The sequence below is a fragment of the Pseudomonas sp. m6p genome (assembly GCF_055760375.1).
Window position 1 is genome coordinate 6195515 of sequence record NZ_CM147084.1, and the last position, 55762, is coordinate 6251276.

General features: G+C 58.5%; 52 protein-coding genes and 2 pseudogenes (2 of these 54 cut by a window edge). 24 read left to right on the top strand and 30 right to left on the bottom strand.

Features of this window, described 5'->3' with window-relative positions; genetic code table 11:
* From tauA to ACYZUM_RS28290, 4 genes are all read right to left on the bottom strand, one after another.
* Positions 1–896 carry the 5' portion of a taurine ABC transporter substrate-binding protein gene (gene tauA / locus ACYZUM_RS28275; protein ID WP_108181373.1) on the bottom strand. The gene continues 82 nt to the left of window position 1, outside the view, so the window shows 896 of its 978 coding nt (coding positions 1–896); its start codon is at positions 894–896; its stop codon lies off the left edge, out of view.
* Positions 897–1103: 207 nt separating this feature from the next.
* Positions 1104–2687: a glutamate--cysteine ligase gene (gene gshA, locus ACYZUM_RS28280; RefSeq protein ID WP_108181374.1), complete on the bottom strand. Its 1584-nt coding sequence runs from the start codon at positions 2685–2687 to the stop codon at positions 1104–1106.
* Positions 2688–2864: 177 nt separating this feature from the next.
* Positions 2865–3248, bottom strand: a complete 384-nt coding sequence (locus ACYZUM_RS28285; protein WP_108181375.1) for a PaaI family thioesterase — start codon at positions 3246–3248, stop codon at positions 2865–2867.
* Positions 3248–5572 carry a Tex family protein gene (locus ACYZUM_RS28290; RefSeq protein WP_007964702.1) on the bottom strand — a complete coding sequence of 775 codons (2325 nt, stop codon included), beginning with the start codon at positions 5570–5572 and terminating at the stop codon, positions 3248–3250. Before ACYZUM_RS28290 ends, ACYZUM_RS28285 begins: the two co-directional genes overlap by 1 nt.
* Before the next feature lie 358 nt (positions 5573–5930).
* Between ACYZUM_RS28290 and ompR the strand changes: the two genes are divergently transcribed.
* Positions 5931–6671: an osmolarity response regulator transcription factor OmpR gene (ompR, locus tag ACYZUM_RS28295; protein WP_003220637.1), complete on the top strand. Its 741-nt coding sequence runs from the start codon at positions 5931–5933 to the stop codon at positions 6669–6671.
* A 114-nt stretch (positions 6672–6785) separates the two neighbouring features.
* Complete coding sequence (locus ACYZUM_RS28300; protein ID WP_027611205.1) at positions 6786–8099, top strand: ATP-binding protein; 1314 nt, start codon at positions 6786–6788, stop codon at positions 8097–8099.
* Positions 8100–8185: 86 nt separating this feature from the next.
* Here the strand turns inward: ACYZUM_RS28300 and rimK are convergent, their stop codons facing one another.
* Together rimK and rimB are read right to left on the bottom strand one after the other, a co-directional pair.
* Complete coding sequence (gene rimK / locus ACYZUM_RS28305) at positions 8186–9091, bottom strand: 30S ribosomal protein S6--L-glutamate ligase (RefSeq protein WP_007949201.1); 906 nt, start codon at positions 9089–9091, stop codon at positions 8186–8188.
* The gene (gene rimB / locus ACYZUM_RS28310) at positions 9088–9567 is read right to left on the bottom strand and encodes a retropepsin-like aspartic endopeptidase RimB (protein ID WP_047290814.1); all 480 of its coding nucleotides are present in this window, start codon (positions 9565–9567) and stop codon (positions 9088–9090) included. The genes rimK and rimB overlap by 4 nt, the downstream gene beginning before the upstream one ends.
* A gap of 216 nt (positions 9568–9783) precedes the next feature.
* Here rimB and ACYZUM_RS28315 point away from each other — a divergent pair, with 216 nt between their 5' ends.
* A complete protein-coding gene (locus ACYZUM_RS28315; RefSeq protein WP_108181376.1) occupies positions 9784–10191 on the top strand; it encodes an RNA-binding S4 domain-containing protein in 408 nt (135 codons plus the stop codon).
* Positions 10192–10358: 167 nt separating this feature from the next.
* On the opposite strand, the gene ACYZUM_RS28320 is transcribed toward ACYZUM_RS28315, so the two are convergent.
* A complete protein-coding gene (locus ACYZUM_RS28320) occupies positions 10359–11162 on the bottom strand; it encodes a phosphatase PAP2 family protein (RefSeq protein WP_108181377.1) in 804 nt (267 codons plus the stop codon).
* Between the two features lie 103 nt (positions 11163–11265).
* Here ACYZUM_RS28320 and hslO point away from each other — a divergent pair, with 103 nt between their 5' ends.
* Both hslO and ACYZUM_RS28330 read left to right on the top strand, forming a co-directional pair.
* Positions 11266–12168: an Hsp33 family molecular chaperone HslO gene (gene hslO, locus ACYZUM_RS28325; protein WP_041071252.1), complete on the top strand. Its 903-nt coding sequence runs from the start codon at positions 11266–11268 to the stop codon at positions 12166–12168.
* A gap of 181 nt (positions 12169–12349) precedes the next feature.
* A complete protein-coding gene (locus ACYZUM_RS28330; RefSeq protein ID WP_041071255.1) occupies positions 12350–13891 on the top strand; it encodes a phosphoenolpyruvate carboxykinase in 1542 nt (513 codons plus the stop codon).
* Between the two features lie 133 nt (positions 13892–14024).
* On the opposite strand, the gene ACYZUM_RS28335 is transcribed toward ACYZUM_RS28330, so the two are convergent.
* The 6 genes from ACYZUM_RS28335 to ACYZUM_RS28360 form a co-directional block, all read right to left on the bottom strand.
* Positions 14025–15575: a TIGR04141 family sporadically distributed protein gene (locus ACYZUM_RS28335; protein ID WP_473061215.1), complete on the bottom strand. Its 1551-nt coding sequence runs from the start codon at positions 15573–15575 to the stop codon at positions 14025–14027.
* A gap of 232 nt (positions 15576–15807) precedes the next feature.
* Positions 15808–17082, bottom strand: a complete 1275-nt coding sequence (locus ACYZUM_RS28340; protein WP_108181379.1) for a type II toxin-antitoxin system HipA family toxin — start codon at positions 17080–17082, stop codon at positions 15808–15810.
* Positions 17079–17558 carry a helix-turn-helix domain-containing protein gene (locus tag ACYZUM_RS28345; RefSeq protein WP_108181380.1) on the bottom strand — a complete coding sequence of 160 codons (480 nt, stop codon included), beginning with the start codon at positions 17556–17558 and terminating at the stop codon, positions 17079–17081. Before ACYZUM_RS28345 ends, ACYZUM_RS28340 begins: the two co-directional genes overlap by 4 nt.
* A gap of 390 nt (positions 17559–17948) precedes the next feature.
* A complete protein-coding gene (locus ACYZUM_RS28350; protein WP_108181381.1) occupies positions 17949–18248 on the bottom strand; it encodes a hypothetical protein in 300 nt (99 codons plus the stop codon).
* A gap of 346 nt (positions 18249–18594) precedes the next feature.
* Entirely contained in the window at positions 18595–19722 is a 1128-nt protein-coding gene (locus ACYZUM_RS28355; RefSeq protein ID WP_108181382.1) for a hypothetical protein, read from the bottom strand.
* 94 nt (positions 19723–19816) lie between these two features.
* Positions 19817–20104 carry a hypothetical protein gene (locus tag ACYZUM_RS28360; RefSeq protein WP_108181383.1) on the bottom strand — a complete coding sequence of 96 codons (288 nt, stop codon included), beginning with the start codon at positions 20102–20104 and terminating at the stop codon, positions 19817–19819.
* Between the two features lie 290 nt (positions 20105–20394).
* On the opposite strand from ACYZUM_RS28360, the gene ACYZUM_RS28365 reads away from it, so the two are divergent.
* Positions 20395–20898 (top strand): polysaccharide deacetylase, encoded by a 504-nt coding sequence (locus tag ACYZUM_RS28365; RefSeq protein ID WP_108181384.1) that lies wholly within the window; start codon positions 20395–20397, stop codon positions 20896–20898.
* Positions 20899–20917: 19 nt separating this feature from the next.
* Here the strand turns inward: ACYZUM_RS28365 and ACYZUM_RS28370 are convergent, their stop codons facing one another.
* Complete coding sequence (locus ACYZUM_RS28370) at positions 20918–21046, bottom strand: hypothetical protein (RefSeq protein ID WP_260687873.1); 129 nt, start codon at positions 21044–21046, stop codon at positions 20918–20920.
* 246 nt (positions 21047–21292) lie between these two features.
* Between ACYZUM_RS28370 and ACYZUM_RS28375 the strand changes: the two genes are divergently transcribed.
* From ACYZUM_RS28375 to ACYZUM_RS28385, 3 genes are all read left to right on the top strand, one after another.
* Positions 21293–23221 (top strand): RecQ family ATP-dependent DNA helicase, encoded by a 1929-nt coding sequence (locus ACYZUM_RS28375; RefSeq protein ID WP_108181385.1) that lies wholly within the window; start codon positions 21293–21295, stop codon positions 23219–23221.
* 148 nt (positions 23222–23369) lie between these two features.
* Positions 23370–24596, top strand: a complete 1227-nt coding sequence (locus ACYZUM_RS28380; protein ID WP_108181386.1) for a 3-hydroxyacyl-CoA dehydrogenase — start codon at positions 23370–23372, stop codon at positions 24594–24596.
* Between the two features lie 61 nt (positions 24597–24657).
* Entirely contained in the window at positions 24658–25089 is a 432-nt protein-coding gene (locus ACYZUM_RS28385; RefSeq protein WP_108181387.1) for an acyl-CoA thioesterase, read from the top strand.
* 64 nt (positions 25090–25153) lie between these two features.
* On the opposite strand, the pseudogene ACYZUM_RS28390 reads toward ACYZUM_RS28385, so the two are convergent.
* The 3 genes and pseudogenes from ACYZUM_RS28390 to fdhD form a co-directional block, all read right to left on the bottom strand.
* Positions 25154–25632: pseudogene (locus tag ACYZUM_RS28390) on the bottom strand (glycine zipper domain-containing protein).
* 347 nt (positions 25633–25979) lie between these two features.
* Positions 25980–28328, bottom strand: coding sequence for an FdhF/YdeP family oxidoreductase (locus ACYZUM_RS28395; protein ID WP_108181388.1), 2349 nt, complete (start codon positions 28326–28328; stop codon positions 25980–25982).
* Positions 28325–29164 (bottom strand): formate dehydrogenase accessory sulfurtransferase FdhD, encoded by an 840-nt coding sequence (fdhD, locus tag ACYZUM_RS28400; protein ID WP_086793967.1) that lies wholly within the window; start codon positions 29162–29164, stop codon positions 28325–28327. Before fdhD ends, ACYZUM_RS28395 begins: the two co-directional genes overlap by 4 nt.
* Before the next feature lie 235 nt (positions 29165–29399).
* On the opposite strand from fdhD, the gene lysM reads away from it, so the two are divergent.
* The gene (gene lysM, locus ACYZUM_RS28405) at positions 29400–29840 is read left to right on the top strand and encodes a peptidoglycan-binding protein LysM (protein WP_027611221.1); all 441 of its coding nucleotides are present in this window, start codon (positions 29400–29402) and stop codon (positions 29838–29840) included.
* A gap of 102 nt (positions 29841–29942) precedes the next feature.
* Here the strand turns inward: lysM and yrfG are convergent, their stop codons facing one another.
* A complete protein-coding gene (yrfG, locus tag ACYZUM_RS28410; protein ID WP_108181389.1) occupies positions 29943–30605 on the bottom strand; it encodes a GMP/IMP nucleotidase in 663 nt (220 codons plus the stop codon).
* An 88-nt stretch (positions 30606–30693) separates the two neighbouring features.
* Here yrfG and nudE point away from each other — a divergent pair, with 88 nt between their 5' ends.
* The gene (gene nudE, locus ACYZUM_RS28415) at positions 30694–31260 is read left to right on the top strand and encodes an ADP compounds hydrolase NudE (protein ID WP_047600934.1); all 567 of its coding nucleotides are present in this window, start codon (positions 30694–30696) and stop codon (positions 31258–31260) included.
* An 11-nt stretch (positions 31261–31271) separates the two neighbouring features.
* The gene (cysQ, locus tag ACYZUM_RS28420) at positions 31272–32099 is read left to right on the top strand and encodes a 3'(2'),5'-bisphosphate nucleotidase CysQ (protein ID WP_108184353.1); all 828 of its coding nucleotides are present in this window, start codon (positions 31272–31274) and stop codon (positions 32097–32099) included.
* A gap of 85 nt (positions 32100–32184) precedes the next feature.
* Here cysQ and ACYZUM_RS28425 read toward each other — a convergent pair whose 3' ends face one another.
* From ACYZUM_RS28425 to rfbC, 4 genes are read right to left on the bottom strand one after another with little or no spacing between them, the layout of a single operon-like run.
* Positions 32185–32640 carry a thioesterase domain-containing protein gene (locus tag ACYZUM_RS28425; protein ID WP_108181390.1) on the bottom strand — a complete coding sequence of 152 codons (456 nt, stop codon included), beginning with the start codon at positions 32638–32640 and terminating at the stop codon, positions 32185–32187.
* Positions 32637–34022 carry a sigma-54-dependent transcriptional regulator gene (locus ACYZUM_RS28430; protein WP_041071294.1) on the bottom strand — a complete coding sequence of 462 codons (1386 nt, stop codon included), beginning with the start codon at positions 34020–34022 and terminating at the stop codon, positions 32637–32639. Before ACYZUM_RS28430 ends, ACYZUM_RS28425 begins: the two co-directional genes overlap by 4 nt.
* Complete coding sequence (locus ACYZUM_RS28435; RefSeq protein WP_041071297.1) at positions 34019–35827, bottom strand: sensor histidine kinase; 1809 nt, start codon at positions 35825–35827, stop codon at positions 34019–34021. Before ACYZUM_RS28435 ends, ACYZUM_RS28430 begins: the two co-directional genes overlap by 4 nt.
* 42 nt (positions 35828–35869) lie before the next feature.
* Positions 35870–36415, bottom strand: coding sequence for a dTDP-4-dehydrorhamnose 3,5-epimerase (rfbC, locus tag ACYZUM_RS28440; protein WP_108181391.1), 546 nt, complete (start codon positions 36413–36415; stop codon positions 35870–35872).
* A 147-nt stretch (positions 36416–36562) separates the two neighbouring features.
* On the opposite strand from rfbC, the gene ACYZUM_RS28445 reads away from it, so the two are divergent.
* The 9 genes from ACYZUM_RS28445 (at position 36563) to ACYZUM_RS28485 (ending at position 46200) form a co-directional block, all read left to right on the top strand.
* On the top strand, positions 36563–39475 hold the full coding sequence (locus tag ACYZUM_RS28445) for an aminotransferase (protein ID WP_108181392.1): 2913 nt from the start codon (positions 36563–36565) through the stop codon (positions 39473–39475).
* A 228-nt stretch (positions 39476–39703) separates the two neighbouring features.
* On the top strand, positions 39704–40810 hold the full coding sequence (gene aguA / locus ACYZUM_RS28450) for an agmatine deiminase (protein ID WP_108181393.1): 1107 nt from the start codon (positions 39704–39706) through the stop codon (positions 40808–40810).
* 244 nt (positions 40811–41054) lie between these two features.
* On the top strand, positions 41055–41267 hold the full coding sequence (locus tag ACYZUM_RS28455) for a hypothetical protein (RefSeq protein WP_041071305.1): 213 nt from the start codon (positions 41055–41057) through the stop codon (positions 41265–41267).
* Between the two features lie 237 nt (positions 41268–41504).
* Complete coding sequence (locus ACYZUM_RS28460) at positions 41505–42173, top strand: DsbA family protein (protein ID WP_041071309.1); 669 nt, start codon at positions 41505–41507, stop codon at positions 42171–42173.
* A gap of 296 nt (positions 42174–42469) precedes the next feature.
* Positions 42470–43756 carry an OprD family porin gene (locus tag ACYZUM_RS28465; RefSeq protein ID WP_041071313.1) on the top strand — a complete coding sequence of 429 codons (1287 nt, stop codon included), beginning with the start codon at positions 42470–42472 and terminating at the stop codon, positions 43754–43756.
* 231 nt (positions 43757–43987) lie between these two features.
* Positions 43988–44734 (top strand): 2OG-Fe dioxygenase family protein, encoded by a 747-nt coding sequence (locus tag ACYZUM_RS28470; RefSeq protein ID WP_007961854.1) that lies wholly within the window; start codon positions 43988–43990, stop codon positions 44732–44734.
* A 79-nt stretch (positions 44735–44813) separates the two neighbouring features.
* Positions 44814–45191, top strand: a complete 378-nt coding sequence (locus ACYZUM_RS28475) for a GNAT family N-acetyltransferase (protein WP_008080517.1) — start codon at positions 44814–44816, stop codon at positions 45189–45191.
* Positions 45188–45904 carry an AzlC family ABC transporter permease gene (locus ACYZUM_RS28480; protein ID WP_027611235.1) on the top strand — a complete coding sequence of 239 codons (717 nt, stop codon included), beginning with the start codon at positions 45188–45190 and terminating at the stop codon, positions 45902–45904. The genes ACYZUM_RS28475 and ACYZUM_RS28480 overlap by 4 nt, the downstream gene beginning before the upstream one ends.
* Positions 45883–46200: an AzlD domain-containing protein gene (locus ACYZUM_RS28485; protein ID WP_003220702.1), complete on the top strand. Its 318-nt coding sequence runs from the start codon at positions 45883–45885 to the stop codon at positions 46198–46200. Before ACYZUM_RS28480 ends, ACYZUM_RS28485 begins: the two co-directional genes overlap by 22 nt.
* Here ACYZUM_RS28485 and ACYZUM_RS28490 read toward each other — a convergent pair.
* Entirely contained in the window at positions 46117–47043 is a 927-nt protein-coding gene (locus ACYZUM_RS28490) for a LysR family transcriptional regulator (protein ID WP_007961685.1), read from the bottom strand. The genes ACYZUM_RS28485 and ACYZUM_RS28490 overlap by 84 nt on opposite strands.
* Before the next feature lie 740 nt (positions 47044–47783).
* On the opposite strand from ACYZUM_RS28490, the gene ACYZUM_RS28495 reads away from it, so the two are divergent.
* The 3 genes and pseudogenes from ACYZUM_RS28495 to ACYZUM_RS28505 all read left to right on the top strand — a co-directional run.
* Positions 47784–48194, top strand: a complete 411-nt coding sequence (locus tag ACYZUM_RS28495) for an MbcA/ParS/Xre antitoxin family protein (protein WP_007961687.1) — start codon at positions 47784–47786, stop codon at positions 48192–48194.
* Complete coding sequence (locus ACYZUM_RS28500) at positions 48191–48871, top strand: RES family NAD+ phosphorylase (RefSeq protein ID WP_108181394.1); 681 nt, start codon at positions 48191–48193, stop codon at positions 48869–48871. Before ACYZUM_RS28495 ends, ACYZUM_RS28500 begins: the two co-directional genes overlap by 4 nt.
* A gap of 64 nt (positions 48872–48935) precedes the next feature.
* Positions 48936–49061, top strand: a pseudogene (locus tag ACYZUM_RS28505) (helix-turn-helix domain-containing protein); the annotation flags it as partial.
* Positions 49062–50113: 1052 nt separating this feature from the next.
* Here ACYZUM_RS28505 and ACYZUM_RS28510 read toward each other — a convergent pair.
* The 7 genes from ACYZUM_RS28510 to ACYZUM_RS28540 form a co-directional block, all read right to left on the bottom strand.
* The gene (locus tag ACYZUM_RS28510) at positions 50114–50977 is read right to left on the bottom strand and encodes a hypothetical protein (RefSeq protein WP_014336076.1); all 864 of its coding nucleotides are present in this window, start codon (positions 50975–50977) and stop codon (positions 50114–50116) included.
* An 11-nt stretch (positions 50978–50988) separates the two neighbouring features.
* Positions 50989–51669 (bottom strand): hypothetical protein, encoded by a 681-nt coding sequence (locus ACYZUM_RS28515; RefSeq protein WP_038445253.1) that lies wholly within the window; start codon positions 51667–51669, stop codon positions 50989–50991.
* Between the two features lie 3 nt (positions 51670–51672).
* Positions 51673–52506: a TIGR04255 family protein gene (locus ACYZUM_RS28520; RefSeq protein WP_014336078.1), complete on the bottom strand. Its 834-nt coding sequence runs from the start codon at positions 52504–52506 to the stop codon at positions 51673–51675.
* A gap of 192 nt (positions 52507–52698) precedes the next feature.
* Complete coding sequence (locus ACYZUM_RS28525; protein WP_038445255.1) at positions 52699–52974, bottom strand: hypothetical protein; 276 nt, start codon at positions 52972–52974, stop codon at positions 52699–52701.
* Complete coding sequence (locus tag ACYZUM_RS28530) at positions 52971–53948, bottom strand: integrase domain-containing protein (RefSeq protein WP_038445257.1); 978 nt, start codon at positions 53946–53948, stop codon at positions 52971–52973. Before ACYZUM_RS28530 ends, ACYZUM_RS28525 begins: the two co-directional genes overlap by 4 nt.
* Positions 53949–54844: 896 nt before the next feature.
* Positions 54845–55174, bottom strand: coding sequence for a hypothetical protein (locus tag ACYZUM_RS28535; RefSeq protein WP_038445259.1), 330 nt, complete (start codon positions 55172–55174; stop codon positions 54845–54847).
* 1 nt (position 55175) lies between these two features.
* Positions 55176–55762 carry the 3' portion of a tyrosine-type recombinase/integrase gene (locus ACYZUM_RS28540; RefSeq protein WP_038445261.1) on the bottom strand. The gene runs 748 nt beyond the window's last position, so the window shows 587 of its 1335 coding nt (coding positions 749–1335); its start codon lies off the right edge, out of view — the gene reads right to left on this strand; the stop codon is at positions 55176–55178.

Genomic DNA, 55762 nt, shown 5'->3' on the forward strand with positions numbered 1-55762 from the left:
GCGGCGGTGTCGGTAATGGCTTTGGTGGTCGGCGCGCCGAGGCTGATCACCTGATCAGCTGCCAGCGGGTAGACGTTGCCTTGCAGCAGCAATGGAATGTCGCTGGCCTTGGCGCCGGAGAGCTTCACCAGTTTGTCGACGTGGGACTGGTCGGCGAGCCAGGCTTTGGGATCCTTGCGGTAATCGGCGTAGGCGTCGAGGGTGACCTTGGCGAATGCTGTGACGATTTCCGGGTGCTTCTCGGCGAAGTCCTTGCGCACGATCCAGGCATCGAAGGTCGGCGCGCCGAACTTGGCCAGTTCGCCGGAGGTGATCAGCACTTTGCCGTTTTCCTTGGCCACACCGAGGGCCGGATCCCACACGTAAGTGGCGTCGATATCACCGCGTTTCCACGCGGCGATGATCGCTGGCGGGGCGAGGTTGAGCACGGTGACTTTCGACGGATCGATGTTCCAGTGCTTCAGCGCGGCGAGCAGGCTGTAGTGACCGGTGGACACGAACGGCACGGCGATTTTCTTGCCGACCAGATCCTGCGGGGTCTTGATCCCGGAACCGTCGCGGGCGACCAGTGCTTCGGCGGCGCCGATCTGGGTGGCGATGAGGAAAGTTTCCACCGGGACTTTGCGGGTGATCGCAGCGGTCAACGGGCTGGAACCGAGGTAGCCGATCTGCACATCACCCGAAGCAATGGCGGCGATGATGTCGGCGCCGTTGTCGAACTTGCGCCAGCTGATGTCGGCTTTGGTGGCTTTTTCATAAGCACCATCAGCCTGGGCGACTTTCGCCGGGTCGACGGTGGTCTGGTAAGCGACGGTGAGGTCGGCGGCCTGCGCCAGAAAGCTTGCAGCAGCCAGGGAGGCTACGGCCAGCAGGCGAAGCGGGAAATTCAGTTTCATGGGGAGTGCTCCAAATCAGGCGACCGACGATCGGCGTGAAAGGAGACTAAATGATCTAAGAAACTAAAAATAAATAACTTTTTAGACTTAGCTTATGAGCGGAAAAATCTAAAGATCAAAAGATCGCAGCCTGCGGCAGCTCCTACATGGGATAGGCGTACACCCTGTAGGAGCTGCCGCAGGCTGCGATCTTTTCAAAGGCGGCGCTTAGTTGCTGATCGCCAGAATGCTTGCCTGATACGACCCGACAAACACATCGAAATCACCGACCTCGTTCTGCTCCAGCTCCGCCTGTTGCGCCAGCGACGAGCGCGCCAGTTCCTCGAACTTCGCCTGCTCATCCGCCGTCAACGGCTCGCGGCGGAAGAACTCGGCATGCGCCTGGCTCTGACGCAGGGAGAATTGCGCAAAGCTTTCCTTGTGCTCGGCCATCGCGGCCAGCACCTGCGCCGACGGGGTCAGGGACGGGTCGCTGACTTTGGCCAGTTGCGCATCCAGCGCCTTGCTATGCGTGTCGCCGCCGTGGCTTTGATCAAGCAACGCCGCCAGCGGAGCGATTTTTTCCAGCAGCTCGGCTGCCCAGACCTTCAGCTCGACCGCTTCACCGTCACGCTGCAATTGCAGGCCCGGACGCCGGCCCTCCTTGACCACGCTGAGGAAGTTCGAAGTGGCATTGCCGCACGAAGTGTTGGTCAGCAGCGGACTGTCGTTCAGCGCGCAGTACAGCAGGAACGCGTCGAGGAAGCGCGATTCGGTGACGTCGATGCCCATCGGCAGGAACGGGTTGATGTCCAGGCAGCGCACTTCGACGTACTGAATGCCACGGGCCATCAGCGCCTGGATCGGCCGCTCGCCGGTGTAGGTCACGCGTTTCGGGCGGATGTTGGAGTAGTACTCGTTTTCGATCTGCAGGATGTTGGTGTTCAACTGAACCCACTCGCCATCCTGGTGTGTGCCGACCTCCACATACGGCGGATACGGCGTGGCCACGGCTTTGCGCAGGCTGTCGGTGTAGCTCGCCAGATCGTTGTAGCACGGCGTCAGGCCGGCCTGGGCGTTGCTCTGGTAACCGAGGTCGCTCATGCGCAGGCTGGTGGCGTACGGCAGATACAGGGTGTCCGGGTCCAGCTGTTCCAACTGATGCGAACGGCCGCGCAGGAAGCCTGCGTCCAGCGCTGGCGAAGCACCGAACAGGTACATCAGCAACCAGCTGTAGCGGCGGAAGTTGCGGATCAGCGCGATGTAGGACGACGACTGGAAATCGCGGTCGGTGCCGACGAAACCTTCGGCTTCGCGTAGCAGCGGCCAGAGCTTTTCCGGCAGGGAAAAGTTGTAGTGGATCCCGGCGATGCACTGCATGGTCTTGCCGTAACGCAGGGCCAGGCCCTTGCGGTAGACGTATTTGAGCTGACCGATGTTGGAGGTGCCGTAATAGGCGATCGGGATGTCTTCCTCGGCCGGCAACGGGCACGGCATCGACGGACTCCACAGGTACTCGTTGCCGAGCTTGCTGTAGGCAAAGCGATGAATCTTGTCCAGGCTCGCCAGCGTATCGGCCGGATCGGGCAGGGCGGGGGTGATAAATTCCAACAGCGACTCGGAATAATCGGTGGTGATCTGTTCATTGGTCAGCGCGGAACCCAAGGCTTCCGGGTGCGGCGTTTGCGCCAGACGACCTTCACTGGTCACGCGCAGGCATTCACGTTCGATACCGTGGAGGCACTGTTCGAGCAGAGAGAGGTTGGCGCGCTCGCCGAGCAGAGCCAGGCGGCGGTTGAGAAGTTCGCTCAATTTGGATTCCTTCACGCGTCAGTCGCCCCAATATGGGGGTGGGCAGGACGGTCTACAAGGGTGAAGTTGAAACTGGCGTTTTCGCCTGGTTTTCTAGCCGGTCAGCCACACACATAAACTGTAGGAGCTGCCGCAGGATTCGTTGCGCCGAAATTAACTCAAAATGATGAACAACATCTACAGGACTGCGAACGTGCCTTGCGCTTTTGCGACCAGTTTGTTGCCCTGCATCACGTCGGCCTCGACCACCAGCGTGCGGCGGCCCGGGTGGATCACCCGCGCCGTGCACAGCACCTCGCCGTCGGATACGGCGCGGATATAGTTGATCTTGCACTCGATGGTCGCGCTCTGCTGGTCGAAGCCGTGGGTGCTGGAACAGGCCAGCCCCATGGCGATATCGACCAGACTGAACAGCGCGCCACCGTGCAGTTTGCCGCCGCGATTGCGCAGTTGCGGTTCCAGCACCAGGGCGACTTGCGCCACCCCGGTTTCCAGGCTGTGCAGGCGGCAGCCCAACAGCTGGAAAAACGCGCTCTCGACGAGCCCGGCCGGAATCTCCATCAGCGTTTCTTCAACTGCTTGGCGTTGGCGAACAGCGAAGCCATGGCGTTGTTCACCGGAGCGGCTGTGGCCGTTTCCTTGCGCGGCGCGTTGTTCGACGACTGGCGCGGTGCCGAGCCTGGACGCGAACCACGGGCACCGTCGATCTTCTCGCCCGGGGTGTCACTCATGCGCATCGACAGGCCGACGCGTTTGCGCGGGATGTCGACTTCCATGACCTTCACTTTCACCACGTCACCGGCCTTCACCGCTTCGCGTGGATCCTTGATGAACTTCTCCGACAGCGCCGAGATGTGCACCAGACCGTCCTGATGCACGCCGATGTCGACGAACGCGCCGAACGCGGTCACGTTGGTGACGACGCCTTCGAGGATCATCCCCAGTTGCAGGTCTTTCAGGTCTTCGACGCCTTCCTGGAACTCGGCAGTCTTGAACTCCGGACGCGGGTCGCGGCCCGGTTTTTCCAGTTCTTGCAGAATGTCGGTGACGGTGGGCAGACCGAAGGTTTCGTCGGTGAATTTCTTCGGATCCAGACGCTTGAGGAATGCGGCGTCGCCGATCAGCGAGCGAATGTCACGGTCGGTTTCAGCGGCAATGCGCTGCACCAGCGGATAGGCTTCCGGGTGCACAGCGGAAGAATCCAGCGGGTTGTCGCCGTTCATCACGCGCAGGAAGCCTGCGGCCTGTTCGAAGGTTTTCTCGCCCAGACGCGCGACTTTTTTCAGCGCAGCGCGGGTTTTGAAGGCGCCGTGTTCATCGCGGTGGGCAACGATGTTCTGCGCCAACGTCGCGTTGAGGCCGGAGATCCGCGCCAGCAAGGCCACCGAGGCGGTGTTCACATCGACACCGACGGCGTTCACGCAATCCTCGACCACCGCATCCAGACCGCGCGCCAGTTTCAGCTGCGACACGTCGTGCTGGTACTGGCCGACACCGATGGATTTCGGATCGATTTTCACCAGTTCAGCCAGTGGATCCTGCAGACGACGGGCGATGGACACCGCGCCACGGATCGACACGTCCAGATCCGGGAATTCCTTGGCTGCCAGTTCCGACGCCGAGTACACCGAGGCGCCGGCCTCGGACACCATGACCTTGGTCATTTTCATCGCCGGGTATTTTTTGATCAGCTCGATCGCCAGTTTGTCGGTTTCGCGGCTGGCGGTGCCGTTGCCGATGGCGATCAGATCAACCGAGTGCTTGGCGCATAGGGCCGCCAGGATCGCGATGGTCTGATCCCACTTGTTGTGCGGCACGTGCGGGTACACCGTGGCGTGATCGAGCAGCTTGCCGGTGGAGTCGACCACCGCGACCTTGCAGCCGGTACGCAGGCCCGGGTCAAGGCCCAGGGTCGCACGCGGGCCGGCCGGCGCGGCCAGCAGCAGGTCATGCAGGTTGTGGGCGAAGACGTTGATCGCCTCGGTTTCGGCGCCGTCGCGCAGTTCGCCGAGCAGGTCGGTTTCGAGGTGGGTGTAGAGCTTGACCTTCCAGGTCCAGCGCACCACTTCACCGAGCCATTTGTCGGCCGGGCGGTTCTGGTTCTGGATGCCGAATTGCTGGCCGATCATGCCTTCGCACGGGTGCATGGTGCCCGGCAGTTCGTCGCCGACTTTCAGTGCGGAGCTGAGGATGCCTTCGTTGCGGCCACGGAAAATCGCGAGTGCGCGGTGCGACGGCATGCTTTTCAGCGGCTCGTCGTGTTCGAAGTAGTCGCGGAACTTGGCGCCTTCTTCTTCCTTGCCAGCGATCACGCGGGCGCTGATGGTCGCTTCCTGCTTGAGGAAGTTGCGCAGCTTCTCCAGCAGGCTGGCGTCTTCGGCGAAGCGCTCCATCAGGATGTACTTGGCGCCTTCCAGCGCAGCCTTGACGTCGGCTACGCCTTTTTCGGCGTCGACGAAGCGTGCGGCTTCGGTTTCTGGCGTCAGGTTCGGGTCGTTGAACAGGCCGTCGGCCAGCTCGCCGAGGCCGGCTTCCAGGGCAATCTGGCCCTTGGTGCGGCGCTTCTGCTTGTACGGCAGGTACAAGTCTTCGAGGCGGGTCTTGGTGTCGGCGAGTTTGATATCGCGCTCGAGGGCGGGGGTGAGTTTGCCCTGCTCCTGGATGCTGGCGAGGATGCTGATGCGCCGTTCGTCGAGTTCTCGCAGGTAGCGCAGACGCTCTTCCAGATGACGCAGTTGGGTGTCATCGAGGCTGCCGGTGACTTCTTTCCGGTAACGGGCGATGAAGGGAACGGTAGAGCCTTCATCGAGTAGCGCGACGGCCGCTTCGACCTGTTGCGGGCGTACGCCGAGTTCCTCGGCGATGCGGCTGTTGATGCTGTCCATAAAACCACCTGACATAGTGTGAAAGCAGGCTCGCAGGCACGGAAATAAAGGCCCGGAGTCTGGTTGAGCGGCTAGAAAATTGCCGCTGCCTGGGTCAAAAGGCTCCCCATTGACCCGTGAAATCGAACAATTACTGCGGCCACCGGGAAAAAAGCCCGGCCACCTGCGGTAACGATTCAGACGTTGCCTGGCACAAAACGCCGCGCATTATAACCAGCGTTCTGTCATTCGGGGGTGTAGCAGTCTGTAGGCATAAACCCCGGTTTTCTGGCAGTGAAGGAAAAATCTGCTAACAATGCACACGGTGCGTATAACGGCAGCTACGCCATAATGCGCGCCGAGCTAAAAGGAGCATCCAATGAGCAGCACTGCAAACAATGCTGAAGGCGAAAAAATTCTTATTGTTGACGACGATCCGGGGCTGAGCAGCCTGCTGGAACGCTTTTTCGTCAGCAAGGGCTACCGCGCCCGTGCCGTACCGAACACCGAGCAAATGGACCGCCTGCTGTCGCGTGAAGTGTTCAACCTGGTGGTCCTCGACCTGATGCTGCCAGGCGAAGACGGCCTCACCGCATGCCGTCGCCTGCGGGCCGCGAACAATCAGATTCCGATCATCATGCTCACCGCCAAGGGCGATGAGATGAGCCGCATCAAGGGCCTGGAACTGGGCGCTGATGACTACCTGGCCAAGCCGTTCAACCCGGACGAGCTGATGGCTCGGGTCAAGGCTGTTCTGCGTCGTCAGGCCGCACCGGTGCCAGGTGCACCGGGCAGTGAAGACGAAAATGTCACCTTCGGTGATTACGTGCTGTCGCTGGCGACCCGCGAACTGAAACGTGGGGAAGAAGTGCACATGCTCACCACCGGTGAGTTTGCGGTGCTCAAGGCGCTGGTGATGAACGCGCGTCAGCCGCTGACCCGCGACAAGCTGATGAACCTGGCCCGTGGTCGCGAGTGGGATGCCCTTGAGCGTTCCATCGATGTGCAGATCTCCCGTCTGCGCCGGATGATCGAACCGGATCCGTCGAAACCGCGCTACATCCAGACGGTCTGGGGCGTGGGCTACGTGTTCGTACCGGATGGCGCCGCCACCAAGTGATCGGCGATTTGTAGGAGCGGGTCTGCGCAGATCGGGTTGATCGACCCTCTGCGCAGACTCGCAATCCGCAATATGCGAGCATGGCTCGCTCCTGCAAGTGTGTAACGGTTATCGATGAAAACCCCCGTCTGGTTCCCCCAAAGTTTTTTCTCCCGCACCCTTTGGCTGGTGCTCATCGTCGTGCTGTTTTCCAAGGCGCTGACCCTGGTTTATCTGTTGATGAACGAGGACGTGCTGGTGGATCGCCAATACAGCCACGGCGTCGCCCTGACGCTGCGTGCCTATTGGGCGGCCGATGAAGAAAACCGCGCGAAGATCGCCGATGCCGCGACGCTGATCCGGGTGGTCGGCGCCGGTGTGCCCGAGGGCGAACAGCACTGGCCGTACAGTGAAATTTATCAGCGGCAGATGCAGGCGGAGCTGGGCGCCGATACCGAAGTGCGTTTGCGCATGCACTCGCCGCCGGCGCTGTGGGTGCGTGCACCGAGCCTCGGCGATGGCTGGCTGAAAGTGCCGCTGTACCCGCATCCATTACGCGGCCAGAAAATCTGGAACGTGCTCGGCTGGTTCCTCGCCATCGGTTTGTTATCGACCGCGTCGGCATGGATTTTCGTCAGTCAGCTCAACCAGCCGTTGAAACGCCTGGTGTATGCCGCCCGACAACTCGGTCAGGGCCGCAGCGTGCGTCTGCCGATCAGCGATACACCGAGCGAGATGACCGAGGTGTATCGCGCCTTCAACCAGATGGCCGAAGACGTCGAACAGGCCGGGCGCGAGCGCGAGCTGATGCTGGCCGGGGTGTCCCATGACTTGCGTACGCCGTTGACCCGTTTGCGGCTGTCGCTGGAGCTGATGGGTGATCGCAATGACCTGACTGACGACATGGTGCGCGACATCGAAGATATGGACGCGATTCTCGACCAGTTCCTCGCGTTCATTCGTGACGGTCGTGACGAGTCGGTGGAAGAAGTGGACCTGAGCGATCTGGTGCGTGAGGTGGCCGCACCCTACAACCAGAGCGAAGAAAAAGTGCGCTTGCGACTGGAACCGATCCAGCCGTTTCCACTGCGCCGGGTGTCGATGAAACGCCTGCTGAACAACCTGATCGGCAACGCCCTGAACCATGCCGGCAGTGGCGTCGAGGTCGCGGCTTATGTGTCTGGCGATACCAGCGCGCCGTACGTGGTGTTGAGCGTGATGGACCGTGGCGCGGGGATTGATCCGTCAGAGCTTGAGGCGATCTTCAACCCGTTCACCCGTGGCGACCGTGCCCGGGGTGGCAAAGGCACCGGGTTGGGGTTGGCGATTGTGAAGCGGATTGCTTCGATGCATGGCGGCAATGTCGAGCTGCGCAACCGCTCCGGGGGCGGGCTGGAAGCGCGGGTAAGGTTACCGTTGGGGTTGATGTTGCCGCGGGATGCGGTCTAACAGTTGAAAAAGATCGCAGCCTTCGGCAGCTCCTACAGGGTACGGATTCCCATGTAGAAGTTGCCGAAGGCTGCGATCTTTTGCTGTTAACCCTTGCCCTTTGTCCGGGTCATGTTCGGCCCGCCATTCTTCTCAAGGTGTTCGATGATGATACCCGCCACGTTCTTGCCGGTGGTGGTCTCGATCCCTTCCAGGCCCGGCGACGAGTTCACTTCCATCACCAATGGCCCGTGGTTCGAACGCAAGATATCCACACCCGCCACCGCCAGGCCCATGACCTTGGCCGCACGCAACGCGGTCATGCGTTCTTCCGGGGTGATCTTGATCAGGCTGGCGCTGCCGCCACGGTGCAGGTTGGAGCGGAACTCGCCCGGTTTGGCCTGACGCTTCATGGCTGCGATCACCTTGTCGCCGACCACGAAACAGCGGATATCCGCACCGCCGGCTTCCTTGATGTATTCCTGAACCATGATGTTCTGCTTCAGGCCCATGAACGCCTCGATCACCGATTCGGCTGCGGTTGCGGTTTCGCACAGCACCACACCGATGCCTTGAGTGCCTTCCAGCACCTTGATCACCAGCGGCGCGCCGTTGACCATGTCGATCAGGTCGGGAATGTCGTCCGGCGAGTGAGCGAAGCCGGTGACCGGCAGGCCGATGCCGCGACGCGACAGCAGTTGCAGCGAACGCAATTTGTCCCGGGAGCGGGCAATGGCCACCGACTCGTTGAGCGGAAACACCCCCATCATTTCGAACTGGCGCAACACCGCGCAGCCATAAAACGTCACCGATGCACCGATTCGCGGTATCACCGCGTCGAAGCCTTCCAGCGGTTTACCGCGGTAGTGGATTTGCGGCTTGTGGCTGGCAATGTTCATGTAGGCGCGCAAGGTGTCGATCACGACCATTTCATGCCCGCGCTCGGTGCCGGCTTCGACCAGGCGACGGGTGGAATACAGACGCGGATTCCGCGACAGCACAGCGATCTTCATGCAACACCTGTGGAGGAGGTAGATACCGGGAACACCGGCTTGTCTTGTACATATTTGATGCCCGGATTGACCACCAGCTGGCCGTCGATCAAGGCTTTGGACCCGAGCAACAGGCGATAGCGCATGGACTTGCGGCAGGCGAGGGTGAACTCGACCTGCCAGACCCGATCACCGAGGGCCAGGGTAGTGCTGATCACGTAGCGCACCTGCGCCTGGCCGTTGGAGCTTTTGATGGTTTTGCGCGTCACCAGCGGCGCTTCGCAACGCCGATGACGCAACTGCACCACCGTGCCCAGGTGCGCGGTAAAACGCACCCACTTCTCGCCATCGCGTTCGAACGGTTCGATGTCGGTGGCGTGCAGGCTGGAGGTGCTGGCGCCGGTGTCGATTTTCGCCCGCAGGCCCGCGACTCCCAGATCCGGGAGCGCCACCCACTCGCGCAGACCGACAACGGTCAAATGGTCAAATGTCTTCAAAAAAATGCTCAACCGTGGCAACCGCTCAGCCCGCAAGGGCCGGATTCGCGGTATTCACGCAGAATAAGGGTTAAAAGGCGACAGATTTCTACGGCCCGGATCGCCGACGCCTCAAGCGGGTGTCGGCTGGTGCGCATTGTAATCCGCGGCGGCGTCATTCATGGCACGACAGAAACGGTAGTACAGTTCATCAATATTTCAGAATGAGGAAATTCCATGGCACAAAAAAGCGAAGAGGACGACAAGGTCCGTCTCGACAAGTGGTTGTGGGCGGCGCGCTTTTATAAAACCCGGGCCCTGGCCAAAGCAGCCATCGAAAGTGGCAAGGTGCACTGCCGAGGGGAGCGCTGCAAGCCTGGCAAAGAGCCACGCATTGGCGATGAATTCGAGATTCGTACCGGTTTTGAAGAGCGCACGGTGAGGGTCGACGCCTTGTCGATCGTACGTCGTGGCGCACCCGAGGCGCAGACGCTGTATACCGAGACCGAGGCGAGTATTGCCAAGCGTGAAGCGGCAGCGGCGATGCGCAAGGCCGGGGCGCTGGGCGTGAGCACCGACGGCAAGCCGAGCAAGAAGCAGCGGCGGGATCTGTTCAAATTTCGTGGGAACAGCAACAGCGATTGACAGACACAGCACACCATTGTGGCGAGGGAGCTTGCTCCCGCTGGAGGCCGAAGGACTCCCTATCCAGTCGATCATGTATTTCAAAGTAAAACCGGGTCGACTGGTTCTGTGACTGCTTACGCAGCCAAGCGGGAGCAAGCTCCCTCGCCACAGGTGTGTGCAAACTGTCAGTTCGCGGCAGACACCACACTCATCCGCGAAACCACCGGCAGCTTGCCCAGTAAAGCGAAAACCGGCGCAGTCACCTTCAGCCAGAAGTTGGCGGCGTGATAAGCGAACGGTGTGTAGTAACCCCAGCCCAACGCCCACACCGCCAGCAGCATGCCGCCGATGTAATCATCCTGGCCCCAGTGCGCGCCGGCCACCAGACGCGGCAGCATGAACAGCAGCGCCAGGCCCCAGACCGTGAGGAACTGGCCGATCGAGCGGCTGAATACGCCCATGAACAGTGCCCAGATCAGCAACACCGAAGCGTGGTCACCGGGGAAGCTCTGACTTGAGCGATCCTTAAGTTCCCAGGCTTTTTCCAGGTGCGGGAAGTAATCACTCAGGTGCACCGCGCCTTCCAGCACCATCGATGGACTGCTGTGCTGCCAGTCCATGTAGTCGGCGAATTTGGAAAACAGCGCGCGAATCACCACCATCAACAGCAGAATCGAGAAAAAACCGAAAAAGGCGCGACGTACGTCAATCGCCTTGAACACCCAGTCACCCTTGATCAGCAGCGTCAGCAGAATCAGACCTACAACGATGTCGAACGGGCGCAGACTTGCAATTGCCCAGATGTGGAGCCATATGGGGTTGCTGGCCAGTGGTGCATTGAGTGAGCGGAACAGCCACTCGTCGAAAATCACACACAGCATCTGGCCCGTAGGCCATAACCAGAAAGCCAGTAGCGCCAAAGGCACCACGTTACACAGAACCAGCCGGCCGAGGTTCCACCTTGATTGGAACAAACCCGGATTGTTCATAAAATGCCTCCCGTGGCTGAACATTCGCACCAAATGGGTGCGGAGAAGCGCGGGATTTTCATCTTTTGTAACCATTTTGTCATCAATTCAGATACCCAGACCTATGACTGATCTCCCGGATACCGATTACACCCAACGCTTCATCTTCGATGACAGCGACACTCGCGGCGAGCTGGTTGCGCTGGAACGCAGCTACGCCGAAGTCCTCGCCAAGCACCCGTACCCGGAGCCGGTCGCGCAATTGCTGGGCGAATTGATGGCGGCCGCTTCGTTGCTGGTGGGCACCCTGAAATTCGACGGCTTGCTGATTCTGCAGGCGCGCTCCGAAGGCCCGATTCCGCTGCTGATGATCGAATGCTCCAGCGAGCGCGAGATCCGTGGTCTGGCGCGTTATAACGCCGAGCAGATCGCCCCGGATGCGACCCTTGCCGACCTGATGCCGGGCGGTGACCTGACCCTGACCGTCGACCCGACGATCGGCCAGCGTTACCAGGGTATCGTCGACCTTGACGGTGAAACCCTGTCGGAATGCTTCACCAATTATTTCGTTATGTCTCAGCAGGTTGGCACCCGCTTCAAGCTCTTCGCCGACGGCCGTCGTGCCCGCGGCATGCTGCTGCAGCAACTGCCGGCCGACCGCCTGAAAGACGAAGAAGAGCGCGCCGCCAGCTGGCAGCACATCACCGCGCTGGCCAGCACTCTGAGCGCCGATGAATTGCTCAGCCTGGACAACGAAACCGTCCTGCATCGCCTCTACCACGAAGAGCAGGTGCGCCTGTTCGATGTGCAGAACCTGCGCTTCCGTTGCAGCTGCTCGCGGGAACGCTCGGGTAATGCGCTGGTCAGCCTGGGTCTGGAAGATGCGCAGGCACTGGTGGCTGAACGCGGTGGCGAAGTCGAGATCGATTGCCAGTTCTGCAACCAGCGTTACCTGTTCGATGCGGCCGATATTGCTCAATTGTTCGCTGGCGCAGGCGTGGACACGCCGTCAGATACCCGGCACTAAAACGGTTCAGCGCAGGTAAATTCACTGCGTAACGACGGAATTTCGCCGTTACGACGGGAGGACCCTACTCTTTTTGGGCTTTTCTGGCATAATCCGGCCCACTTTTTTCGCGGTAGTAGTGCACGACTTTCTACTACAAAACGTTTGGAGCACACTCGGCCACTGGCCGACGGGGAACCTCATGACGCAAGCCAATAACGCCGTGTACACCGATCTGAGTGTTGATGATCTGGTAAAAGAAGCCCTGCAACGCGGTGAGGGCGAGCTTGCCGATACCGGCGCTCTGGTTGTTCGCACCGGTCACCGCACCGGCCGTTCGCCAGTCGATCGTTTCATCGTTGAAGAGCCTTCCACCCAGGCCGCTATCGCCTGGGGCCCGATCAACCGCAAGTTCCCGGCCGACAAGTTCGACGCGCTGTGGGCTCGTGTCGAGGCGTTCAACAACGCGCAAGAGCACTTTGTTTCCCACGTACATGTAGGCGCGGCTGAAGATCACTACCTGGCCGTGAAAATGACCACCCAGACTGCCTGGCAGAACCTGTTCGGTCGTTGCCTGTTCATCAACCCGGCCCAGTACAACCCGGCCGGTCGTGAAGAGTGGCAAGTGCTCAACGTGGCCAACTTCGAGTGCGTGCCTGAGCGTGACGGCACCAACTCCGACGGTTGCGTGATCATCAACTTCGCGCAGAAGAAAGTGCTGATCGCCGGTATGCGTTACGCCGGTGAAATGAAGAAAGCCATGTTCTCCGTGCAGAACTTCCTGCTGCCGGCCGCTGACGTGCTGCCAATGCACTGCGCTGCCAACATCGGCGAAGAAGGCGATGTGACCCTGTTCTTCGGTCTGTCGGGCACCGGTAAAACCACCCTGTCGGCCGATGAAAGCCGTTACCTGATCGGTGACGACGAACACGGCTGGGGCGAAGGCGTTGTCTTCAATATCGAAGGCGGCTGCTATGCCAAGTGCATTGACCTGTCCGAGAAGAACGAACCGGTCATCTGGAAAGCCATCAAGCACGGCGCAGTCCTGGAAAACGTGGTCATCGACGATGCCAAGCACGCCGACTACGCCGATGTCAGCCTGACCCAGAACAGCCGCGCGGCCTACCCGCTGGAGCACGTTGCCAAGCGTTCCGCGAAGAACCTGGGCGGCGAGCCAAACGCGGTGATCTTCCTGACCTGCGACCTGACCGGCGTCCTGCCGCCAGTGTCGATCCTCAACGAAGAACAAGCGGCCTACCACTTCCTGTCCGGCTACACCGCGTTGGTGGGCTCGACTGAAATGGGTTCGGGCAGCGGCATCAAGTCGACCTTCTCCACCTGCTTCGGCGCACCGTTCTTCCCGCGTCCGGCTGGTGAATACGCAGAACTGTTGATCAAGCGCATCCGCGGCTTCGGTTCCAAGGTCTACCTGGTCAACACCGGCTGGACCGGCGGTGGCTACGGCGTCGGCAAACGCTTCAACATCCCGACCACCCGTGCCGTGATCGCCGCGATCCAGAGCGGCGCACTGATCGGTGCCGCCACCGAGCACCTGGACACCATCAACCTCGACGTGCCATTGGCCGTACCGGGCGTTGAAACCAACCTGCTCAACCCACGCAACACTTGGGCTGACAAAGCTGCCTACGACGAAGCGGCCAAGGCCCTGGCCGGTCTGTTCATTGAGAACTTCAAAAAGTTCGAAGTGAGCGACGCGATCAAGGCTGCCGGGCCAAAGTTGTAAGACTTAGTTCTGGTGAATGAAAAAGCCGCCTCTTGAGGGCGGCTTTTTTTCTTATATAAACCCTCATTTATTCTTCCTGTGTTTTTTCTTGCAGGCAAGAACAGCATCTACCTCGATTCTTGCAAGATTGACCTCAAAGTCTAAAGCCCTTAATGTTCTGAAAGCATTTTTCAACGTTACTTTTGAAAAAAAAAGGTAGCTTTTTCGGTATCTCTCGGTTTACGGCAATGGCATATACAACGCAGAATTTTTTTGATTCTGGCCGAATGTCTAAATCAGCTAACTTCATTTCTTCAGGTAGTTTTTTGTTTAGTCTTTTTCGGAACTCCTTGTCACTAACAAATGCTTCGGCAGCGACGCAGCCTTGAGAGAATAAGTGGCTTAGGGTGCTCGAGCTTCTATAGTATTTGACGTGAATTAAGTCTCGAGAGTTTCTTAAAATATCGCAAAACTCGATTTTGTCATTTTTTCCGCCAAGTCCAATAGTTTTTTTGTCAAACAGTACATAATTAGGGTCGTTTGCAACGACATAGTTGTTGTATTCGTCTTCCCTTTCATGGTTGTAAGTTGGAAGGGTGTATTGATACTGAGTTAATTCACTGAGGTAGTTGTCTATGCGTTTCACGAAGTCTTGATTTACTCTGTACCATATCCCGTTTCTAAGGATATATTGTTCACTGCCATATGTTATTTCGGCGTAAAGACAGCGATATGCAGACCATGACTTATTGCTATGATGTTCCTCGTGAACTATAAAAATTTGTTGTTTCTTCAAGGCTTTTGTACATATTTTCTCTTGACTGTTGGTCTGTAAATGTCTTGCGAGTTCTTTAATTTCTAATGTCGGATGTATTGCCGCCTTGTAATGCTGGTCAAATGAGTAGCCCGATTGATACTCCCAATCTACGATTTCTGGCTCACCTAGCCAAAAATGATCAAGATATTGATCGACGGATAATCTCTCATCCAGCTCCATGTCGAGTAATAATGCAACGTCTGGGTCTTTTATTTTACTTATGTTGTCCACCCATTCGAAGTTTTCTGGAAGCTTCATTTTGAAGCGTTCTAGCGCTTCAAATAGGATGTCTGATAATGTATCAAGAGTCACTTCTGGGCATATGACAAGAGCATCTCTGCCAGTTATTTGAGTCCCGAATATGCTGACCATGGACTCTCCAGTTATCGCGTAAAGCATATCCGTCTCCGAGTCTATTTCAAGCTCAAAGATTCCTACGCTTTTAGGGCTCTGATTTCTCGAGTTCAGTGGATTGTCTTCATAGTTTGACTTGTCCAGGCTTCTGAGCTTTTCAGGACTTACAGAGTTTAAAGTTACGCGAAGACCAAAGTCGCGTTCAATGCTGTCGGATATTATCAAGTGATAGCCTGAGCCAAAAGCTAGAGCGAATATTTTCCCATGAACTCGAATTACTAATAGCGCGCCGACGGTATTTCCCTGTCCAAAAATTTCTGGTGAGAATTCTTGATCCTTGCAAAGGAAACTTGCCCATTTGGGGGGGTGAGGATCGACTTCCTTTTTTATATAAAGCGTTGCGGATCCCGTAGGAAGCTTTACTGTTTTTGGGGCGATTGAGTTTTCAACTTTTACAAACTCTATGTCGGATGCATGGTCGTTTTTTGCCAAGTAGATTGAAAGTTTTTCTTTGTTCTTTTTAGCTCTTGGCATTTTTTACTCCCTGTCTACCGGTTGCCGATTGTTCAAGGTCCCAAAAACGTTTTCCACCAAGTATCTATTACTCATTCCTCTGTATTGGATTTTATCGCTTTAGAGGAAGATTAGATCATAGCCATCAGATGGCCAGTGTGCCAACCAATTAGTTCACTAGGTTGATGAGGTGGCTTTTTTCGAAGTGTTAAAAAGCCATCTGAGCTGCAAGTTACTTGCTTGGCCATGAGTGTTACTGTCGGCCAGAATCCCGAAACGCCGGCTCCATGCTGTCCTGCTCACGCTTAGACAGGCGCAGAACCCCAGCGATGGTTTGCCACTGACTAACAACGGCCCGAAACCGTTCGATGATATTTTCTGTATTTTCCCGGCTGACTCGAAAAAACTCTGCCACTTCTCTAGCCAATTCCAGATCCAAGGCGTTATCAAAGTCCGTGATGTTCAGTTTCAACCCATCCGCATTCGCCACGGGATTAATGTCGTAAGCCTCGGACAACCGCCACCCGCGACCAGGGTCGAGAAGGAATCCGTGGTTACGCAGATGGTCGTCGGTGTTTGAAACGAGAATATTGAAGACAATTCGCGACCATAGCTCGCGCAGGTCGGTGTCGACTTCAGAGCCGTGTTCAATGATTACTCGAGCCAGTTCGATGTAGCTGGCGCCATTCGAGGCATCGTCACCGTCGACGCGGTCGGTCATGGTCATGGCGGAGGCGAAGTGGAAGCGGCCGCCGGATTTGCTTCGGTCAAAGCGTTTAACCATGAAGCAGTGATGCTGGCTCGCGTAACGTTGAGCGGTGCCAGTCGCTACTCTTAAGCCGCAGTTCTTGGCGAGAGCATTCACCACCATTTCCCAGGCACCGACGTCGTAGTCATCTCGAATGCTAGGAAACTTGGCGATCCACAGATGACCGTGCCGATCTGCGACGCTGGCCTTGGGTCTGGCGCCACCCAGCGAGCCGCCGGGTGCGATCAGCATTTTCAGCCACTCGCGTCCTTCAAGTGCTGTGTTATCCGGATCGTTTTCCAGTGCGCGGCTCGCTTGCTCCAGTGCGCGCAACTCCAGAAACGGCGGGGCTGCTATGCCGTCGCGGTCATCAAGAAAGTTGCCTTCATCGTTAAGCTTGTAGCGCAGGCCTCCAACGCGAAAGAGGTCATGTACACCCAGTAGGCAGTCGGATTCGTAAAGCTTGCTGCCGCTTGGCAACAGCCCGTCTCGAATGTCTCGCTCCAGACGCCGTTTCATCAATAAACGTCCCCAACGATCGGGGCTTGAGTCTGCAAACGCGCCGAACTGGGTTTGGTGCCCGCCGGGGAACTGGTGTCCTTCGAAAAAGTTGATACGGGGATCGAGCTTCATGAAGTTCAGTTCAGGATCGGCCAGTGCGGCTGGATCGTACTCAAACTCGAACACTTCGTTAGCACGGGCCTTTCTGACATGCAGGAATCCGAGGCGTCTTGCGCCATTTAAGGATTCCCAATCTGCATAAACCGCAATTCGCGTCATTCTTCACCTGTTTTGGAGCCGCTTTTTTTCTTGTTCAACAGTTCTGAAAGCGAGTGGGTGTTGAGGGGAAAATCTTCCGTCAGGCTGGCGATGTAGGCGCTGTCTTCCTCCACTCTTGTGCTCTTTTCGCCGACCAGAGGCGACCTCTTGATCCTGGATGTTCCGCGTACTCGTTGGGGGTTTGATCCAGGCAGCAATTGCGCGTCCTGCAATCGGCGCCCCATCTCATCGGCCTCGGCCAGTTTATTCAGATCCTTTTCCAGCCCGAGTACCTGCATGACTGATAGATAGGCACCGATGGTTACTCCCGAGCCACCAGACTCCAGTGAGCGCAGGGTTGTCAGCGACATGCCTGATCGTTCTGCGACTTGTTTGGCCGTCAGTTTACGGCGCAGGCGGGCCAGCTTCAGGCGCTCGCCAAACTCGGAAAGCAGTCTGGAAGTCGCGGGCAAGAGCGGTGCTGTCTTATTAGCCATGTGCCAATATTCCTTCATTTTTAAGCCTTAACTACCAGAATAGTAGCACTTAAGACTAAGAAGAATGTTCGGCAAGACAAGTGGAGGCAGAAACAGCTAACTGGAAGTATTCCACCTGTTTTTATGGCTAATAAGCATAATTTTGGTACTTATTTGTCTTCGTCATTGTCAGGAAACGGTGTGCTTTGAAGGTGCTCTTCAATTTTCCAGCGGCATCTTTGGAGCAGTTGGCGAGTCGAGGTCTCCGTGCTCGCGGCGAAAGATTTCATCTGCCTGTTTGACGCTTTCCATCAGCTCATCAAAAAATTTGCTCACGAGAATCTCCATCATTTGATTGCGTTTTTTCCATCGCTCTCAGGTATTGCCTGAGAGCGATTCGCTCACTCAGCTTCAGGCCGGGGCTTTCCAGCTGAGCATTTTCTGCTGGGCGACTTGCAGCAGGTCGCTGCCGTCTTTGGTCAGCAGGTAGAGGGCATGGGTGATGTGCGGGATGTCTTCGACGTCGGCGTGTTTGAAGCAGATGCAGTAGAGCGTTTGCAGCAGGTCACTGGACGCACGCAGGCGCTGGACGGCGCATTCGAGGATGTCTTGCGGGTTGGCATCGGTGTCGATGACCAGGGGCTTGGTGTCAGTGAGGTTGGAGTCGACGGGGCGGTAGCGATCGGAGTGGAGCTCGTTCCATGATTTCATTTTTAGATCCTCAATTGCTTCGAATGAAGCCACCACATCGTGACCAAGCGACTGGAGGCGACTGTGTTCGGGTTGGTCAACCGGTGAGGATCATGCACATACCCGGCACGCTCGAAAGCGTCCCAAACACAGCCACCATAACGCTGCTGGCAATTGAGTGCCGGCAGCATACAGCGGACGCGAATGCATGATCCAATCGGGTGACCAAGCCCGAGCCGCTGAATTGGCAGCGACAGTCACAACTATAGGTTTCGGCCTATCGGCGCCGATAGAAGACAAGGCGCCGCTGCGTGTAGGAACGGGATGCAGATTCGAGCAGGCCGTTCCTACAGATCTATCACGGTTTTCAACGAATCGCCCGATACCCCTCGACATCCAGCACACTCGTCGTCAGTCCGGTCGCCGGCGCGTAGATCCCGCCCTTCACCGACGAGAAAGGCAAACCTCTGCTGCCCAGCGACACGTAGCGTTCGCCTTGGTCCAGTTCGGTGAACCAGGTGTAGGAGTACTTTTCCATGGCCTTGTATTTCGCGGCGTCCCTGACCATCGCATCGCCGCATTGCTTCAGGGCGGCGTCGCTCAGGTTCAGGGAGTTGGTCAGCGGGGTGCCCCAACGCTTGAGGCAGGTCTCGGCGAAGTGGCGCACGAATTGGCCGGGTTCGGCGAGGACCTTCGGGCCGGCGTTGCCGTCAGCGGCAGCGTTGCCGACCAGGGTGGCGTGGCGGCCGGGGATCGGGAAGATATGCGTGCGCGTACCGGTAGCCGTTTGCGGGATAACGCAGCTGAAACCTTTCGAACGCTCGTCGCGGGCATAGAAGCCAACGTACTCTTTGACGTTGCTGTTGAGTTTGACCCGATGTTCCTGGAAGTTGCCGATACCGGGCACCGGATCAATGGCGAGGATCTTCACCGGAATGCTTTTCAAAGCACTGTCATTGAACATGGCGTTGGCCAGCATATGGCAACTTATACCGCCTCGACTCCAGCCGACCAGGTTGACCTGAGTGGGAATAATGCCATCCTTGCGGAACGTTTTAATGATTTGCTCCTGCAACTTCTGCTGGGTCACGCTGCGTTCTCCGTAGTTGTATTTACGCCAAAACCAGGAGCCTTCGATTTTTACATCTTCAATGGGAATACCGGCCGCTTTGAGACGGTTGTATTCCGCTTCGGTCAGTTGTTGGCGTTGCCAGTCGCACTTGCCTTTGATGATGTTCATTGCGTGCAGCACGTTTTCCTCCCAGCCCTTGCCGAACAACGTGCCGCTGAGACCGTAGTCGGCAGATTTGGTGAACAGCTCATCGGCCTGCAGGTTACTGGAGCCGGGGCCGTCGACGACAATCCATTCGGCGAACTCGCGGCCCGCGTGGTGCGAAGCGAGAGTGGACACCAACTCGCCGTTCCAATAGTTGTTGTTGCTGGTGTCGAACTTGGTGGAACCCGTGCCGCAAAAGAAAATAGTCAATGTGCTCATCATGTTGCTCTTGAATGAATTAAGAGCAAGCAGGCTAGTTTTTTATATTGCGGATATGAAGTGGTTAGTTGTTGCGTTGTTTGTGCGCGTGATTTTATAAAGCGTTTGCAAGTTGAAGTTTTGCTACTTCCAGAAGTTCGCAGCCGTCTTGGGTCAATAAATACAGGGCGTTGACGATGTTCGGGATGTCTTTGACATCGGCCTGTTTGAAACACAAACAGTAAAGAGTCTCCAGCAAATCGCTGGCGGCACGCAGGCGTTGATGCGCAGCGTCGAGCAGTTCGCCGTGGCTGGCTTGGGTATCTATGGTCAGCACCGGATGATCGCCGTCGGTGCTTTTGAGCGGGCGATAACGATTGGCCAGCGGGTTATGCATGTTCATGTTCAGACGTGTCCTGTACGAAGTCGCTCCAGTGGTTGCAGCCGCGCCGGCCACTATAGAAGTGCGTGGCAAGGGGTCACAAGACCGCCGTGATGGACGGAGTTCGTAGGGGTTTTTCCGAGACTCGGGCAATTGCCCTACAAGGTTTTGCAGCTTTTTCGAGGTAAAACCCTTAGCGCAGAAATTTCCCACGGGATTCACAGGCGTTTCTTGAGAATCCTCTGTATGGTGCGCGCCAGAAACTGTAGGACGTTTCCAAACGTCCGATGCGCGCTTAAAGGGAATTGAGTATGCGGTGGCTACGAATAGCCTCGATTTTATTGCTGGGGACCATGGGTTGTCGCTTGGCCGTAGCTGCTGATGCCGGCAACGGCTGGGTGTTTGTCGATCTGCAACGCACCGGCTGGCCCGACGCGCTGTCCAGCCAGGCCCGCATCGATACTGCTTCACGTGCCGAAGTGTTGATGTTCGCCAAAGTCCTGTTGGCGAGTGAAACGCTGGATGCTGGCGCACTGCAACGGCAACTGGATGTGCCGCATGTGCGGCTCAAACCGATCCGACAGGTGCGCGAGGGACTGTGGGAGCGTTTGCTGGGCATTTATCGCAACGCCAGTCAGGACTGTGGCGAACAGCTGTTCTGTGCACGAGTGCGCAGTGTGGCGGACCTGCGACAACTGGCGGCGGCGTTTACCGGCGATATCAGTCCGGCCCATGCACAGTGGGCGAGCAAGAGCCAGGGTGTGCATGAACAGGAACTGAATGCGCAACTTCGGGTGGCCGTGCTGCGTCCCTAGCCTGTCGTTGCGACGAGACCTAGGTGACTACGTGATCTGCAGTGGCGCGCATGGCGAGGGGCGGAATGTCATCGGGGAGTTGCATGCATCCGCCCAGCAACAGCGATGCGAGCGTCAGGGTGAGGAGCAGTTTCAGTCTGTCGGACATGTTTATTCCTTGAGTTGACCCACGGGTGTCGGCCGTCCTGGCACGACGCTCGTTTCGTGGATGCGGCGCACGTTACCTGCCTTGCGGTCAGGCCGGCGAGAGGCAAATTGTTTCCTTTGTTTGATCCGGTGGGATCCGCCCCGGCGCTGTATCATCCCGTATCGAATTGACCCCCGACCTTTTCTCGACTCGCTGTGATCGCCCGCTAGGCTGTTGGCATCACAGCGGTCAACGGAGTGACAGCGCATGCACCACACCCTGGAACAGGTTTTCGGTTATCCACAGTTTCGACCCGGGCAGGAAGCGGCAATCAGCGCTGTATTGGCCGGGCGCTCGGCGGCGGCGATTTTCCCCACCGGGTCCGGCAAGTCACTGTGCTATCAAGTGCCGGCGCTGTTGCTGCCGCATCTGACCCTGGTGGTGTCGCCGCTGTTGGCGTTGATGCAGGATCAACTGGCATTCCTCAAACGTCACGGTATCAGTGCCGGCAGCATCGATTCGGCGCAAAGTCGCGATGATGCCAATGACGTGATGGCCCGCGCCCGTTCGGGTGAATTGAAGATTCTGATGATTTCGGTGGAGCGCCTGAAGAACGAGCGTTTCCGCAACTTTTTGCAGCAGGTGCCGATCTCGTTGCTGGTGATTGATGAAGCGCACTGTATTTCGGAATGGGGCCACAACTTCCGCCCCGACTATCTGAAGCTGCCGGACTATCAGCGCCAGTTCAACATCCCGCAAACCCTGCTGCTGACGGCCACGGCGACGCCGAAAGTTGTCGCCGACATGCAGGCCAGATTCGCCATCGCCGCTGCTGATGTGGTGACCACCGGTTTCTATCGACCCAACCTCAATCTGCTGGTGGAACCGGTACGCGGCGAGGACAAACGCCGGCGCCTGGTGGAGTGGATGAGCGAGCGTCCAGGCCAGCCGAGCATTGTCTACGTGACGCTGCAGAAAACTGCCGAACACATCGCCGAGCATCTGGGGCGCAACGGCATACAGGCCCAGGCCTATCACGCCGGTTTGCCCAATGATCAGCGCGAGGCGATTCAGAAGGAATTCATGGCCGGGCAGTCCAATTGCATCGTCGCAACCATTGCCTTCGGTATGGGGATCGACAAGAGCGACATCCGCAACGTGGTGCATTTCGACTTGCCGAAATCCATCGAAAACTACAGTCAGGAAATCGGTCGCGCCGGACGCGACGGGCAGCCGTCGGATTGCCTGGTGCTGGCCAACCGCGACAGCCTCAACGTGCTGGAAAACTTCGTCTACGGCGATACCCCGGAGCGTGAGGGGATTCGTTGTGTGCTGGAAGAAATGCAGGCTGCCGCAGCCGAAGGGCAGTGGGAGTTTCTGCTCGGGCCGCTGGCCGACCAGAGCAACATTCGCGCGTTGCCGCTGAAAACTTTACTGGTGCAAATGGAGCTGTGCGGTTTGATCGCGCCGCGCTATGCCTATTACGCCGAATACCGTTTCAAATACCTGCTGGAGCCGGAAGCCTTGCTTGAGCGTTTCGACGGTGAGCGCAGGGATTTCGTCGCGGCCATCATCCACACCTCCAGTCGCGCACGCACCTGGGCCACGGTGAATTTCGAAGCGATGTACACGCAGTATTCGGCTGAGCGCAACCGGGTGGTGAAGGCGCTGGATTACTTTCAGGAGAAGGGCTGGGTCGAGCTTGAGAGCAAGCAGATGACCGAGGTCTACAACGTGCTGCACAGTGATTTCGACAGCGCTGTTTTGAGCGCCGAATTGCATGCGTATTTCACCCGGCATGAACAGACTGAAATAGCACGGATTCACGCCATGCTCGATCTGTTCGGCACTGAGCGTTGCCTGGGTCATCGCCTGGCCGAGCACTTCGGCGATCACAACGCCCCCGAGCGATGCGGGCACTGTTCGGTGTGCCACGGTGATGTCGCACGCCTTCCGGCGCCTCCCGAGTTGCCAGCGCTTGTGGATAAAAACTTCGCGGCGCTGTGCGGTGATTTTATCCACAGGCACGAACAGCACACTGGCAGTGTGCCGACGGCGGAGCGGCTGACGCGGTTTCTGTGCGGGATCAGTGTGCCGTTGTTCACCAGGTTAAAGGCACGGACGATTTCGGGGTATGCGGCGCTGGAGGAGTATCCGTACGCCGAGGTTCGCAGTTGGGCTCAAGAACATCTCTGATAGGTCGGCGGTTCCTGCAGTGTGCGATTTCAGGGCGATTGGGGTTTATCCATGCGCTGAATGTCGCTCATCACGGTAATAAACTTCAAAAACGTCCGGTGCCTGACTATGGTGAAGGCTGTCTTTGGATCGCCAACAAGAGAACAACATGAGCCAGACATCCTTCGATATTCAGCAAGCTGCCGTGATCGGCGCGGGCACCATGGGCCGCGGCATTGTCATGTGCCTGGCCAATGCTGGCATCGCCGTGCAGTGGGTCGATAACAATCCACAGATGCTTGAGCAGGCACTGGCGACGGTGGCCGACACCTATGCACACAATGTGCGTCAGGGCCGGATCGATCAGGTCGAAGCCGACGCACGCCTTGCCCGGATCAGCGCGGCGGCGGATTACCCGGCGATTCGCAATGTCGATCTGGTGATCGAAGCGGTATACGAAAACCTTGAGCTCAAGCAGAAGATCTTTCGCGAGCTGGATGGCCTGCTCAAGCCTGAGGCGTTGTTGGCGAGTAACACTTCGGCGCTGGATATCGACGCGATTGCTGCTGCGACTCGACGTCCGTCGCAAGTGCTCGGCCTGCATTTCTTCAGCCCCGCGCACATCATGAAACTGCTGGAAATCGTCCGTGGGGCACAGACTTCGCCGCCTGCACTGGAAGCGGCGCTGGCGCTGGGCAAGCGCATGGGCAAGGTCAGTGTGGTGTCGGGCAACTGCCACGGCTTTATCGGCAATCGTATGCTGCATCCGTACGTGCTGGAGGCGCGCAAGATGCTGCTCGAGGGCGCTTATCCACAACAGGTGGATGCGGCGCTGCAGGGGTTCGGTTTCGCCATGGGGCCGTTCCGCATGTATGACGTCGTCGGTATTGATCTGGAATGGCGCGCACGCGAGCTGGCCGGCAAGGGGCAGGATGCGCCGGAGGTTCAGGTGGACAACCGTTTGTGCGAGATGGGCCGCTTCGGGCAGAAATCCGGCAATGGTTATTATCACTATGAGCCGGGCAGTCGACAGGCCGAGCCTGATCCCGAAGTCGATGCACTGGTGCTGCGGGTCAGCGAAGAGCTGGGCTTCCAGCGCCGCGCGATCGGTCCGGAGGAGATTCTGGAGCGTTGCCTGCTGGCGCTGGTCAACGAGGGCGCAAAGATTCTTCAGGAAGGCATTGCCGGGTCGGCCCATGACATTGATCTGGTGTACCTGAACGGCTACGGATTCCCGGCCGACAAGGGCGGTCCGATGGCCTGGGCGGATCAGCAGGGGCTGGCGGACATTCATCAGCGCTTGCTGGCACTGCAAACGCGGCAGGGTGATCAGTGGCAACCGGCGCGCTTGATTGGCGAGCTGGCGGCTCAGGGCAAGGGGTTTGCCGAACGCTGATTGCTAGAGCCACCAAGGTTTCGCCTTTAGACTGCTCGCAAAACTTCCTGGATCAATGCTGATGTCCAACCCGATGCCACAACGCTCCGATTACCCGCATTTCCAGCCGGTCACCACGCGCTGGCACGACAACGACGTCTACGGGCATGTGAATAATGTCACCTATTACAGCTTCTTCGACACTGCAGTGAATACCTACCTGATCCAGGTCGGCGGCCTGGATATTCATGACGGCGAGGTGGTGGGGTTTGTGGTCAGTTCGGCCTGTGACTACTTTGCCTCGATCGCTTTTCCGGACTTGATCGAGATCGGTCTGCGGGTCGGCAAGCTGGGCAACAGTTCGGTGCAATACGAATTGGCGTTGTTCAAGGTCGGTGAAACTGAGGCCTGTGCGGCGGGGCGTTTCGTCCATGTATTCGTGGAACGAACGAGCAATCAGCCGGTGTCGATTCCAGGCAGATTGCGTGAAGCGCTGGAGCGTCTGGTGGTTTGAACCAGAGCAAAAAAAATCGCAGCCCAAGGGCTGCGATTTTTGCTTTCCCGCTTAACGCAACGGATTAGTCGCGATAGTAGCGGTGATGTTTGCGGTGACCATAAGCGTGGCCACGGCCAGGATGACGGTCGCGGTAGTAGCGACGGTCGTCGCGGCCGCGATCGTAATGACGATCATCGTCACGGCTTTCGTTACCCATGTAGTTGCCCAGCGCGCCACCGGCGCCGCCACCTGCTGCGGCGCCGATCAGGCTGCCGGTGGTGCCGCCCATGCTGCGGCCGACCACGTTACCGCCGGCTGCGCCCAGCGCACCACCAATGGCTGCTTCGCCACGGCTGTGCTTGTTGGCGCCGACCGCGCTACCACCCGCGCCGCCCAGGGCTGCGCCAATGGTTGAACCTGTATTGCCGCCTAAAGACTGACCGACGACCGAGCCAAGAACCCCGCCCAATGCGCCGCCCACACCTGCTTCGGTGGTGCCTCCGGCAGAAGCGAAGCCACTGACCGGCCAAGGGACAACAAGAGAATCGAGGAGAACTTCATAGAGGAGCCTCAAAGGGATGACGGCGCGATCCTGAGGCTCTGTACCAAGACTGACAATCGAAATCCGACGAATAACACGACCTGTATACAATTCTGCAAGTTGCTGTTTTGTATGCGGAACTTAAGCGATTTTCGCCGGTCTTTAGCTACTTCGGACAGGCCGTTTTTGAGAAAAAACGGCCTTTTTTGTGGGCGTTCGAAAGCTTCAGGAAACTGAGACTCAACACAGATTCTTTGGCGAGGGAGCTTACTCCCGCCGGGCCGCGAAGCGGCCCCAAAAAATGCAAAACGGAGGCAGTCCTGCGGCCTCCAGCGGGAGCAAGCTCCCTCGCCACAGGGCCGCGAGTTTAAGCGGACTTGGCCATGATCAACCCGGTCTCACTGGCCGCCTCAAGGCGGATCGCAATGAACTTCGATGTCGGCGTATGGCTGCCATCTCCGGTGCTTTCCAGCGGCACCAGCGGATTTACTTCCGGGTAGTAAGCCGCCGCCTGACCGGCAGGAATATCAAACGCCAGCAAGGTAAAGCCTTTCACCCGACGCTCACGGCCATCGTCCCAGATCGACACGATGTCAGCCTTCTGCCCCGGGCGGAAGCCCAGGCGAATGATGTCGGCCTCGTTGGCGAACAGCACATCGCGCTGGCCCTTGACCCCACGATAACGGTCGTCGAGGCCATAGATGGTGGTGTTGTACTGATCGTGGGAGCGCATCGATTGCAGGATCAGGTCCGGCAGTTGCCCGGTGGCGCGGGTACGTTCGTGCACCAGATCCTTGGGCAGCCGGTTGGCGCGGAAATTGGCCCGGCCCGACGGGGTGTTCCACTTGCGTGCGCCAGCACTGTTGCCGAGGTAGAACCCACCTGGATTCTTGACCTTCTCGTTGAAGTCCTTGAAGCCCGGAATGGTATCGGCGATCAGGTCGCGGATGCGCCCGTAATCGGCCACCAGCCAGTTCCAGTCCACCGGTTTGCTGCCCAGCGTGGCGGCGGCGATCCCGGCAATGATCGCCGGTTCCGAGCGCATCTGGTTCGACAGCGGCTGCAACTGACCATTGGAGGCGTGAACCATGCTGAACGAGTCTTCCACGGTGACTGCCTGCGGGCCTTCGGTCTGGATGTCGATGTCGGTGCGGCCGAGGCAAGGCAGGATCAGCGCGTCCTTGCCGTGGGCCAGGTGGCTGCGGTTGAGCTTGGTGCTGATCTGCACCGTGAGGTCGCAGTTGCTCAGCGCCGCGAAGGTGCGCGGGCTGTCCGGCGTGGCCTGGGCGAAGTTGCCGCCCAGACCGATGAAGACCTTGGCGCGGCCCTCGGCCATGGCGTGGATCGCCTCGACCACGTTGTGCCCGTTGTCACGCGGCACCTTGAACTGGAAACGCCGCTCAAGAGCGTCAAGGAACGCTACCGGTGGGCGCTCGTTGATGCCCATGGTGCGGTCGCCCTGCACGTTACTGTGACCGCGCACCGGGCACAGGCCGGCCCCGGGTTTGCCGACGTTGCCGCGCAGCAGCATCAGGTTGGCGATTTCCTGGATGGTCGGCACCGAGTGGCGATGCTGGGTGATACCCATCGCCCAGCACATGATCACGTTCTTGCCTTTGGCGTACATGCGCGCCGCTTGTTCGATTTCCAACAGGGTCAGGCCGGACTGCGCGACGATCTGCTCCCATGGCGTGTCATCCACCACGCCGAGATACTCCAGCACGTTGGTGCTGTGGGCATTGAGGAAGTCGTGATCGAACACTGCAGGTTCACCGGCCTTCTGCGCATCGCGCTCCCACTGCAGGAGGAACTTGGCCATGCCGCGCAGTACCGCCATGTCGCCGCCCAGTGCCGGACGGAAGTACGCGGTGTTGGTCGGTTTGTCGCCATTGGTGAGCATTTCCAGCGGGTGCTGTGGATGCTGAAAACGTTCCAGACCGCGCTCTTTCAGCGGGTTGATGCACACCACTTGTGCGCCGCGCTTCACGGCTTCGCGCAGCGGCTCGAGCATCCGTGGATGGTTGGTGCCGGGGTTCTGGCCCCAGACGAAAATCGCATCGGCGTGTTCGAAGTCGTCGAAGGTGACCGTGCCTTTGCCGACGCCAACGCTCTGCGCCAACGCCACACCGCTGGCCTCGTGGCACATGTTCGAGCAGTCGGGGAAGTTGTTGGTGCCGTAGGCACGCACGAACAGTTGATACAGGTACGCCGCTTCGTTGCTGGCGCGGCCCGAGGTGTAGAACTCGGCTTGATCCGGGCTCGACAACGCTTGCAGGTGCTTGCCGATCAGGGCAAAGGCGTCGTCCCAGGCGATCGGCTTGTAGCGGTCGGTCTGCGCATCGTAGACCATCGGCTCGGTCAGGCGGCCCTGGTATTCAAGCCAATAGTCGCTCTGCTCCAGCAACGACGTGACGCTGTGTTTGGCGAAGAACTTGCCGTCCACTCGACGCTTGGTCGCTTCCCAGTTCACCGCTTTGGCGCCGTTCTCGCAGAACTTGACCATGCCGCTTTCCGGCGAATCGCCCCAGGCGCAGCCCGGGCAGTCGAAGCCGCCGTTCTGGTTGGTCTTGAGCATCATGCGCAAGTTTTTCAGCGCGTTGTCGCTGGTCAACCAGGCCTGAGCCACACTGATCAGTGCACCCCAACCGCCGGCAGGGCCCTTGTAAGGCTTGTAGCGCGGGACAGGTTTCTGGTCGGCTTGATGATGTTGGCTCACGCTTGGTTCTCCATCGCTGGGCTATAGACCCGCGGCGCATTCTTCTGCGGCAGGTGGATGAGATTGAGGTTGTGGCGACGGGCCCATTGCACGGCAAGGCCCGTGGGCGCGGACAGGCTGACCAGCGTCTGGATCCCGGCGCGCAACACTTTCTGGATCAATTCGAGACTGCAACGGCTGGTGACAATCGCCAGGCCGCCGTCGGTTGAAATCTTCTGGCGGATCAGCCCGCCAATCAGCTTGTCGAGGGCGTTGTGCCGACCGATGTCTTCACGGCCCAGCAGCAATTCACCGCTGGCGTTCATGAACACCGCGGCGTGTACCGCACCGCAGTGCTGGCCGAGGGGCTGGAACGCACCGATGCGCTGGCGCAGACCGTCGAGCCATGCGGCGGGCGGCAGCGGTGCGCCGGGCAGGACTTGCAGATCGGGCAGGGCCTGCTCGACAGCTTCAACGCCGCACAGACCGCAGCCGCTGGTGCCGGCCAGCTGTCGGCGCTGTTGTTTGAGGTTCCAGAACGCGCGGTTGGCGATCGTCACTTGCGCGTATTGCGCCGAGCCGGCGCCGGTCAGTTGCAGGTCATAAATGTCGCTGGCGTCTGCGATGATGCCGCTGCCGAGGCTGAAACCGACGATGAAATCTTCCAGATCCGTCGGCGTCACCAGCATCACCGCCTGACTGATGCCGTTGTAGGCGATCGCCAGCGCGACTTCCTCGGCGAGCGCGGTGCTGGCCGATTCCACAAGGGGCAGATCGCTGTAACTGTAGGTCTGGCTGGCGGCGGGCGCGGGCGTTTGAAGTGCAGGCGCCGCGCAAGTGGGGCGCTTGGCGTTCATGGCATCACCGACGGATTGATCAACGCTAAGACTAGGCGCGGCAACTTGTCGCGTCTAATCGCTACTGTCGATCTATTGATAGACGCCGTCGATCAAGCAAGGGGCCGCGATCTGCGGGACGCGCGCCAGACGCTTGAGCCAGCGGCGGAGCCGGGTCATTGGTCGGGCTGGAACCGGGTTCGGCAAACGTGGTCTAGGCTTGGACGTCTGGAATCCAAATCAAGGAGTGTGCGCCATGAGTCTGTTGAGCTTTGTGAAAGAGGCCGGTGAGAAACTGATCGATCTGCTGACCCCTGGTAATGCCAATGCCAGCGAGCAGTTGAAGGAACACATCAGCAAGGTCGGGCTGGGCAATCCGAATGTTCAGGCAACCGTGGATGGCGACAAGGTCACAGTGACCGGTGAGGTAGCAAGCCAGGAGGAGAAGGAAAAAATCCTGCTGGCGGTGGGTAACATCGAAGGCGTGGGCAGTGTTGATGATCAGATCACAGTGACCGGGCCGGTTGTGGCTGCGGCACGTTTTGTCGTAGTGAAGAAGGGCGACACCCTCAGCGCGATTTCCCTGGCGGTGTATGGCAATGCCAACCAATACAACAAGATTTTCGAAGCCAACAAACCGATGCTCAAGGACGTGAACAAAATCTATCCGGGCCAGACCCTGCGTATCCCCGAGTAATACAACATCCTGTAGGAGCTGCCGAAGGCTGCGATCTTTTGATCTTGTTTTTTAAACAATCAAAGTCAAAAGATCGCAGCCTTCGGCAGCTCCTACAGGAAATCAGAGTCCCTGGATCAAATCGCGGTAATCTTCAACCGCCGCAAACTCGGCCGTGTCCTTCGGCCCCTTGCGACTGTCCGGTTCTTTCACCGCCAACAAATGCGTCACACCAAATTCCCGTGCACTGCGCAGAATCGGCAACGTATCGTCAATGAACAGACTGCGCGCCGGATCAAAATCGATATCCGCCTGCAAGGCATCCCAGAACTGCGGGTTCTCTTTGGGATAACCGTAATCGTGTGAGCTGATCAGCCGTTCGAAATACGGCGCCAGTTCGACCCGCTCCAGTTTCAGCGACAGTGAATCGCGATGCGCGTTGGTGATCATGATCACCTGTTTGCCGGCCTCTTTGATCGCCTGCAGGAAGGTATCGGCATCCGGACGCAGCGCGATCAGGTGCGCGGTCTCCAGTTTCAGTTCACGTACCGAGAGCTTCAGTTCGGCACTCCAGAAATCCAGGCAGTACCACTGCAGCTGTCCGGCATGGCGCTCGAACAGCGGCTGCAGTTCCATGTCGGCCATGGCCCGGCTCACTCCGTGCAGATCGGCGTAGCGTTGTGGCAGGTGTTCCAGCCAGAAGTGGTTGTCGAAGTGCAGGTCCAACAACGTACCGTCCATGTCCAGCAGGACGGTATCGATGTCAGACCACGGTAAAGAAGGCATGGCAACGTCTCGAGCGGTAGAAAGATATCCGACACAAACAATCGGGAAAGCCGCGTTATAGTAGCGCGTTCACGCCAAGGAGCTTTGCATGCGCCAGAAACCCACTGTACTCGCCCGCGAGATTGTTGCCACCAGTCGTCTGTTTTGCGTCGAAGAACTGAAGCTGCGTTTTTCCAATGGCGTGGAACGCACTTACGAGCGTCTGGTCGGCAAAGGCGCGGGTTATGGCGCGGTGATGATTGTGGCGATGCTCGACAGCGAGCACGCGGTGCTGGTCGAGGAATACTGCGGCGGCACCGACGAATACGAACTGTCCTTGCCCAAAGGCCTGATCGAGCCGGGTGAAGATGTGCTGGCAGCGGCCGAGCGCGAGCTCAAGGAAGAGGCCGGTTTCGGCGCGCGCCAGCTGGAGCATCTGACCGAGTTGTCGCTGTCGCCCGGTTACATGAGCCAGAAGATTCAGGTGGTGCTGGCCACCGATCTGTACGAGGAGCGTCTGGAGGGCGACGAGCCCGAGCCGATGCGGGTCGACAAGGTCAACCTGCGTGAACTGGCGGCGCTGGCGCAAAACCCGCAATTTACCGAAGGCCGTGCCCTGGCGGCGCTGTATCTGGCGCGTGATCTGCTGACGCAGCGCGGGTTCTTTCAGTCATGAGTGAGATGTCGATGAATTTTTCCCATCCTTTGATGGCGCCAGTGGTTGAGCTGGCATTGCAGGCTGGCGAGGCGATTCTGCCGTTCTGGCGCTCTGGCGTGGAGGTCACCGCCAAGTCCGATGATTCACCGGTGACCGCAGCGGACATGGCCGCGCACCACGTGATCGTCGCCGGGCTGACCGCACTGGACTCCAGTATTCCGATTCTGTCCGAGGAGGACGCCAGCATTCCGCAGAGCGTGCGCGCCGGGTGGCAGCGCTGGTGGTTGGTGGACCCGCTGGATGGCACCAAGGAGTTCATCAGCGGCAGCGAAGAATTCACCGTCAACATCGCCCTGATCGAAAACGGGCGGGTGGTGTTTGGCGTGGTGTCGATGCCGACCAATGGCCGGTTCTATGTTGGCGGTGCCGGTCTCGGCGCGTGGCGTGGGGACAAGGGTGGTTCGCCGGTGGCGATTCAGGTGCGTGATGCGCTCGCGCCCGGTGAAGCGTTTACCGTGGTGGCGAGCCGTCGCCACTCCAGTGCGGAGCAGGAACGTCTGCTCGCCGGTTTGAGCGCCAGCCTGGGCGAGTTGCAACTGGCAAACATCGGCAGTTCGCTGAAGTTTTGTCTGTTGGCTGAAGGGGCGGCGGATTGTTATCCGCGATTGGCGCCGACGTCGCAATGGGACACCGCGGCGGCGCAGGGCGTGCTCGAAGGTGCCGGCGGCGAAGTGATGGATCTGCAGGGCGACGCGTTCTGTTACCCGGCGCGGGAATCGCTGCTCAATGAGTTCTTTCTGGCGTTGCCGGCGAAGGCGGCGTGGCGTTCAAGACTGTTGGAGCTGGCTCGCTCCTGAGATCAAAAGATCGCAGCCTGCGGCAGCTCCTACAGAGGATTTCGCATCCCCCTGTAGGAGCTGCCGAAGGCTGCGATCTTTTGCTTCAGCGGTGCAGAACGTATTGCCCGCTGAACGTCACAGCATCTTCATCACTCCCGGCGTTGACGATCCGCGTGTTGAGCGTCAATCGTGCCCGCCCATAACGCTGATACATCGCCAGAAACTTCTTCCAGACCGCCGCTTCCGGTGCCGGGCAAATCGCTTTGGCATCACCGGTCACAGGCAGCGGATAGCTGATCTGGCCTTCCTGAATCACGATGTGCCCGTCTTCGATGCCTTCTTCTTTCAGGCGCAGATGCAGCCAGCCCCAACCCGCCAGCACCGCGCCGCAGTAGAGACTGCCGCCGAACATGGTGCTCTTGTGATTGACGTTCGGCTCCAGCGGCAAGTGCAAACTCAACTGCTGCTCCTGCCAGGCGAGGACCTTCAGACCCATCTCGCGGGTCAGGGGAATGTCGTGATGCAGCACCGATTCCAGATAGCGACTGTCGCGGCTCATTCGGCTTCGTCTCCATGGGCGTTACTGTCGGCGAAATTCAAGCCGTGCTTGCGCAGTTTGTCGTGCAGGGTCTTGCGCGGAATGCCCAGGGCTTCGGCGAGGCTGCGCACCGAACTGTGGGAGCGCGCCAGTTCGGCGGCAATCAACGATTTCTCGAAGTTTTCCACTTGCTCACTCAGGCCGCCACTGATGACTTCCACGGCGGTGCCGCCGCCTTCACTTCCACTGTTGTCCAGTGCCAGTTCCAGACCGAGGGCGAAACGCTCGGCGGCGTTCTGCAGTTCGCGCACATTGCCGGGCCAGGTGTGGCGCAACAGCAAGGCGCGTTGCGCCGGTTGCAGTTCGTGCGGCGGCAGACCATGGCGGGCGCTGGCTTCGTCGGCATAATGCTGGAACAGCACCAGCGCATCTTCGCCGCGTTCGCGCAGTGGCGGAATGCGCAGCGGCGCCACGTTCAGACGGTAATACAAGTCGGCGCGGAAGCGTCCTTGATCGGCGGCTTGCCGCAGGTCTTCCTTGGTCGCGGCGATGACGCGGATGTCCAGCGGGATCAACTGATTGCCACCCAGACGTTCGACCACACGCTCTTGCAGCATGCGCAGCAGTTTCACCTGCACGTCCATGCTCATGCTTTCGATTTCATCGAGGAACAGCGTGCCGCCGTTGGCGAATTCGAACTTGCCGATCCGGCGTTTCTGCGCGCCGGTGAAGGCGCCCGGTTCATGCCCGAACAGCTCGCTTTCGACCACCGATTCAGCCAGGGCGCCGGCGTTGATCGCCACGAACGGCCCGTTACGCCGGCTCGACAGGTCGTGCAGCGCACGGGCCACGACCTCTTTGCCGGCGCCGGTTTCACCGAGAATCAGCACGTCGGCCTTGGTCGCCGCCAGTGCGCCGATCTGCTCGCGCAGGCGCAGCATCGGCGCCGAATGGCCGACCAGTCGCGCGCTCAATTCGTTACGGTCGCTGAGGGCCAGACGCAGGCTGCGGTTGTCCAGCACCAGCCGGCGCAGGGCGAGGGCGCGGCGCACGCTGTCGAGCAGGGCATCGCTGGCGAACGGTTTTTCCAGAAAGTCATAGGCGCCGGCCCGCATCGCCTGCACTGCCAGCGGCACGTCGCCGTGGCCGGTGATCAGCAACACCGGCAGCTCCGGATCCTGAGCGTGCAATTCGCTCAACAGTTCCAGGCCGTCCATGCCTGGCATGCGGATGTCGCTGACCACCACCCCGGGCCAGTCACGCTCCAGTTGCGCGGCGAGACCTTTGGCTTCGGACAGCGGAAGGATTTTCAGCCCGGCCAGGTCCAGGGTCTGGCCGAGGGCCTGACGCAGGTGCGGATCGTCGTCGATCAACACCACCTGAATGCGATTGTCGATGGTCATGCACTTCGATCCTCGGACGGTTGCAGGCTGACCCCGGGTGCGCCGGCGCGCAGCCGCAGGGTGATCAAGGCGCCACCTTGCTTGTGGTTGGCGAACGACAGTTCGCCGCCGAAGGCGCGCATCAGGGTTTCACAGATCGCCAGCCCCAGACCAAGGCCCTGAGTGCGGGTCTTGGTGGTGTAGAAGGGCTCGCTGGCGCGGCCGAGGGCTTCCATGCAAAAGCCCGGGCCGTTGTCGCGAATGTACAGATTGACGCCCTCGGCGGTGGATTCGGCACTCAGCCACAGTTTGCGCGGCGGGCCTTTTTCGGTCAGCGCATCGAGGGCGTTGGCCAGCAGATTGCCGAGCACCTGGCGCAGTCGGGTTTCCCCGGCCTCGACCCACAGGGTGGCGGCGGGCAGGTCGCGGATCAGCTCGACTTCCATGCTGCGGCGCCGTTTGGCCAGCAATGCCAGCGCATCATCCAGCGCCGGTTGCAGGGCCACGCTTTCCGGAGCATGGCGGTCGCGGCGGGCGAAGGCACGCAGGTGGGCGATGATCGAGGCCATGCGCCCGGTCAGTTCGCTGATCAGTTTGAGGTTGCCACGGGCGTCTTCGGTGCGTTGGTGATCAAGCAGCACTTCGGCGTTTTCCGCGTAGCTGCGGATCGCCGCCAGCGGTTGGTTGAGCTCGTGGCTGATGCTCGCCGACATCGTGCCCAGTGCCGAGAGTTTGCCGGCCTGGACCAGGTCGTCCTGGGCACGCACCAGCTCCTGCTGAGCCTGTTCGCGCTCCAGCACTTCCTGCTTGAGGCGCCGGTTGAGGCCTTCCAGATCGCTGGTCCGCTCGGCCACCCGGCCTTCGAGTTCACGGCGGGCCTTGGCTTCGAAGGCAATACGTTCCAGGTAATGTCGACGGCGCTGCATCATCAAACCGAGCAGGAGCATCACCACCAACAGCGTGGCGCCACCGATCGCGACAACGGTACGCACCGGGCGATCGATCAGCGTGCGCGGGGCAAGGATGCTGACGCTCCAGCCGGTTTCGGCGATGTTCACGGTCTGCGTCAGCCAGGCGTTTTCGCTGAGGTTCAGCGGACGCGGCTCGCGGGTCGGATAGGGCAGGATCGCGGTGATCGCCGAGCGCTCGGTGTCGCTCAACGTCCGGGTTGATCGGAAACGCCACTCCGGGCGCGAGGTGAGGATGACCACGCCGTTATGGTCGGTCACCAACAGTTGTTCCGGGGTTTTGCCCCACAGACTTTCGGTGTGATCGAGGTCGACCTTGATCACCAGCACGCCGATGATTTTTTCGCCATTGCGCACGGCGGCGGCGAAGAAATAACCGCGTTTGGCCGACGTAGTGCCGAGGCCGAAGAAGCGTCCCAGACGCCCAGCCATGGCTTCGCTGAAATACGGACGGAAAGCGAAATTGCGCCCCACGAAGCTGTCATGTTTGTCCCAGTTCGACGCCGCCAGGGTCTGGCCGCTGGTGTCCATCAGGTACATGACTTCTGCGCCAGTCTGTGCGGCGATGTTTTTCAGCAGGCGATTGGCGTTGCCCTGGGTGACGCCGTCGTCCGGTGCGCCGAGTACGGCGCGCAGGGCCGGCAGGTCGCCGAGGATCTGCGGCAACACTTCATAGCGGTGCAGGGTGCCCAGCAGGTTGGCGACGTAGAGGTCAAGGGTCTGGCGGTTTTGCCCGGCCAGTTCACTGCGGTAATAGCGCTCGGCCAGATGCTCAAGCGGCCACAGCAGCGGCGCCAGACACAGGGCCAGCAGGGCGAGGCTGCGCCAGCGGGGTCTGCGGGGAAGGGTAGGTTTCATGAGCCGAATGCGCCTGTAGTGACAGGCGCATTATGCCTAGGCTCAGGCGAAGACGTCAGCGTCCTTGAGCAGCGCGCCGACCTGATCCTTGGCCGACAGCTTCGGCGCTTCGTCCAGTTGCCAGTCGATGCCCAGTGCGGGGTCGTTCCAACGAATGCTGCGCTCGGATGATGGATCGTAGTAGTTGGTGGTCTTGTAGAGGAATTCGGCGAACTCGCTCAGTACCACGAAACCATGGGCGAAGCCTTCCGGCACCCACAGTTGGCGGTGGTTCTCGGCCGACAGGCGTACGGCAACCCATTTGCCGAAGTGCGGCGAGCTGCGGCGAATGTCCACCGCCACATCAAGCACTTCGCCGGCGGTCACCCGAACCAGTTTGCCCTGGGTATTTTGCAACTGGTAATGCAGACCGCGCAGCACGCCTTTCTGCGAGCGTGAGTGGTTGTCTTGAACGAACTGGGTGTCCAGCCCTGTTGCATCCTGGAACGCCTTGGCGTTGAAACTCTCGTAGAAGAAGCCGCGCTCGTCACCAAATACCTTGGGTTCGATGATCAGAACACCGGGCAGATCGGTGGTGATTACATTCATGAGGTTTGTCCCGGATAGATGTGAATGGCCGACATTCTTGCGCAAAGCGCCGACGGATGCGAGCGCTGGAATTACCGTGATCGGGGGTTGCGCATCTACTGCAGCAATGGCGATATAGGCGCCTAATAAAATTTCAGGGGTCGTCCCATGCCGCTCGCCACGTTGATTCATCGCGCCAGTTTGCCCAGCCCACAGGTCTCTGAGGCGCAGGCCCGGCATTGGTTGGCGGAGCATTACGGGCTCAGCGGCACGTTACAGGCGCTGGGCAGTCAGCAGGATCTGAACTATCGGGTCGACAGTGAGCGTGGGCGCTTTGTCCTGAAAATCTGCCGCGGCGACTATGCACTGGTCGAGTTGCAGGCTCAGCATGCAGGCCTCAAGTACCTTGCCGAACACTCGTCAGTGCACGTACCCCGGGTGATCCCGGCCGGCAATGGCGCGGATCTGCTGTCGCTGGACTCCGATGGCGAGCCGGTGCACGTGCGATTGCTGGACTACATCGAAGGTCAGCCGCTGACGCATCTTGATCACTTGGGCCACGACGTGGTGGCCGGTTTCGGTCGGCTGTGTGGCGAGATGGATCTGGCCCTGGCCGGCTTCGATCACCCGGGCCTGCAGCGCACGCTGCAATGGGACGCGCGCCATGCCAGTGCGCTGATCAGCCACCTGCTGCCGGTGATCAAGGATGAACGCCAGCGCGCACTGATCGCGGGCGCCGCCGAGCAGGCCGAACGTCGCTTGCAGCCGCTGCAGGACAAGCTGCCGGTGCAGGCGATCCACATGGACATCACCGACGATAATGCCGTCTGGCAACGCGATGCCAAGCGTCATTGGCAATTGCAGGGCGTGATCGACTTCGGTGATCTGGTGCGCACCTGGCGCATCACTGACCTGTCGGTGACGTGCGCGGCGCTGCTGCACCATGCCGGCGGCGATCCGTTTGTGATTCTGCCAGCGGTGCAGGCTTATCACGCGGTCAATCCGCTGCAACATGAAGAATTGCTGGCGTTGTGGCCGTTGATCGTGGCGCGGGCGGCGGTGCTGGTGCTCAGTGGTGAGCAACAGGTCAGCATCGATCCGGGCAACACCTACAGCCGCGACAACCTTGAACATGAGTGGGAAATCTTCCACGTAGCGACTTCGGTGCCGCTGGCGCTGATGGAGGCGGCGATTCTCACGGCGGTCGGCCAGCCGCTGCCGGCCATTGGCGGTGAAGGTTTCGCGCCGCTGCTGCCGGAACTGGTCGGGCGGGAGTTTGCGCTGATCGATCTTGGCGTCCTGAGTCCGCACTTCGAAGCGGGCAACTGGGAGCAACCGGGCATCGATCAACGGTTGCTGACCGAAGCCGCTGCCGCGCATGGTCTGGCGGCGAGCCGTTACGGACAATATCGCCTGTCGCAGACGCGACCGGACAGTGCGGTCGAGCCCCAGACGTTCCCGCTGCACGTTGAGTTGCGCGTGCCGCAGGGTTCGGCGGTGGAAGCGCCGTTTGCCGGTGTGCTGCATCACGCGGCGGACGGTGTGCTGCAACTCGACGGACCCCAGCTCAGCGTGCGCCTGTGGGGTGTTAGCGCCTCGCTGCACAGTGGCGCGGCGCTGGTCAAAGGTCAGGTGCTGGGGTCGGTCGATGGCCCGTTGAAGGTGCAGTTGAGCCGCGTTGCGTCGCTGGATGCGCCGTTGTTCTGCAGCCCTTCGCGCGCGGTCGCATGGCAGGCGTTGTGTCCTTCGCCAGCCACGCTGCTGGGGCTGGCCTGCGATGCCGAACCGGAGCTGGACGCCAAAACCCTGCTCGAACGACGTGACGCCAGTTTCGCCCGCACGCAAAAACATTATTACGTCGACCCGCCGCGCATCGAGCGTGGCTGGCGCAATCACCTGATCGACATGCAGGGTCGCTCCTACCTCGACATGCTCAACAACGTCGCGGTGCTCGGTCATGGTCATCCGCGCATGGCGCAGGTGGCGGCGCGGCAGTGGTCGCTGCTCAACACCAACTCGCGTTTCAACTATGCGGCGGTGGCGGAGTTTTCCGAACGCTTGCTGAAACTGGCGCCGGAAGGCATGGACCGGGTGTTTCTGGTCAACAGCGGCAGTGAGGCCAACGACTTGGCGATCCGGCTGGCGTGGGCCTACAGCGGCGGCCGCGACATGCTCAGCGTGCTGGAGGCCTATCACGGCTGGACGGTCGGCGCCGATGCGGTGTCGACGTCGGTTGCCGACAACCCGCGAGCGCTGGAAAGCCGTCCGGACTGGGTACATCCGGTGACTGCGCCGAACCTCTATCGTGGCGAATTCCGTGGCCTGGATTCTGCGCCGGATTATGTACACAGCGTCGAAACGCAACTGGCGCATATCGCCGCGCAGGAGCGCCAATTGGCCGGTTTCATCTGTGAACCGGTGTACGGCAACGCCGGCGGGATTTCCCTGCCGCCCGGTTATCTGAAACAGGTCTATGCGCTGGTGCGGGCCCAGGGCGGGGTGTGCATCGCCGATGAAGTTCAGGTCGGTTACGGGCGCATGGGCCACTTCTTCTGGGGCTTCGAAGAGCAAGGCGTGGTGCCGGACATCATCTGCATGGCCAAGGGCATGGGCAACGGTCAGCCGCTGGGCGCGGTGATCACGCGTCGGGAAATCGCCGAGGCACTGGAAGCTGAAGGTTATTTCTTCTCGTCGGCCGGCGGCAGTCCGGTGAGCTGCCAGATCGGCATGGCGGTGCTGGATGTGATGGAAGAAGAAAAGCTCTGGGAAAACGCCCGGGTGGTGGGCGGGCATTTCAAGGCGCGCCTGGAAGCCTTGATCGATAAACATCCGCTGGTGGGCGCGGTGCATGGTTCCGGGTTCTATCTGGGGGTGGAGCTGATCCGCAACCGCGAGACGCTGGAGCCGGCCACCGAGGAGACCACGCTGTTGTGCGATCGCCTGCGCGAGCTGGGGATCTTCATGCAGCCGACCGGGGATGACCTGAACATTCTCAAGATCAAACCGCCGATGGTCACCTCGCAGCGCAGTGTGGATTTCTTTGTCGACATGCTGGATCGGGTACTTGAGGAAGGCCTCTAAATCAGACCCCTGCAGGAGCTGCTGCAGGCTGCGATCTTTTGATCTGGCTCTTCAAAATCAAAAGATCGCAGCCTGCGGCAGCTCCTACAGAGATTCAGATTTATATCGATAATAGTTGTTTTATTTTAGATCTCTGGATGTTTGTTGGCTTTTAATGCCGATATTTATCGGTTATAAAGTCGCCATTGCTTCGCAACCCCCTCGACGGTTCCCTGGAGTCCTGATCCGATGACCACCTTGAAAAGTACCCCGCGTGACGATGGCTTCTACATGCCGGCCGAGTGGGCGCCGCAGACCCAGACCTGGATGATCTGGCCCGAGCGTCCGGACAACTGGCGCCTGGGTGGCAAGCCGGCGCAAGCCGCGCATGCGGCCGTGGCCAAAGCCATCGCGCGGTTCGAGCCGGTGACGGTTGCCGTGTCGGCCGGTCAGTACGAGAACGCTCGTGCACGCCTCGATGTACCGAATATTCGGGTGGTCGAGATGTCCAGCGATGACGCCTGGGTGCGCGACAGCGGCCCGACTTTCGTCATCAACAACAGCGGCGAAGTGCGCGGTGTGAACTGGGATTTCAATGCCTGGGGCGGGTTTGAAGGCGGTCTGTATTCGCCGTGGAACCGTGATTCGCAGGTCGGTGGCAAGATCCTCGAAATCGAGCGCAGCCCACGTTATCGCACCGAAGGTTTTGTGCTGGAAGGCGGTTCGATTCACGTCGACGGTGAAGGCACGCTGATCACCACCGAAGAGTGCCTGCTCAACCACAACCGCAATCCGCATCTGGGTCGCGAAGAGATCGAAGCGGTGCTGCGTGACAATCTGTCGGTGGATAAGATCATCTGGTTGCCGGATGGCCTGTTCAACGACGAAACCGACGGCCATGTGGATAACTTCTGCTGCTACGTGCGCCCGGGCGAAGTATTGCTGGCGTGGACCGACGATCCGCAGGATCCGAATTACCCGCGCTGCCAGGCCGCAATGAACGTGCTGCAAAGCAGCACCGACGCCAAGGGCCGCCCATTCACGGTGCACAAGATGCCAATTCCAGGGCCGCTGTACGCGACCGAAGAAGAGTGCGCCGGTGTCGATCCGATGGACGGTACCCAGGAACGCAACCCTTCCGTGCGCCTGGCTGGTTCCTACGTGAACTTTCTGATCGTCAACGGTGGCATCATCGCGCCGAGCTTCGACGATCCGATGGACGCGCCTGCGCGGGAAATCCTGCAGAAGCTGTTCCCGCAGCACGAAGTGGTGATGGTGCCGGGCCGCGAATTGTTACTGGGCGGCGGCAATATCCACTGCCTTACCCAACAGCAGCCAGCCCCGCACAAAGAGTGAGTTGAGACGTAACAGCCTGAGTTGATTAATAAATCACCCGGGCTGCAAGTTTTTTGCGATGGGTGCGAAGAAGCCCGCGGTCCTGCTGGACCGCGGGCTTCTTTGTATCCGCCTGTCGACAAATCGGAAACCTTGGCATAGCTCTTGTATCGGATACCGCGCACTAGGGAGGGGGGGAACTTCAACAGTTCTGTCATATACCTTGGATAACTTAGCCGCTCACGAACGGGGAGAGAGCGCTGAAATGAACGCCGAAGTGAACGTAATCAGCGAGCGGAATTTGCATCCCATGGCCGTAAACGGCGAATCGCTCCAGATTGTCGCGCACTTTTTGAAGTCCAATGGAACGCGTCAGATCAGGGAACCTGATCCGCGCCGGATGATGATTGAGCGCTATCCCGCTGACCTGTTCAGCGAGGCCGAACTGGAAGCGTTGTGGGCTGTGATGCAAGGATAAGAAAAACAACAAGGATTGGTAAAAGCGCTGCCGGGATGGCGGCGCTTTTTTATGCGCGATGGAAAACCATGGCGAACATTGAACCTGTGGGAGGGGGCTTGAAGCGGTAGCCGAACAAGGCAACCCATTCGACCGATTCGCGAAACAGTCTGAGAGCCATTCCGGCGTTTTTCCCCAATGCCCGCAGGGATAATCTGCCGCCATCGATTTTCCCCGTTTGGTTGCCGGAGTTCTCTCATGATCCTTCACTACATTTACGATCCGTTGTGCGGCTGGTGCTACGGCGCCAAACCGCTGGTGCAAGCGGCGCAGCAAGTGCTGCCGGTCGTTGCCCATGCGGGCGGAATGATGAGCGGCGCGAATCGCCAGCGTGTTTCGCCGCAACTGCGCGATTACGTCATGCCCCACGACCGGCGCATTGCCGAATACACCGGTCAGCCGTTTGGCGAAGCGTATTTCGAAGGTCTGTTGCGTGATCACTCGGCGGTGTTCGATTCAACGCCACCCATCGCTGCGGTAATGGCGGCAGAGTCCATCGACGGTCGCGGTTTGCAGATGCTCGGGTGTTTGCAGACCGCTCATTACGTGGAGGGGCGGCGGATTGCCGATGAGTCTGTACTGTTCGATGTCGCGGCGCAGATGGGTTACGTACAGACAACTTTCGTGACGGTGTTTAAGTCCGTTGATCCCCAGGCGCAGGTAAAAGCCAGTCGCGCGTTGCTGGCCCGACTCGGCGGCCAGGGCTTTCCGACATTGGCGCTGGAGCAGGACGGGCAATTCACCTTGATCGACATCAGCCCGTGGTTAGGTAAACCGCAGGCGTTTGCTGATTGGTTGGGGCAAGCGGTTGTGGCCGATGAGCCGGCTCAATCCCCTGCGCTATGCGATCTCGATGGCTGCGCGTAATCGCGCCGGATTCACTGGTTAAGCGCATTTCCGAGCAATGCGCTATCGCAAAATTTACGATTCTTAGACGATTTTTACCTATTTAAAGACGATTCTTGAAATTGACACATTATTGAGGGCGCGGCTACGATTCGGCCCAACGCCTGTGGCCAACCGCCATGACTCAAAAATAATAAAAGGGCCCGACACGGTTTTACCGTGGGCGGGTCTTTTTGTTTCGGGGTGAAAAAAGAGTGCAATAGCGCCGTTTCAGCCGTTCGACACAGCGCGTTTCAACCCGTAATAAGGAAAACAAAATGTTGAACAAGCGAATCAGTCTGATCGCACTGGGGATGTTGAGTGCCACACAGGCCATGGCTGACGGCCAGGCCGAGTCCAAGGGTTTTGTAGAAGACAGCAGCCTCAAAGTGCTGCTGCGCAATGCCTACATCAACCGTGATTACAAAGACGGCAACGCGGACAAATCCGAGTGGGGCCAAGCGGCTATCGGTACGTTCTCGTCCGGCTTCACCCAAGGCACCATCGGCGTGGGTGTCGATGCTTTCGGCCTGTACGCCCTGAACCTGGAACGCAGCGAAGATCGCAGCGGTGCCGGCGGTATCGACTTCTTCAAACGTGGCGACAGCGGCAAGCCTGCCAATGACTTGTCCAAGGGCGGCGCTGCGGTCAAATTCCGTCTGTCCAACACTGTGCTGACCTACGGTGACCAGATGCCAGCCCTGCCGGTGCTGAACTATGACAATTCGCGTCTGCTGCCGGAAAGCTACACCGGTACCTTGATCACTTCCAAAGAGATCAAAGGCCTGCAACTGGACGCCGGTCGTTTCACTGCCGAGTCGCGCAAAAGCGCTGAAGGCCGTGACAGCGGTGGTCTGAAGGCGATCAACGTGTTGGGCGGCAGCTATCAGTTCACCGAACAATTCAAGGCGGCGCTGTACGCTTCCGACGTCGAAGACGTGCTGAAGAAGCAATACGTGAACGCCAACTACGTGTTCCCGATCGACAAGGATCAGTCCCTGACCCTGGACTTCAACGGCTATCGCACCAAGCTGGACGACTCTTACGTCCGCGAAAGTGGCGCTACCGGTGATGACAACAAGATCTGGAGCCTGGCAGCAACGTTCGCCACCGGCCCGCACTCGTTCACCGTGGCGCATCAGCGCTCCACCGGCGACAGCAACCTGGGCTACGCCTACGGCGGCTATCAGAAAGAGCAAGGTCGTGTCGGTGACGGTGGCAACACCATCTACCTGGCCAACTCCTACTGGTCGGACTTCAACGCTGAAGACGAGCGCAGCTGGCAGTTGGGTTACGGCCTGGACTTCGGCGCATTCGGCGTACCGGGTCTGAGTTATAACTTCGCTTATGTGCGTGGCGACAACATCACCACCTCCACCAGCGAAGGCGGCACCGAGCGCGAGATTTTCAACCAGGTCAAATACGTCGTACAAAGTGGTCCGGCGAAAGACTTGAGCGTGAAATTGCGCAGCTCGATCCTGCGCGTGTCGCAGAAATCCAGCGAGTACAACGTCAGCGGCAACGAGCTGCGTGTATTCGTGGACTACCCGATCAACATCTTCTGATGAACGATCCGGTGTAAGAAACATGAGAAAACCCCGACTGGCTCGGGGTTTTTTTTCGAAGACTTTTCTGCGAAAACTGGAAAAAACCCGTGTTTTTGTCACCTGAAAGTGGTTTTCAAGCGCCTTCAAGTACTGTTTCAAACGGGGCTTTAAATGCCTGAAATTCTTTCTCATGGACGCAAATTCTCCACCTAATAGATTAGGCCGCTCAACGCAGCGGAGAATTTGGTAATGATCGTTTTGAACAGAGAAGTGGGCGAATCGCTACGGCGCGACAAATATGTCAACGTCCAGGGTGGTGACTTCAATCTCTACGGTCATTTTGCCGACTTCGTCAGACTGACCAAAAGTTGGGAAAACATGGAGCCAGACAGTTATTACGGTCAGGCCGAAGCCGGCATGCGTTACCGTCGTTACAGCGACTTTGAATACAACCCGAAAACACGTGAGCTCAAGCAACTCGAGCATCGCGCCTACGTGCAGTCGAAGGAGAACAACGCCTACGTGGGCGGTGTTGTGCGGCATTTTCAGGACTTCTCCGATGAAGTGATCACTTCGCCGGTGATGCGCAGCCTGATCGACACCGATTTTGAAGTGTACAAAAGCGTGCTGCCGGAAGAACTGCACGATGAAATCTGGCAGTGCCAGATCCATCAGATCCGCATCGAGATCAAACCCGGCAAGCAACTGGAAATCACCCCGGAAGGGATTCACTGCGACGGTTATCCGTTCAGCGGCGTGCACTTTTGGGGGCGCAACAATGTCGAGGGCGCGGAAAGTCGTCTTTACGATATCCACGAGCATCAATTGGCGTCGACCACCTACCAGGAAATTCTCGACACCACCTACTTCCTTGACCGCGACATGCGCCACTACGTGACCCCCGCGCGCAACACCCACACGCATGCCATGGCGTACCGGCAGATTCTGGCGATTTCCTTCTCGCGGCCCGGGACCGCTTTCGACATTGTTCGCTAATCAGATCACCCCAATCGACGGCGTCGAGTGCTCGACGCCGGTGGTGCTGCGACGTGCCACCGCCAAAGACGCGCAGCGCATGGAGCGCTTCTTCCGCCAGTTCGACGAAGTGTCCTTCTGTGAGTGGCAAGATGCCAAATGCCTGCGCGGTGTGTTGATCCAGAAGACCACCACCGCCTATCTGGCCTTCGACGTCGCGGGCGAAATCGTCGGTGCGGTGCTCGGCGGCATGCTCGGCAGTCGCGGCACCATCAACCACTTGGCGGTCAGCCCACGCTATCGCAGCCAGGGCGTCGGCCAGCGGCTGGTGGAAGCGGCGTCGTCCGACATGAAACGGGTCGGTGTATTACGGATGTTTCTGTTCGTCGACGATGCTAACCTCGCGGGCAAGCGATTCTGGACTGCCCAGGGTTTTTGCGAACCCCACGGCGAGCGGACATTTGAGAGGGATCTATGAATGAAACGTCCGGCAGTGCGCCGCTGATGGCTGCCCATCAGCCATCGCGCACGTTTGCCGAAGCCAGCCCGGTGGTGGCCGGTTACTTCACGGTGTCGTTCGTGTTCGGGCTGATGGCGGTCAATGCCGGGCTGCCGATGTGGCTGCCGGTGGCGATGTGCTTGTTCGTCTACGCCGGCGCTTCGCAATTCGCCGCACTGGCGCTGATCTCCAGTGGTGCGTCGCTGACCACCATCGTGCTGACTACCTTCCTGATCAATGCGCGGCACATGCTGATGTCGGTGTACATGGCCAAGGCCCTGCGCGCATTGGGCCTGAGCCGCATGGAACGCTGGGCCTACGCCGGTGGACTGACCGACGAATCCTTCGCGTTTCACAGCGTCAAACTGGGCACCGGCGCGCCGGTCAACATCCGTTACCTGATCGGCTTCAACCTGTTCTGCCACACCTCATGGGTGCTGGGCGGATTGTTGGGCGCCGTCTGCGCGCAATATGCGTCGCACCTGATCAAATATCAGCTCGATTACGCACTGACCGCGATGATGCTCTACGTGCTCGTGTCGCTGTGCAACACCCGCAACAAACTCATCGCCGCCGCGGCTGCCGTCGTTTGCATGGGCGCGCTGAGCCTGGTCGGCACTTCGCCATTCAACGTATTCATCGCCACGTTTGTGGGCTGCGGAGTGGGTGTATGCCTGACCAAACGTTCCTGATCCTGGTGGTCGCGCTGATGATGGCCGTGACCTTCCTGCCACGCGCGCTGCCGCTGCAAGTCAACACCGAGCACTGGCCGCCATTCGTTGCGCGGGCGCTGGAATACCTGCCGGTGGCGATCGTCGCTGCGATCAGCCTGACACCCTTGTTGATCAAGGATCAGCACCTACAGCTCGATCGCCCGGAATTTTATGCAGCCATTCCGACGTTGTTATGTGCGTATTTCAGCAAAAACCTCTTTCTCAGTGTGGCGGTTGGGACGGCTGCGTACATTGCGCTCGGCTCGTTCATGTAGCGGCAGATCGACCACGTCGTTCAGGGCCTGCCCTGACAGGTTAGGGTTGTTCACCGCCAGACGCACTTCGAGAAAATCCTCGAAACCGGGGAAGATCGTCAGGCCGTTCTTTTGCGCGGCCTCACGCGACACCATGCCGACTGCGTCCATCTGCGTGATCAACGACAGCGTCAGGGTCTCGCTGCAGGAATAAACCATGCGCTGACCGTTCTCGTGATTGCCCAGTCCGGCGTCGAGAAAACGCAGGAAGCTGTGGGAATACGGACAATCTTCCGCAGGACGCACCTGAAACTTGTTGCCCAGCAACGTCAGTGGATCGTTTTCCTGCCCGCAATGGGCACCGACCACCTGCACCTGCACATCCGGCAAAACAATGCTCGGCAAACCCGGCCGCTGCGGGCCGATCAGCACCGCGAGGTCAAAGTCCTCATTCTTCAGCTTGCTGAGGTTTTCCATCGACTCGGCGTAGCTGAATTCCATCTGGTAATCGGGAAACACCTCAATCAGGCGTCCGATCATTCGCCGGTTGAAGTCAGACGACAACGTGTTGTTCAACGCAACCTTCAATGTGCGCTGGCCGGGTACCTTGAGCGCCTCGACCTTTTCTTCCATCTGTCGCGTGGCAATCAGCACTTTGTCCATGTAGGGCGTCAGCTCCGTGCCTTGCGGCGTCAGCGTCAGCCCTTTGTTGGAACGTCGAAACAAGCGGAAACCGAACTGCTCTTCGACCTTGTTCAACTGCGCGGCCAGGGCCTGCACAGTCAGGCACGAATGCTCGGCTGCGGCCGACAACGAGCCGGTCTGCACGATGCGCATGAGGTTGCGTAAGGTTCTGCTATCCATGGGTAATGCCCTCTGAAGTGGGCTGGGTATTGTTGTTTACGAGACTGCCGGTCCGGCGTCATATGCCGGCTATATTCCAGCACCTGAGCATAGTTGTCGCGGGTTTAGTAGCGAATTGATGTCCCTGCCGATGGCTGGAAGCTGACACAGGATCGGGATTTTTGATGACGTGAGGGTGATTGGGGTCAAGAAAAGTGCGTGGTTTTGGTGCGCTGGGAGGGTTTTTCGAGGAGAAACGGCTTATGGCTCCTGTAATTTCCCCGGCGAGATATGCGCATATTTTTCAGCTTTGAGCGCGAGTGCCCTTAGCATCAGGGATGCTTTCCAATTTCGTCTTCACCAGTTTGTTGCGACTCTAGAGCCGCCATTCACGGGGCGCTGAAGAGCGTCCGCATGTGAATGCACATAGGCAAAATTCGCCAGCACTTCGACTAGGCAAGCGAAATGCTCAAATAAACCAGGCAATAAAAAACCGACATTGCTGTCGGCTTTTTGCTCCCTTGAACAAGGGTAGAGGTCTCACCCGAGCGCTGATCTTCAGGTCATCAACGGGGTTCCTAACGCCGACTATCGCCACCTGATGGCACTCGGTTTCGCGCTCTTGAGGCAGATCCTCTGCCACGGAACATTAACGTGTCAACTTGGAAATTCTTAGGCGTTTATTCGTATACGAATAATTTCATGTAAAAAATTCATATGTGTACTACGCTCATCTTGCGGACCCGCTTAGAAGGACGACCATGCCTACCTCATCCCCAGCCCTCACCCCGCGTGAACAACTCGACGTCCCCGAAGCCGGGCGCGTCGCGCTGAAGTTTTTCTTCAATCTCATGGAGCGCTGGGGTTGCAACGCCGAACAGCAGCGCACTTTGCTGGGCGGCGTCGGCAACACCACGTTCTACAAGTACAAACACCTGCCGCCGAACATTCGCCTGCCGCACGACACGCTGGAGCGCATCTCGTATCTGATGGGCATTCACAAGGCCTTGAGCATCATCTTCAGCAACAGTCGCGAGCGTGCTTATACGTGGGTCAGCAGCCCCAACACGGCTGCGCCATTCAATGGCCGGACCGCGCTGGATTACATGCTGGCGGGGAGGGTGGTCGACATCGCCGACGTGCGCCGCTACCTCGACGGGGTGCGCGGTTGAAGGCCCCGCCGCTGGCTGAGCCGCAATGGCCCAAGGCCTACCGGATCGTCAACAGCAGCTTCCCGCCGATTGCGTTGTTCGAAGACGTGCTCGACCCCGAAGACCTGGAAGTCGCCTACGCGCTGGAAGCACTGACCAATGATCGCCTGATCGAGCAGGCCGGCGTCCTCGCCCGTGTGCGCCCCGAAGACCGGCTCTCCGGCCCCGGTTCAACCCCGGTGATGGCGGCGTTTACCCACATCGGCAAAAGCAGCCGCTTCACCGATGGCACCTTCGGCGTCTACTACGCCGCCAGCAGCCAGGCCGCGGCCATCGCCGAAACCTGCTATCACCAGGAGCGTTTCCTCGCAGCCACCCACGAAGCGGACCTTGAGTTGACCATGCGGACTTACGTCAATCGGGTGGTTAAGCCGCTGCACGATGTCCGTGATGGTTTTGCACATTTGCATCAACCCGATCCGGAAGCCTATGGTCCGTCACAGGCGTTTGCCCGACAACTGCGCGAGTCTGAATCGTGGGGAATGCTCTACAACAGCGTGCGTTTGCCGGGCCACGAATGTGTCGCTGCGTTCCGGCCGCCAGCGGTGTCGATTCCGAAGCAGGGCAAACATCTGCGTTATGTGTGGAGTGCGAGTCAACGCAGGATTTCGTTTGTGTTTGAAATCAGTCAGGTTTGAAGCGCGATCTTATTCGGCAGCCTGCTCGTAGCCGACCTGAGCAACCGAATGAGAAAACTCATTAATGCTCAAAGAATTGGAACAATTCCGGAAGGACTTGCTGGAATCTGTACGTCAGATGAAGGCCGGTAAAGCTGTATGTGTAAACGAGGTGCTGCGACCCGCACTGGCAGAAGCACGTCCCTCGGTGACGAGTCGTCCGGATTAATGACGATTTGGGACTTCACAGCCTTGAGGCAGTGTGGACGTAATGTGGACGTTCCTGAAACAACAAAGCCCCTGCATTTCTGCAGGGGCTTTGTTTTGTATGGTGCGGCACCAGGAGTCGAAAATTCTCACAACTAATTGATTTTTAAGTATTTTACTTCTATAGGCGCGTACTTCTATCTCTAAAACTATCCTCAGGCGCCCCCTCTGATGATTAACGAGTCAAGGAAAGCTAAAACAAGAACTTAGGGAATTACACTGCCTCGAGGTTTCGATATCGCAGACCCTCATAGTCGGATGATGGAGGGCACGACCCTACCGCTTAGGGTAAGCGACAGCACATGACCTCGTGTAAAAGGCAAAGCTCGATACTCTTTCAATTTGAGCTGACTGCTATAAATGCGTGGGAAGCGGCCATGGCGGAAAATGGCCGGAAGCTGAAAACAGTGCTAAAGAAATTTTAGCAAAAAAGCCCGGCAAGCGATTGAGCTTACCGGGCTTTCTATCTACATCAGTGAGGCTTGGATGGTGCGCTGTCGTCCGTCAGGTCGAGCGTACCTTGCTCACCGGCTCCTTCTGGTTGCTTCGCCTTCCGAACTTCATCTACCTCAAAGCAGAACGCGGTTTTACCAACCTCGTGTGCGAAAAGGCGTTTGCCGTTGCGGAGGGTAATGAAGGGTCTGCAAATCAAAGTCATACGGATTCTCCAAGAGAACCCGGAAGTACTTGCGACACTGCAAATGCCGCTAGTCAAGCAGGTGTTGTAAAGAGATCGATATGTACGTAGAATCTCTTCCCGAGTATGGAAACCTGACCTCCGGGTTTGTTTTCTAATTGTGCTTTGGAGTTCTGCAAAAACATCCATTGCACGGTTCAAATCGCCTGCCAATGCTGCAAACATTGGTGGGCTTTTTTGTCGATAAAAAAGCTATCGGCAATTATAATTATCCTGTCATATCATCTTGCCGTCAACCCTTCTCCTCTAATTTTCCCTTCGTTTTCAGGCCGTTGGCTCAGAAGTTGAGATTTTTTCACTCAGACGTCAAAAATTGGCTGCGCTGGGTCGCTTCGCAAGCTCACATAGTCAGCCTGCCATCTGATCAGGTTTAGCGACTGACCATAGGTCAGCGCCTCATCGGATATCACGTTGATTTCTGTCAGCTCGATCCATTCCCAAGCCTGATTCGCGCCTGTTCTGCAGCGGCTCAGAAAAAGTTCGTCGATGGCCTTTGCTGCAGCCAAGGCTGCTTCTTCCGCAGTCTCAGGATCTTCGTCGGTTTTGTAGAGAACCAAGATCGCGAGCTCGTAAAGATCGTCCGATCCTTCTCGGGTTCTCTCCGTCCCCTGATCAACGTCAAAGAACACTGCTGGAATGTGGTTCCCGGACTCTTTAAAAAGCCTGGCAAGTCGATCGGCAACCTTTGTATCTCGCAGCCTGCGGTCAAACTCGTCCGGGAACGATGATCGGCGATATCTTGCTGCTAGCCAGCGCTGGAAGATGCTTCGTTCCTGGCCGTTCATCAAGGCAGCCCGAGTCGGCTCGTAGGACACAAATGCCTTGGACGGATCCTTATGCTCCTTCTGAACCCTAACCCGCTTGCTTGCATCGAATTCGCAAAGTAAGTGCTCGTCCGTGCCAGTCAGTTCGATATGTAGGCGCCTCGCGGTTTTGCAGTGCGTATAGTTCCCATCAAGTTTGTCCGTCAGGACCTTCCCTAAAATGAGCTCCACCTCCGGTTCGCCGTATGCTAGCTGCGCAAGGTCGCAATCATGCGTGGCGACGGCTGCGATGATTTTTTCCTGGTCATCGCCGTCGATGGTGATGCCGAGCTGGGCGAGTGTTTCGCTATCGACAATATAACCTTGTCGCCACGGTGTTGATCGACTCCAGCTCACCATCAACTGCTACCTCATGCTCTGTCTTGCAAATGGGGTGAGCCGATCGACGCGAGATCTACGGCGGCCCGATTTCGAGTTTTCAGTCTCGAGTCCATTGCTGCACGTTGTGCGCCTTCCTTTTGAGCCATAGCGATGAGTTTCCCAGCTGCCTCTACACCCGACATGCCTCCGGCAACAGCTTCAAATAGAGATTTGCCGCCTGGGAGCTTCCGCTTGGCGTTCACTTGTCCTGCTAGCGGATGGGCCACGATACGATCGGCCGCTGCGGCCAGTTCGTAGAGCAGGGCTTGGTTGCCCTCTGAGATGTGCTCACCGGCTTGCCAGTTATAAATCGCCTGCCTCGAAACTCCGAAGATCAATGCCAATTCGGTCACCGCTGGTTTCAAGGTGTTGCGTACGTAAGACATAGCTTCTGCGGTTGTCCGTGGGGCAGTTGTTTGCTCATGCTTGGCGATGCCTTGAGCCGATTCTTTGTATTCCTTGCTAGCCCGGTTCTCGCGAGGTTGGGGTTGTGGTGACAAGGTTCCAAGGCATAGTGCAAAGGCAACAGTCAGGCCGTAGCCCCAAGCCAGTGCTGCGCTGCCTGCCGTGCGCTTGACCTTCTCTCGTTCGGATTCGAGATGCCGGCTTGCTGCATTAAATGATCGGTTTGCCATTCCCGGGTTTGGAGATGGCGCGTACATTGTGCTCATAGGTTAACTCCATGCTTTCCGTGCGTAGTCCGTCACAGTCGCGTTGAAGAACAGCTCAACGAGGTCGTGAAGGTGTTGAAACCTATCTTTGATTTCGGTCGAGTCGTACTTTCGGCGCTCGGAAAAACTGGCGTCGACGTCAACGGTTGCGTGCTGACCATTGAGTCCTCTGAAGCGCTCGCCAACTTTGAGCGGATCTGGCAGCAGGTCTGGTGGAAAGCGCAGTTCGCTGTTCTGGGCAACCACCCGCGAGACCACCTGCCCTATGCTTGGGATGGTGGCCGACGACTCGGCAAAAGAATGATTGTAAGTCAGTGGTTGCCCTTCGAACTGGTACATCTGGTTGAGATCGAGCGAGGCTGGTGTTCCCCACACCTCTCGAGCAAGGTACTGCTGTAAGGTTTCCCCTTCAGCAGGTACTACAGCATCGAGGTACCTCAGGCCTAAGCGCTCAAAATAAGCGAGACCGTCGACCGCTTCCTCCAGAATGCTCAAACCCCGTTCCAATTCAGCATAGAACTTCGGAAAGGTCTCGTATTCAGTGCAGCGAAACGAAAGCGCACTCGGCTCCATCAGAAAGCCTTGAGTACCTTCGAGGTTGGAGAACGTATAGCTTTCGATCTGCTGTACGCCCGGCTGGAAAGGCTGCGTGTCATCCCCGCCTGTAATAGCACCAAAAGAGAATTGCATCTGCTGAGCGCTTTTGAAATCAGGGTAACCAGCCTTGCGCATCCGCTCCTGAATAGCCGGAAGGTAAGCCTTCAGTGACAGCAGTGTGTTGTGACGCACCTGGCCGATGGTGAAGTAGACTGGGGCGTTTGCGTATTTCTTTCCCATTTCGATTACTCAGCTTGACACTTTGATTGACAGTTTACAGCTAGGTTTACACTCTAGCAAGCGGATGAGTGTCCGCTGTGTCTAGAGCTCGACATCAGCGCTCATCAAGGGGAGCTGACTGATGCCTACGCAAAAAGCCACTAGTCAAGGTCAGTTGCTTTTGGGTTGATTGCTATCGGTATCAGGTGCCACTTAGAGATTGAAAGTCCATGACGTCTGTAGGCGCTGAGCGAGCAGTCGGACGGTAAGCAGGTAATAGTAACGAGTCGCTTCACTACGCCCAGCTAGCCGATGGTCCATAAACCAAATTAGGTGTTTTCTCTGCCAGCTCCATGGCGTCTCTCGCCGCCATCGCGCTGCGATCTCGGCGCTAATAATCCTGGCTTGCCGCAAATGCCGCTGCTGCGTTGCATGCGATCCAGTCAGCACGCCACCTAGGAACATCTCCATATCAAACGCCTTACTCATGTCCGTCCTCCAATATAGGCAGCGGCAACGTCGATCCGACTGTGCCCCAGTTCTTTGCTGATCTGCATGCGAGCCTCACAGTCAAGACGCCGATCCACGGCATAGCACTGACCACCATTAACCGGCGCTTGGTGCTGGGTAATTTGCTCATAGCGCTCACAAGCAAACGCCGCCCGTAGCTCGTGAAAGCCTTTGAGGTTGTGCTTATGGAGAAGGTCCCGCGCGGGACGGACGATTTCCCGTTGGAAATCGAGGTATCTTTCATTCGGCGCAAGCAGGTTGTGGCTGCCGCGGGGTGAGACCTGTTCGGCGAATCTCAAAGCTTCGTGAATATGATCATCCACTCTGATCCAGCGAGGTGCCGAGGCACCTGAGCGCCCCCCTTTGGTGCCATCCTGGATGTTGATCTTGCCGTAGTGTTCGGCCTCACGTTTTAAGCGCGGTAAGTCGGCCAAAATGGCCTCGCGCAGGCGCATTCCGGTGGCCCGCGCTAACTGAGCGATGGCCGCGGCACGAGAGTGCTGTTCGCTGAGCGTCTCGACGATTCGCATCAGGTGTTCGCGATCCTGGCCTTGTGGAGCTGTCGTGCGGATGGTGGTGCGCTGCATTCCCAGCGCTTTGCTCGGACTCGGCACTTTCACGTACTGATCACCGCGAAGCGCCGCCATGGTTCGGTTGACGCTGGACAATCGATTTTGTGCGGTGGCGATGGAGAGGTCGCCGCGATCGACCAAGTGACGCAGATGCGCCACGTAATCCGCCAAGATCTGACGATCTACCTGTCGTGCATCGTTGAGTCCTGGTCCATCGTCTGAGCGGCACCAGCGCACGAATGCCTGCCAACGATCACAGTGCGCTTTAACGGTCCCGTAGTGCCCGCCACCGAACATGTCTCTCAGCGCTTGCGGCCCGGCATAGCTCAGTTGCCGGCCATAGCCAAAATTGCGCCCATCTCGTCTGCCCACCAGCGCCATGATCAAACTCCTCTCGAAGCCAAAACTTTTAAAACTTTCCCCACGTCATCCCGCCAAGAATGTTGAGTGTTATCAGGGATCAAGGCCCCTGCGACCTGTGAGGGTTGTCCATTAACGCGGGACTGGCGGCTCCTTACGACCGGGAGCGTGGGCATCTCATGATCTGGCCTCCTGAACACTTCCGAAGAAGTGGGCGGGTGGAGGCTGTGCTGGCTGACGAAACCAACGCCGCGAGATCCTGAGTCGAGTGAAGGCAGTGATGTGATGACCGGGGCATGCCTGACTGTCAGTCAGGTTCAGTCCATTCCCTGGGCTGCGACACCATCATCTGCATCGCTGTTGCTGGTGACTTCGGTGTTTGTCACGCCGATTGTCACGAGGGGGAATGCCGCAAAGCCTTGTACGAGTTGGGCTGCAGCAGCGGTAGGAGCGCCCGTCTCTTTCCGGGAGAAAGAGACGGGCGCAGGTTGGCGCAAGGAAATGGCCAAGCGGATAGGTTGCTGCAGGGCAGCTATGAAAGGGGTGAGTTGCCGCAGTGGGCACTCTGATAGAAGTAGGCATCCATCACATCGCTGTGACTGTGCGAGCCACCGGACGCTAATCGCACTTTGGGAGAACCACCACCGTGTGGCGTAGCCTTGAAGGTTCTGGCTACCTGGGTTGCTGTCGACGACAGCGCTTTGCTCGATCTTTTCTACGCCTGTGGATAATTTGGGTCAAGGCCCCAATTTTCGGGAGTTCTGCGGCTGTGGATGAAATTATCCACCGGTGGAAATCCGTGGTTTTCCACAGACAGTTGCGTGGGCTTTAGATTTTTTAAGTGAGGTCCATCCAAACAGGGCGGCTTTGCAGCCCTGTTTGGATGGACCCGCGTGGCAGAGCAGATTGCGAGAGCCTTACGGATGTACGCTTACTTTACTGCGGCACTTTAAAAGCCAAAGTAGTGTTAGCACCGTCGGCCAAAATAACGTGTTGAGAACGTCGTGAGCGCTTGCCTGCCAGCGCCAGTACCCGAAGCTTCCAATATCGTCTCGCCGATCTACCCACTCGCCTGCACACGCAATGATGAAAACAACCAGCCAGCCAAGGTATGGCCTGAATCGTCGGGTGCCAACGATCAACGTCAAATAGACCGCCATGCCCAAATAGATATGCAGCGCGTCTTTTGACAGTCCGGTTGCCGACACAATGGCGAGCTTGATGCTTTGTGCGGTTGAGATATCCATATCAACTCCTCCTCTCTGCGCCAATGCCAGGCTTCGCCTTTATGCGAGTAACGTTATCTCCAATCTGGTTGGCGAATTCGTGTGGAGTGACATGCTCCTGTCGGTTGGCCTCCAGGTACCGACTCCACCAGTTCATGATCAGCCTGCGTTCCTCAATGAATTCGGCCTTGTGGATGTAAGCGGCGCGGACATTGTTGCGTTCCTTGTGGCTCATCTGCCGTTCAATGGCTGTCTCGGACCACAATCCTGACTCGATCAGTGCGCTGCAGGCCATCGAACGAAACCCATGTCCGCAGATATCGGTTTTGGTGTCGTATCCCATCGTCCGTAGCGCGTTGTTCACGGTGTTTTCAGACATGGGTTTCCAGGGCTTGGCATCGCCTGCAAACACCAGGTCGAATTTACCGGTGAGTGCGTGGATCTGTTCAAGCAAGGCCACTGCTTGCGGCGATAAGGGTACTAAATGGATATCCCCTGCCATCTTCGTACCCCTTGTGGAAAAGGCTACTCCCTCCAACGCGGGTCGAGTGTCCGGGATTTCCCAGACGCCGCGCTTAAGGTCGAACTCGCTCCATCGGGCGAAGCGCA

What these genes read in the sequence shown, in the direction of transcription:
- ACYZUM_RS28285 (WP_108181375.1), bottom strand. Translation starts at nt 3,248, where the DNA reads ATGGAGATTCCGGCCGGGCTCGTCGAGAGCGCGTTTTTCCAGCTGTTG.
- ACYZUM_RS28290 (WP_007964702.1), bottom strand. Translation starts at nt 5,572, where the DNA reads ATGGACAGCATCAACAGCCGCATCGCCGAGGAACTCGGCGTACGCCCG.
- ompR (WP_003220637.1), top strand. Translation starts at nt 5,931, where the DNA reads ATGAGCAGCACTGCAAACAATGCTGAAGGCGAAAAAATTCTTATTGTT.
- ACYZUM_RS28300 (WP_027611205.1), top strand. Translation starts at nt 6,786, where the DNA reads ATGAAAACCCCCGTCTGGTTCCCCCAAAGTTTTTTCTCCCGCACCCTT.
- rimK (WP_007949201.1), bottom strand. Translation starts at nt 9,091, where the DNA reads ATGAAGATCGCTGTGCTGTCGCGGAATCCGCGTCTGTATTCCACCCGT.
- ACYZUM_RS28315 (WP_108181376.1), top strand. Translation starts at nt 9,784, where the DNA reads ATGGCACAAAAAAGCGAAGAGGACGACAAGGTCCGTCTCGACAAGTGG.
- ACYZUM_RS28320 (WP_108181377.1), bottom strand. Translation starts at nt 11,162, where the DNA reads ATGAACAATCCGGGTTTGTTCCAATCAAGGTGGAACCTCGGCCGGCTG.
- hslO (WP_041071252.1), top strand. Translation starts at nt 11,266, where the DNA reads ATGACTGATCTCCCGGATACCGATTACACCCAACGCTTCATCTTCGAT.
- ACYZUM_RS28330 (WP_041071255.1), top strand. Translation starts at nt 12,350, where the DNA reads ATGACGCAAGCCAATAACGCCGTGTACACCGATCTGAGTGTTGATGAT.
- ACYZUM_RS28335 (WP_473061215.1), bottom strand. Translation starts at nt 15,575, where the DNA reads ATGCCAAGAGCTAAAAAGAACAAAGAAAAACTTTCAATCTACTTGGCA.
- ACYZUM_RS28340 (WP_108181379.1), bottom strand. Translation starts at nt 17,082, where the DNA reads ATGACGCGAATTGCGGTTTATGCAGATTGGGAATCCTTAAATGGCGCA.
- ACYZUM_RS28345 (WP_108181380.1), bottom strand. Translation starts at nt 17,558, where the DNA reads ATGGCTAATAAGACAGCACCGCTCTTGCCCGCGACTTCCAGACTGCTT.
- ACYZUM_RS28350 (WP_108181381.1), bottom strand. Translation starts at nt 18,248, where the DNA reads ATGAAATCATGGAACGAGCTCCACTCCGATCGCTACCGCCCCGTCGAC.
- ACYZUM_RS28355 (WP_108181382.1), bottom strand. Translation starts at nt 19,722, where the DNA reads ATGAGCACATTGACTATTTTCTTTTGCGGCACGGGTTCCACCAAGTTC.
- ACYZUM_RS28360 (WP_108181383.1), bottom strand. Translation starts at nt 20,104, where the DNA reads ATGAACATGCATAACCCGCTGGCCAATCGTTATCGCCCGCTCAAAAGC.
- ACYZUM_RS28365 (WP_108181384.1), top strand. Translation starts at nt 20,395, where the DNA reads ATGCGGTGGCTACGAATAGCCTCGATTTTATTGCTGGGGACCATGGGT.
- ACYZUM_RS28370 (WP_260687873.1), bottom strand. Translation starts at nt 21,046, where the DNA reads ATGTCCGACAGACTGAAACTGCTCCTCACCCTGACGCTCGCATCGCTG.
- ACYZUM_RS28375 (WP_108181385.1), top strand. Translation starts at nt 21,293, where the DNA reads ATGCACCACACCCTGGAACAGGTTTTCGGTTATCCACAGTTTCGACCC.
- ACYZUM_RS28380 (WP_108181386.1), top strand. Translation starts at nt 23,370, where the DNA reads ATGAGCCAGACATCCTTCGATATTCAGCAAGCTGCCGTGATCGGCGCG.
- ACYZUM_RS28385 (WP_108181387.1), top strand. Translation starts at nt 24,658, where the DNA reads ATGTCCAACCCGATGCCACAACGCTCCGATTACCCGCATTTCCAGCCG.
- fdhD (WP_086793967.1), bottom strand. Translation starts at nt 29,164, where the DNA reads ATGAACGCCAAGCGCCCCACTTGCGCGGCGCCTGCACTTCAAACGCCC.
- lysM (WP_027611221.1), top strand. Translation starts at nt 29,400, where the DNA reads ATGAGTCTGTTGAGCTTTGTGAAAGAGGCCGGTGAGAAACTGATCGAT.
- yrfG (WP_108181389.1), bottom strand. Translation starts at nt 30,605, where the DNA reads ATGCCTTCTTTACCGTGGTCTGACATCGATACCGTCCTGCTGGACATG.
- nudE (WP_047600934.1), top strand. Translation starts at nt 30,694, where the DNA reads ATGCGCCAGAAACCCACTGTACTCGCCCGCGAGATTGTTGCCACCAGT.
- cysQ (WP_108184353.1), top strand. Translation starts at nt 31,272, where the DNA reads ATGAATTTTTCCCATCCTTTGATGGCGCCAGTGGTTGAGCTGGCATTG.
- ACYZUM_RS28425 (WP_108181390.1), bottom strand. Translation starts at nt 32,640, where the DNA reads ATGAGCCGCGACAGTCGCTATCTGGAATCGGTGCTGCATCACGACATT.
- ACYZUM_RS28430 (WP_041071294.1), bottom strand. Translation starts at nt 34,022, where the DNA reads ATGACCATCGACAATCGCATTCAGGTGGTGTTGATCGACGACGATCCG.
- ACYZUM_RS28435 (WP_041071297.1), bottom strand. Translation starts at nt 35,827, where the DNA reads ATGAAACCTACCCTTCCCCGCAGACCCCGCTGGCGCAGCCTCGCCCTG.
- rfbC (WP_108181391.1), bottom strand. Translation starts at nt 36,415, where the DNA reads ATGAATGTAATCACCACCGATCTGCCCGGTGTTCTGATCATCGAACCC.
- ACYZUM_RS28445 (WP_108181392.1), top strand. Translation starts at nt 36,563, where the DNA reads ATGCCGCTCGCCACGTTGATTCATCGCGCCAGTTTGCCCAGCCCACAG.
- aguA (WP_108181393.1), top strand. Translation starts at nt 39,704, where the DNA reads ATGACCACCTTGAAAAGTACCCCGCGTGACGATGGCTTCTACATGCCG.
- ACYZUM_RS28455 (WP_041071305.1), top strand. Translation starts at nt 41,055, where the DNA reads ATGAACGCCGAAGTGAACGTAATCAGCGAGCGGAATTTGCATCCCATG.
- ACYZUM_RS28460 (WP_041071309.1), top strand. Translation starts at nt 41,505, where the DNA reads ATGATCCTTCACTACATTTACGATCCGTTGTGCGGCTGGTGCTACGGC.
- ACYZUM_RS28465 (WP_041071313.1), top strand. Translation starts at nt 42,470, where the DNA reads ATGTTGAACAAGCGAATCAGTCTGATCGCACTGGGGATGTTGAGTGCC.
- ACYZUM_RS28470 (WP_007961854.1), top strand. Translation starts at nt 43,988, where the DNA reads ATGATCGTTTTGAACAGAGAAGTGGGCGAATCGCTACGGCGCGACAAA.
- ACYZUM_RS28475 (WP_008080517.1), top strand. Translation starts at nt 44,814, where the DNA reads ATGGAGCGCTTCTTCCGCCAGTTCGACGAAGTGTCCTTCTGTGAGTGG.
- ACYZUM_RS28480 (WP_027611235.1), top strand. Translation starts at nt 45,188, where the DNA reads ATGAATGAAACGTCCGGCAGTGCGCCGCTGATGGCTGCCCATCAGCCA.
- ACYZUM_RS28485 (WP_003220702.1), top strand. Translation starts at nt 45,883, where the DNA reads ATGCCTGACCAAACGTTCCTGATCCTGGTGGTCGCGCTGATGATGGCC.
- ACYZUM_RS28490 (WP_007961685.1), bottom strand. Translation starts at nt 47,043, where the DNA reads ATGGATAGCAGAACCTTACGCAACCTCATGCGCATCGTGCAGACCGGC.
- ACYZUM_RS28495 (WP_007961687.1), top strand. Translation starts at nt 47,784, where the DNA reads ATGCCTACCTCATCCCCAGCCCTCACCCCGCGTGAACAACTCGACGTC.
- ACYZUM_RS28510 (WP_014336076.1), bottom strand. Translation starts at nt 50,977, where the DNA reads ATGGTGAGCTGGAGTCGATCAACACCGTGGCGACAAGGTTATATTGTC.
- ACYZUM_RS28515 (WP_038445253.1), bottom strand. Translation starts at nt 51,669, where the DNA reads ATGAGCACAATGTACGCGCCATCTCCAAACCCGGGAATGGCAAACCGA.
- ACYZUM_RS28520 (WP_014336078.1), bottom strand. Translation starts at nt 52,506, where the DNA reads ATGGGAAAGAAATACGCAAACGCCCCAGTCTACTTCACCATCGGCCAG.
- ACYZUM_RS28525 (WP_038445255.1), bottom strand. Translation starts at nt 52,974, where the DNA reads ATGAGTAAGGCGTTTGATATGGAGATGTTCCTAGGTGGCGTGCTGACT.
- ACYZUM_RS28530 (WP_038445257.1), bottom strand. Translation starts at nt 53,948, where the DNA reads ATGGCGCTGGTGGGCAGACGAGATGGGCGCAATTTTGGCTATGGCCGG.
- ACYZUM_RS28535 (WP_038445259.1), bottom strand. Translation starts at nt 55,174, where the DNA reads ATGGATATCTCAACCGCACAAAGCATCAAGCTCGCCATTGTGTCGGCA.